Source organism: Gordonia oryzae (assembly GCF_003797185.1).
GTDB lineage: Bacteria > Actinomycetota > Actinomycetes > Mycobacteriales > Mycobacteriaceae > Gordonia > Gordonia oryzae.
The window spans coordinates 1-42530 of the sequence record NZ_RKMH01000023.1; the positions used below are offsets into that span (position 1 = coordinate 1).

The following is a 42530-nucleotide window of genomic DNA, read 5'->3' on the forward strand; positions in this document are numbered from 1 at the left end:
CCCGACGGACCCAGCAGGGCCGACACCTCGCCCTCCGGCAAAGTCAGCGACACATCACGCCAAATATTCTGCGAACCGAACGATTTGGTGAGCCCCTCAACGCTGACCTCAACACCCACAGTTTCCTCCAGAAGTTCGCTGCCCCCAATGAGCTCCCGCCGGTGCGAGAGTCCACCCCTCGGTGACATGTGTGGTTGGGGTCACTGTATCGGACGACCGCAACAACAACCCTTCACATACATGGACCGAAGACCCACAGCGTGGACGCGACAGAAATCTACCAACCGGTAACTTGCCCTCGGACGATGACACTATCCGATGAAACGGTCCGAAGGAAAGTGGGCGCGGTGGCATCGTCGGGACCCGAGTGCAGTGGCACTCCCTGGCCCTGGCGCGGTGGCGTGGCACACGGCGTCAGGACCGCGCAAGGCCCTCCTCCCGGTCGTCGAAGGCCCCCGCGTCGGCGCCTCCGACAACGCTCTGGGTGTGGCCGGGCCCGACCGACTGCGGCTCGACCGACTGCGGCTGTTCTGCCCCGTCCTCCCATGCCTCGCGCACCCGGGCAAGTGGCAACCACCAGGAGACAAGCAGGATCACCACGAGCCAGATCAGCGACGAGTTGCCGTAGATGATCTCCCACCACCCCCACCTCAGCTCGTTGCGCTGCGCGCTGGGCAGTGACAGCGAAGGTCCGGGGAGCTGTGCCATCAGACCGAGGATGCCCAACCCGAGGAAGACCGCACCACGCCGGTCGCCGCGTCTGGCCCGCAGCGCCCGGACACCAATAGTGACGAACACCAGGATGTACACCGACGTGAGTACCCAGTGGTGAATCCAGGCGGCCGGGGTGGCCAGCAGGGCCACCGCCCACGCCGCCAAGAAGCACAGCTCGTATTCGCGACGCTTGGCCAGATGCCGTGCCAGCGCCAGACAATAGAGTCCGGCGATCGCACACAGCGGCAACCACCAGTGTGAGCGATCGCTGTCACTCATCCCGGTTCGCGCCAGCACACCCGCGATGCCCTGGTTGTACACGAAGGCCAGTCCGCCGATGCGCTCGGGATCGAACACCGTCGATGTCCAGTACTGCCACGAGTCCGACGGCGTGATCGCCCATGCGACGCCGGTCGCGGCCAGGAATCCGACGACCACGTTGATCGCCGCCCGCCACTGCCGGCGCGCGAGGAAATAGATGACGACGACGGCCGGGGTCATCTTGATCGCCGCGGCGATCCCGACCAGCAATCCCCGGCACGGTTCGGCCCATGCGGGGCGCCGATCCCAGAGGGTGTCGGCGATGACCAGTCCGGCCAGGATCAGGTTGATCTGACCGAGATCGAGGGTGATGCGGATCGGCTCGAGTTCGAAGGCCACGCCGGTGAGGATCATCGACCAGCCGACCGCCAGGTCACCACACCCGACGCGACGAAGCAGGATTCGGATCAGCCACCAGGTCAGCAGGCATCCGAGGAGAAGGAAGATAACCGAGAGCAACCGCACCGGCATCCAGCTCATCGGCACGAAGGACACCGCCGCGAACGGCGGGTAGGTGAACGGCAGGATGCTGTCATTCGCCTGCGGCATCGGCCCGTCGTAGAGGTGCTGCCCGTGGAGGAGGAACCGGCCACCGTAGCGGTAGATCTGCAGATCCACCGGCGGACCCCAGTACTTGGCGGGTCCGAGGTGCACCAGCCACGGCTGGCCGAAGACGCGGCACACCCCAAGGACGAGCACCACGGCCCCGACGACGTTGATCGTCGTGAACGCACGACGGGACACAGGAGCAGTCACGCGGGGTGATACTAGTCCGTCCCGGTCCCACCGCCCCAAACCTCCCAGCACGTCCTCAACCTCTCCCAGCGGCGCGGGACAGCAAAAACCCGGGACGGATCTCTCCGCCCCGGGTTTTTGGACATGCACCGTCAGTTGACGGTCACACTGCGCAAGTAAGCGAGCTTACTTGACGGACACCTTGGCGCCGGCCTCTTCGAGCTTGGCCTTGGCAGCCTCGGCGGCGTCCTTGTCGACCTTCTCCAGGATCGGCTTGGGAGCGCCCTCGACGAGATCCTTGGCCTCCTTGAGGCCCAGGCCCGAGACGACCTCGCGGACGACCTTGATGACCTGGATCTTCTTGTCGCCAGCAGCCTCGAGCACGACGTCGAACTCGTCCTGCTCGGCAGCAGCCTCGGCGGCACCACCAGCAGCCGGAGCACCGGCAGCGGCGACGGCGACCGGAGCGGCCGCGGTGACCTCGAAGACCTCTTCGAACTTCTTCACGAAATCGCTGAGCTCCAGCAGGGTCAGTTCCTTGAACTGATCGATGAGCTCGTCAGCGGTGAGCTTCGCCATGGTTGGCGTCCTTCCTATTCAAGCCCCACACGGGGTCGTGGTGATCCCCGTGGGGATGTTTGTGGTGCGGCGAGCTATTCGCCGGCTTCGTTCTTCTTCTCCTGCAGGGCCGCGGCAAGACGCGCCACCTGCGACGCCGGCTGGTTGAACAGGCCGGCAGCCTTTGCCAAGTTGCCCTTCATGGCACCGGCGAGCTTGGCCAACAGGACCTCGCGGGTCTCAAGGTCGGCGATCTGTTCGATCTCCGCCACGGACAGCGCACGGCCGTCCATGTATCCGCCCTTGATGACGAGAGCCTTGTTGTCCTTGGCGAAGTTCTTGATCGCCTTGGCGGCCACCACCGGTTCGCCTTCGATAAAGGCAATCGCGGTCGGACCGCTGAACAGCTCGTCGAGCCCTTCCACGCCCGCCTTTTCGGCGGCACGCTTCACCAGGGTGTTCTTGGCGACGGAGTAGGTTGCGCCCTCGCCGAGGGAACGACGCAGATCGGTGATCTGACTAACGGACAGGCCACGGTACTCCGTGACGACCGCCGCCGTTGCGCCCTCGAACTGCTCTGCGATCTCCGCGACTGCGGCGACCTTGTCGGACTTGGCCATACTTCGCCTCCTTCCTCATCACTCGAGTTGAGTTGGTCAGAGTTCAACGCAAGGAACCGTCGAATGACGCCGCGCCGCAAAAGGGCGAATAGCCCCGAAACAACGAAACGCCCCGGCACACAGAGGCACGGGGCGTCATACTGACGAGCAAGCCGAACCGGCGTGCTCGAGCTTCTTCCTCGTTCACCCTGCGTGGGCCGCCGACATCACTGTCGCCCTTCGATCGGGATCGCTCCCGATGGCCAACGGTCTCTGGTTGAACCGATACGACGCGTGCACGCGCGTCACACCGACGGCAAGGTTACCCGCGCTCGTCTCATCGACCAAATCCGCCCCCACGTGCCAGGGGTCGCCCGGCCGAACGGAAAAGTCCCCAGGTCCCACACGACCCTGAACTGCCGATTCGCCGTCGTGACCCACCTGGACCCACCTCGATGCGGTTCCGAGATCGACGATGCACTACAGTCGGCCATCGGGAGTGATGTGGCCCACAAAGTGTAAGCAAGGTTTCACTCACGGCCCGAGCACACGACGGGGTGTGGGTGACGCCGGTGGGTCCGGCGCCCGGTCACACCCCAGGCAGGGTGAGGCACCATGACCTATCAGTTGGACCCCGGCTCCCCCGGGATGTCACGGCCCCGGGTGGCCACGACGCGGACCGACAGCGGACGCATCGCTCCTCATTTCGGCACCCTCCCCCTCGGTGATCCGACCGGCGGTGCCGACGGTATCCGGTGGCGGGAAGCTGTCGACGGCGCCCAGCTCTATCCCCGAGTGGCCGTCGACCGGGACGTCAAGCTCACCATGAGCGACGGTGTCACGTTGCGTGCCACAGTGGTCCGCCCAGCCAACCGGTTCGGCCAGACCGTGCTGACCCCTTATCCGGCGATCATCAACATCAACCCCTATAACCGGGCGGCCGTCGACTTCATCGACACCATCACCCATGCCCCGGCACTCGGGCGCGCGTTGCGGGTCGCGTCGTCGTCGATCGATGCGACGGGCACCGCGCTCGGCGGGCTTACCCGCCTGACCGGAACGCTCTCGGGCGGAATCCTCGATGTCTTCGGTATCAACCGCACCCTGGTGCGCAGCGGTTACGTCCAGGTCATCGTCGACGTCCGGGGCACCGGGGCCAGCGGCGGCAAATGGCAGATCCTCGGCGCACGCGAGCAACAGGACTCGGTGGAGGTCATCTCGTGGGCCGCCGAGCAGGAGTGGTGCGACGGCAAAGTCGGACTCGCCGGCTGGTCGTACTCGGCGATCAATTCACTGCAGGCCGCCGACAAGCGGCCGGCCGAACTCGGTGCGGTCTTCGCTGTCGAGGGATGCGACGACATCGTTCGCGACGTCTACATCACCGGCGGCATGCCGTCGGCGTTCATCCCGATGTGGCTGTCGGTGGTCAACGTGCTCAAGTGGGTACCCAATCCGTCGACCTACCTGCGCGATGTGATGCGCGGCGACACGCTGCGTTGGCTGCGCGATCGCATGGCCTCCCCGGCGACCGAGATCCCGTCGTTGCTGTGGGGCTTCCTCACCGCCCGCGACGACCGGATCTTCGACGACCCCTATTTCGACGAGCGGGATCCGCAGATCGACCGGATTACCGCACCCACCTTCACCGTCGGCGGGTGGCACGATCTGTTCGGGCGTAGCGCCACTGGCATCTACGAGCGGCTCCGTCTCGAGCCCGGCCGCAAACAGATGCTCGTCGGTGACGGGTATCACTTCGACGTGGGCACCGGCCATGGATCCAGCTGTGCCCCTCCGCGTCTCGACGTCCTCGAGCGCGCCTGGTTCGATCGCTGGCTCAAGGGCCACCGCAACGGTATCGACCACTACGGGCCGGTCACGATGATGCAGCAGGGCGGTACGTGGACGTCCGGCGCGGCGTTCCCGCGACCGGGCGTGCGACCCCGGCGGCTCTACCTCACCGAGGAGCCGTCGACAACCGCGGATCACGCTGTGCACGACGGATCGCTGAGCACAGCTCCGGCACATGGTGTTTCGTCTCTCTACATCCGACCCGACCTGCGCGGCATGATGTCTCGGGACATGACGCAGGTGACTGCGGGTGCATCGATGGTTCTCGGCAATCGGTTCACCACCGACGCACGCTTTCAGGAGCGCGGCGGATTGTCGTTCACCAGCGCCCCGGTCACCGAGGCGACGCACCTCAGCGGCGCGATGAACCTCCGCCTCAACGTAGCGACCACCGCGCACGAGGGCACGTGGGCGGTGACAGTCAATGATGTTGCGCCCGATGGCACCTCGACCGTTCTCACCAACGGCGGGCTGTCGGCGACCAATCGCGCCCTCGACCGATCACTGTCGACATTCACCGCAGACGGACATCTCCTCGGTGCCCATCACTACCTCTCCCGCAAGCGCAAACTGCCGGTCCCCGCCGACGAGCCGGTCCGCATCGACGTCGATCTCGTGCCCACCGACGCCGTGCTCGAACCGGGCCACCGGTTGCGGGTGGACGTCTACGCCGCGAGCTTCCCCCGCTACCTCACGGTGGTCCCCGACCTGATCAAGGCCCGCGGACGCAAGCAACGTATCGTTCTCGACCCGGAGCACCCGAGCTACCTGACGTTCCTCGCCGGCGACGGGCTCGCCTGACCCCAGTCACCAGGACCACATCTCGCCGACCGGGCTCGAAAAGCCTCGCCGGGATTGGCGGGTTCGGTATTGAGGGTTCCGTGTGGTTCGAGTGCTCCCGCGATCGAACACGGTGGGCGCCAGTTCCTTGCGCACCCCAGCGCGCTTGAGTGATCCTTTGGCAGCGCTCACCGGTGAGTGTACCCCCGAGTTCGACTGCGGCGCAGATGATCTCACCGAGGCGAGCCATACCGGGCCACACGCGAGGACATCGTCGTTCGCGATCAACAGTGAAAGCAGGTTGCCGTCACCGGTATGGGCGACGGTGGCGATGACGATGGTGTGACCGATGCCGATCTCCCCGATGCGCGTGGCTAACCGACCACGCGCTCCCGATACCGCCCGAGCGTGTCTGCGTCAACGCCACAGGCAGCCAGGTAGCCCGCCAGATCACCATGTGCGGCGACCATCGCCGCGTCGGCCGCTTGTAGATAGTCGGTGTGCACACCCAGATAGTCGGCGGGGATGTCCGCATCGGGATACCGGCTCGCGAGCATCGCCCGCAGATCCTCGACCGCGTCATTGCTGCGCAGATAATCCACTTCGATGGCCTCCTCGACGACACCCGCCGCACGCAATGCGGTAGCCACGGCCCACCCGGTGCGGTCCTTGCCCGCTGAACAGTGCACCAGGACCGTTTGTCCGCGCGCCACCGATTCGATGATCGCTCGGATCGCCCGCCCGGCACCCTCCAGCGCCGGGTACGTGCCGTAGACCGCGATGAGGTGCTCGCGCGCAGCATCGGGCGAGATGGTTCCCGGCGAGGTCGGGACGACCGGATTCTGATGGAACGGCCGAACCAGCCCCTCGATGTGATCGGGCAGCGCGTCGGCGCCCTCTGCCTCACACTCTCGGGCCGATCGCAGATCGATGACCGTATCGACACCGAGTGTGTCCAACGCTGCCCGGCCGGCGTCGTCGAGCCGGCCGAGATGCGCCGAGCGGAACAACAGGCCGCCATTGACCGTGCGGCCGTCCGTGGTGGGCACGCCCCCGACGTCGCGCACGTTGAACGTACCGGGCAGCTTGATCCGACCGGGAGAAGTAGCCGTCATGAACCCACGCTAAGGTATGCGCCCCGGGCTATCGTTCCGGCGTCCTGCGCCGACGCCCGAGTCGGTCAGTACGACGCGATAGACGAAGGCTGCCTCCGGCCCCAGGACGGCACCGACGAGGTCGGTGAGAGTAACCACGAAGCCCCGGCCATGCGCCGGTCCGGTCCCCTTGTCGAGGTGATGTGCCACCTCGTGCAAGATGACCAGTTCCCTCAGCGCCCAGCGCCCTTCCCGGGAGTCCGGAATGGCGATCTCACCGATGGCGCGCCGGTACTCCGCCGCCCGGTATCCTCCCCTGGCACGAACAGTCACCGGCTCCGATGCACGCGGAAAGCGTTGTCGCACTGAGTTCATCGCCAATACGCGCTCGACGTAGGAACGCACCGACTCCACCGAGGAGAACAGCGCCTCCGCGGGCAACGTCAGCTCGGTGCCGGCGATCTGCACCGTTCGTGCCGAGCCCACCCGATCGAACATCCGGTGCACCAGCCGCTCGGCCTCATACAATCGGGACCGACCCGAGTCACGCGCAGTCATCGACCCGATGCTAACCGACCCCCACACGCAGACGGTTACGATCTCCACAGCCATCACATGAGGGAGACGGCCGATGAAGCCAGGTGTGTCCGGCCACGTCGAGCGATGGCGTGGACGTGCCCGCGACCTCACCCATCGGGCTCTCACACTGCCCGGCGCCTCGGTGATCCTGCGGATCGCGCGCGAGCTGGCGACGGCAAGCCTGTCTGACCGGTCGATGACGCTGTCGGCGCAGGCGTTCACCTCGGTGCTGCCGATCGTCGTCCTGCTGACCACCCTGCCGGTCGGGCGTACCTATCTCGACACGGCTCTGAACAACCTGGGCGTCAACCCCACTCGCCTCGATGCTTCTCTGTCGACTTCGACGACTACCGCATTCGGTGTCGTCGGCGCGCTGATGACCATCGCCGGTGCGACGTCGCTGGCCCGGGCTCTGGGGCGCATGTACATGCAGACGTTCCGGGTGAACAAACTCTCGTGGCGCGGCTGGTGGCGGTGGGTCGCGGTGATCTTCCTCATTCCGGCCGCGGTGACGGTGCAGGGCCTGATCACCCCGCTCGGCGACATCAGTATCTTCGGAGTCCACTACCACCGTGTCGGACCGCTCGGTCTGGCGATAGTGGTCCTCGCCTCCTTCGTGACCTGGTGGGCACTGTGGACCGTGGTACCGCGGCTGATGGTGTCCCATCAGGTGCCGATGCGTCTGCTCGCGGTCAACGGCGCCCTCACCAGCTCACTGATCACGGTGTACCTCATCGGCAGCCGAATCGTGTTGCCCGAGACCGTCCCTGCAACAGTCAATCGGTTCGGCACCCTGGGCATGGTGTTCCTCGCGATCAGTTGGTTGTATTTCTACGCCGCGATTCTGGTCGTGAGCGCCACCGTCGTGCACGCCGTCGCGACCGACGACGGGGTGTGGGGCAGACGCGTCGGGGCGTTCACCGGGGTCCCCGTCCCCGCGCCCGTGCCACCGAACCCCTTCGCCCTGCCCGACCAGCCGGTAGCGGCCGACGATCGCCATCCGTGACGACTCATCGTTCAAGAGCTCCTCGGGGTGAACCGAATTCGGGGTCGGCGCCGATCTTGGCGCGCCGCCCCGCACGATCGCCGGCGCGCCGAGCGCCCTCGGAGTATCCGGCCGAGGCACTCGTCGGACGCCACGTGCCGCGCGCCTGGGATTGCCTCTGGTAGAAGTCAGTGACCTCGATCTCCTTGTTGCGCAGCGCGATGGCCGTCGACATCGACGGTCGGCCCTCCACCGTCGGCGTCGACTCCGTGTCTGCGGCGATCGCGGCCTGTCGCTGTTCGTCACGCGCCTGCGCCAACCTTGCGCCGATCCGCTCGGCGAACGCCGACTGGAAATTGAGCCGCGCGGTGATGGGGGCCAAAGGCTTTCGCTCCACCACTTTCCGCGTGCGCCAGCCCTGACCACGTCGCACCACCCGGGCCGACGTCTCGTTGCGGTAGTCCCCCGAGCGGAGGTAGGCGTCGCTGGCCGTGACCATCTGCACCACCAGTGACGTGTACAGGGCCGCGCAGGTGTCGATGTCGGATTCGAATCCGTACGCGAGGACGAACGTCGAGTTGCCGGCGACGTCGACGGTAACATCGTTGGCCCGCGCGATCGCCACAAACAACTGCACGTAGGTCTTCAGCCCGCGTTTGCCGGTCTCGCCGATCACGATCTGCCGCGAGATCGGGGTCGTGGTCCGGGCGGCCGGGTCGTGTGCCCGCGCCAGCGCCAGGTCGATCGCCGAGGCGGTGGCCAGCCGCTGCGCGGCTGCCATGAACGTCTCGGCCTCGTAGGGGTTGTCGGTATTCTCCGCCTGCCGCAGGAGCCCCGCGATTCGGGTGAGCAGTTTGTCGTCGCGCATGTGAATCAGACTATTTCGACCGCCGATCGGTTCCACTCGGCACCGAGCCTTTTCGGTCGAGTCCGCTCTCGGAGTGCTGACAATGCCGCCCCGGCGTGGGTGGTCACCGCCGCCACCGTGCCCTTCGGCGTGGCGCATTCCATCGTGGCCTCCCGGCGCCTGGACGGTCGACGTGCGCGACGCACCGTGCAACCGCACCGCGCCGTCACCAATCTCCGCGTTCGTCGAGGTGGCGTGTATGGTCAGCCTCGGCTTCGGTCCCGACGCCGACGGCGCCCGCAAGCCGCCGCCTGGGCCGCGCTGATCGCCGATGCCGCAATCGGCTTCGGTGCCAACGCGATCGTCACCACGATCCGTCGCCGAAGTATGGCCGTGACCGTGCCACGCTTCGACGAGATCGTTTCACCCCCGCACCCGACTGTCCCTCCTCGCGACCTTCGCGGCCACCGACTGGGCCGAGTTCTCCTACCGTGCGCGCCCGGCGCACCCAGACCGGACGCGAGGCGTACCACGGCCACGACGCCGCACTCCGCGCCATTGTTGACCAGGGTGTGTCTCCCAATTCTTCGGCGAGGGAGTAGCGCGAACGATTGCGTTCTGGCAAGGCGGAGGAGGAAGCGATAGCGGCAGCTATCGTGACCGACGACAACGCGGCCAGGGCGCAATCGGGCCGCCAAGACCCGCACAGGGAATTGGGAGACACACCCTAGCCGCGTGCCGACTCCCTCGCCGAACCCGACAGGTGAGTCTCGCCCATAACCGGCATAGCAGATTTTTCGGACAACGAGCAGCGGTACTCGGTTCTCGGGCTTATCGTCTGCACTGATCACCAGTGCAGCAACGGCGCTCCACTTCCCGGCCGAGACGACGGAGGCGCGCTATGCCCGAAGGGCACGAAATTCTCACCGAGGACGAGGCCCACCTCGCCCGGCTCGGCTACACCCAGGAACTGCATCGCTCGTGGTCGGGCTTCTCCAACTTCGCGATCTCGTTCTCCATCATCTCGATCCTGTCCGGATGTTTCACCTCGTTCGGGTTGGGCTGGAACAACGGCGGCCCCGCCGCGATCGCATGGGGCTGGCCCATCGTATCGGTGTTCATCCTGCTCATCGGCTTCTGCATGGCCGAACTCGTCTCGGCGTATCCGACTTCCGGCGGAATCTATTGGTGGGCAGCCAAACTCGGAGGCGCTAAGGCCGGCTTCTACACCGGTTGGCTCAACCTCATCGGGCTGGTCGCCATCCTCGCCTCGGTGGCCTACGGCGCAGCGACCTTCGTCGACCTCACCATTGGTACGTTCAGCGACTCATGGTTGGCCGGTTACAGTCTCACCCGGGTGTTCATCATCTTCGTCATCATTCTCATCGCCGCCGCACTGATCAACATCTTCTCCGGGCATCTGCTGTCGATGATCAACAACCTGTCGGTGTGGTGGCACGTCTTCGGCGCCGCGGCAGTGATTCTCATCCTCTTCCTGGTGCCGGATCAGCACGCGTCGTTCTCCGACGTGTTCGCCCGCACCGTCAACAATTCCGGGATCTTCGGCGGTGCCACCTCACACGCCGGATTCATCCTGTACGTCCTACCGATCTCGGCGATCCTGACGCAGTACACGATCACCGGCTACGACGCCTCGGCCCACATCTCCGAAGAGACCAAGGGCGCCGCCGGTGCTGCGGCCAAAGGCATCTGGCGCTCGATCGCCTATTCGGCGATCGGCGGTTGGATTCTGTTGCTCAGCTTTCTCTTCGCGGTACAGGACGCCGACAGGGTGTCCAAGAGCGGCGGCGCGGTGGCGACGATCTTCACCCAGGCCCTCACCTCCCGGTGGGCGGGTGTGGTGTTGCTGATCTCCACCGCGGGCCAGTTGTTCTGCACGGCCGCCTGCCAGACGAGTGCGTCGCGGATGATGTTCGCCTTCAGCCGCGACGGCGCCGTTCCCGGCCACCAGATCTGGAAGCAGGTGAACGCCAAGGGGATTCCCGCATACGCCGTCATCGTGACCGCCGCGGTGGCCGCGATCATCACCCTTCCGGCCCTCGTCGCCGTCGACATCAACGGCGCACCGGTCCCGGTCGCGTTCTTCGCGGTGGTCTCGATCGGCGTCGTCGGGCTGTATCTGTGTTTCGCGGTGCCCATCTACTTCCGTTGGCGAGTAGGTGATTCCTTCGAATCTGGTTCGTGGACACTGGGTTCGAAGTACAAGTGGATCGCCCCGCTGGCACTCGCCGAGATCGCGTTGACCTCGATCATCGCCATGTTCCCGACGTCGGTGGGCGGTATGCCGTGGGAGCCGGGATTCGCATGGAAGTACGTCAACTACACGCCGCTGCTGGTCGGCGGCGCCCTCGTCACGCTCTACATGTACTGGCACTTGTCGGTCAAGAAGTGGTTCACCGGACCGGTGACACAGGTCACCGCCGATCCGGTTCTCAAGCAGACCTGACCGGACCACCCGCCCGACTCCACCCGCCCGGCCCGGGTGCCCAGCCTGGGTGCCGACCGTCCGTCATCACCGCACCAGTAACGTCGTGGCCGAGACAGGCATGCGACGACAGGAGCACGACATGGGGTCGACAACGATACGGCGTGCGGTGGCCGTGCTGGCGATCTGCTGCGGCGCCCTGCTACCCGCGGCGTGCGCGCGCCCCGACGACCCGACGGGCGCCGACACCGCCTCGCGCAGTGTCGACAACAACGTCAATCCCCGCACGCTCACCCACACCGCCGACGAGGTGTCGCGGCAGGGTCTCCCAGTCACCCATCAGCGCATCGTGACCGCACAGGTCTGCCCCAGTGCGGGCTGTACCTCAGCGCTGGCCACCGACCAGTTCACCCTGATGCAGTTCCCAACCACCGGGCGCGCCGAGATCTACCTCGGCGCCCACCTGCAGTCGTTCCAGGTCCTCAACGTCGTCGTCGACTTCCCGGCCGATACCTCCGCCGACCAGCAGCGGCGATACCAGAACGCCATCCAGACCGCACTCGCGTGAGTACGGCAGGGCCGTAACCGATCGGCGAGAGTCACACACCGAACTGCTGCTGCATGTTCCTCAGTGTGTCCGCCGAGGCCATCAGGCCCGCACGCTCGGTGTCGTCGACACTGACGTCAAGTCGCTGCGCAAATCCGGTGCGGTCGACCAGCGACGGCAGCGACAGGCACACGTCGTCGAGGCCCTCGAACCCGGTCGCCAGCGTCGACACCGGCAGCACCCGATGTTCGTCGTTCAACACCGCCTCCACGATGCGGGTGGTGGCCAGACCGATCGCGTAGTTGGTCGCCCCCTTGCCGTCGATGATCTTGTACGCGGCGCGCACCACCTCGAGCGCGATGCGTTGCCCACCGCCGCGTCGATCGGGTCTGGGCAACCTCCATATCCAGTCCTATCCCATCGGTCCCGACGCCGCCGTGCGACGACCACACCCGTCGTCGGCTCTTCACCCCTTCGGCAGTCGCACGCACCCGACAGTCACATCCGCGAAAGGCCGCCGTATCCGAACGGGCGTTCCCCACTCATCTGCTGGACTGAACATCTGTGAGTTCGCCGCCAGGCCACAGTTGGCCACCAGGCGAGCGAGCGCAGGCGTGCGCGTGTCCTGTTCAGTTCGGAACTTGCCAAGGGGTTTGAGACCAGCGGGCGTCCGATTGCCATGATTGTCGGTTCTTGGTCTTCCGGTTCTTGGTTCTCCTGTTCGGGTTTGTTGATCCACGCGGTGTTAGGGAGGTCGAGGATCTTCGGGCCGGTCAGGCTGCTGAACCTTTCGGGGTGGATGCGGCGGGCCTCGGCGAGCGCTGCTGAGCGTTGGGGAAGCGACGGTGGGTGCGTGTCCGTAGTGCACGTCTCCGGGTGCGTGCAGTCCGATACCGCTGTGGTGGTGGTCGTGGTTGTACCAGTCGGCGAACATGCTCATGAACTCGCGAGCGTGCTGGATCGATCCGAACCGGGCCGGGAACACCAGCGCGTATTTCAGTGTCTTGACAAGGCTTCGCTGTACGGGTTGTCGTTCGATACGTGCGGGCGGGAATGCGATTTGGTGACGTTGAGGTCGGCGAGTGGTTCGGTGACCCTCTTGGAGGTCATCGATGTCCCGCGGTCGGCGTGCACCACGTGCGGGATGCCGTGCACGGCGAACACCTCACGCATCAACTCCACCGCCAACGGCCCGGATTCGGTGGTCTGCACATACACGCTAACGATATAGCGGGAGTAGATGTCGATCATCACGTACGCGTCGTAGTACACGCCGCGTTCGGGGCCGGCGAGTTTGGTGATATCCCAGGTCTAGACCTGCCGCGGGCCGGAGGCCACCAACTCCGGGATCGCCGTGAAGCGGCGCTTGGCCAGCCGACGACATTTCCTTGACCTGCTTGTTCTCACCCAGAATGCGATACATCGTGGAGACCGGACACAGGTAGCAGCCCTCGGCCAGCAACGTGGCATACACCTGCGTGGGTGCGGCATCGACGAACCGGTCGCTATTGAGGGCGGCCAGCACCTGGCCGCGTTCAGCGTCGTCTCCGACACCCTCACTCACCCGGACATGTCCCCATGCCAACGGTCTTTGGCTGAGTAGGTAGCCGTCGCCCTCGTGATCGTGGCCGCGGCGGGCGCGTACGGCGTCGATGGTACGTCCCGTCAGTGTGTGGCGCTGCAAGCTGTCCGCTGACGTGATCAACTGACTACCTGGATCGGTTTACGGGAAGAAACACCTCTCAGATTCACAGGCCCTGGTCACTGCGAGGCGAAGTTGGCGACGTTGGCGACGCACATCGGTGTTCCCGCGCGGATCGTGACGGTGACAGTTTTGGTGGTCGGCGCCGGACTCCCGACCCCACCTGCGGACTCGACCGTCGCCGACACCAGGACAGGTATCGCAGTCGATGTTCTACCGTCGGGGATGATAGCGGCGGTAGGGATGCCCACGACGCGCTGAGAGATCTGGCCGGAGGAGGTGTTGGAGTGTTCGAGCACGGCGAGCGCGTTGCGCAGGTCCCGGCGAACTGTCGAGTCCACGCATGTGCGCGCGAGAGCAGAGTTGGAGCGGGAGAAGTCACCGTTGGTCACAGTGTAGATATCGACGACGAAAGCACGGGCGAAGGCTGCGTACTCGGCGTCAGACGGAGAACCGCCGTGCGCCTCGTGGTCGCGTGATGCGATGAGGAGCACCGCGATCACTCCCCCTGCGATAGCCAGCACGACGGTCACCGCGAGGACGATCCCCACGATGAGACCTACCGGTGGACGTCGCGGGCCCTGGCGTGGATCTAGGTGACCATCGAAGGTCGGCCCTTGCTGTCCGTCGAGAGGACGTGACTGTGGCGGTGTCGTCGGGGGACGGCCCTCGGCCGACCAGCGCCGATAGTCGTCATCCATGAGTCTCGCCTCGCTTCTGTTGCACTCGCCTGCTCATGTGTCGCTTATGGAGGCCAGCGACAATGATGGTTCCAACCTCCTCGACAACGCAAATCACCGTCCGTGACCGTGGACGCATCAAATGCGGAGCGCACGCCGGACGCTGCCGCACGACGGTCGACCGCCCGTGAACAGGGCGAGCCACACACACCCCGCGGCGATCACGGCAAGATGTTGCACGGCCTTACCGAATCGCACCACCACCAACGCTGCCGTGACACCGATAGCACCCCGGATGATCAGGAACTTGCCGGGATTGAGCACGGTCTCGTGGGAGGCATAGCCGCGCACCCGGAGTTTCCGTTTTCGAAGTGCTGGCACCCGTTGTCGAGTTGATTCTCAGTGACGTTGTTGTCGACCGCGCCCGGGTGACAAACCCATGAATTAGGTGATCAGCCCCAAAACCGCAGCGGGATCGCGGGACGCTGCGCGCGGGCGTCGGATTGCCGGCGCGGTGCGACGGGAGTGGAACCCCAATTTTCCCCGGCCCGGTGTCGACCACTGCCCCGATGGCGTTCCCGGCTATTACGGGCCGAACCCATGCATTAGGTGCCGGACCGGCTTGCCGCCCGGCTGGGCGGGATACCCTGGCCGCCCAACTCTGCTGGGGATTGTTCGGGTCACCAGGATTCACTGCTTGTCGTTTTCGGTCGGCGAAACGCTCATGCGCGACATCATGTGTGTCCGCTTGGGGCAGACTCCGCACTCGTCGCCCACGTCAACGCAGATCTGTTCGGTCAGGACCGCCCCGCCACGGCGGTCATCCGCCATCAGTGCGTGACGGGCGCTCGCAACGCCGCGAGTGCCATTGTGCGGAGCAGCGACCGCAACCTGTCGGGATCGAAATCCGGTAGGCGTGGCGAGGAGTTGAGCAACCCGAACATGGCGTGCACGCGGACACGGGCCTCCCGACGCTCGAGTGCGTGGCCCTGGTCGTCGGACATCAGGACGTCGACCCAGTCCTCGACGTAGCGGCGCTGCAACCGACGCACCTCATGGTTGGCCTGCGGCGTCAACGACGAGAGGTCACGGTCCTGGACCGCGATCAGATCCGGCTTGGTGACCAGGACGTCGATGTGGAAGGCGATCAGTGCAACGAGGGTCTCCGCCGGCGAGCCGCCGCGCTGCACGACTTCTCGTCCGCCGGCGTAGAGACGACGACTGATGTCGAGGAGCATTTCGTCGAGCAGTTCGGTTTTCGACGAGAAGTGTCGGTACATTGCCGGCCCACTTACACCGACCGCTCCCCCGATGTCCTCGAGTCGCACCCCGGCGAACCCGCGGTCGGCCATTTGACTGGCTGCGGCCGTGAGCAGCTCGGCGCGGCGGGCGGCCTTGGCAGCGCTACGACGATTCGACGGACCGCCCGAGGTCACCCCGGAGCCCGAATCCGGGGTGGTGTGGGCAGACTCGGCGGACGACATGGTGATTGTGAACTCTACCGGCTCACCACGGCCGCGTCGGTGACTCCGCTGCCCTGGCCACCGCGCTCACCACTTGTTGATGTGGAGCACCTCGTCGAGGGGCCTTCGCCCGGCTGGCTTGAAGTCGATGCCCTTCGTGTAGGCCACGGGCAGCAGAACCCCCTGGTGAACGGTGGGCGGGATACTCAGCAGCTCCGCGACTTCCTTCTCGTAGGTCAGGTGCAAAGTCGTCCAGGCCGACCCCAGGCCGCGGGCACGCAAGGCCAGACTGAGACTCCATGCGCCGGGCAGCAACGAGCCCCAGACGCCGGCTTGGTTCCCGGCAGGCAGATCGCCGCCGGTGTAGATGGCCCCGATCACCAGGGCGGGCACCTTGCCCATGATGTCGGCGAGATATTGCGCGCTCGACGCGACACGTCGAGCAGTGTCGTCGGCGAGTGTGCGCTCGGCGGAGTACGCCGCGAAGGAACGTGCGTAGTAGGCGCCGACCTTCTCCTTGACCTCGGGATCGGTCAGCACGATCCAATGCCAGGTCTGGCTGTTGGATCCGGTGGGCGCCTGCAGCGCAACCTCCAGCGCCTCGGTGATCACCTCCAGCGGAACCGGCCGGTCGAGATCGAGCCGTTTACGCACCGACCGGGTGGTGGTCAACAGTTGGTCGGGGTCGAGCGGGAGTAGCTCAGTCATCGGTCACCTCGTTGTTCGCGTCTGGTCTGCGTGTGGAGCTGCATGGCGACGGGCTCAGCGATGTCGCGCGCGGCGGGCCAGCCAGTTGCCGAAGTACTGTCCCACCTGTACCAGAATCACCAGCAACGCGATGACGACAACAGTCAGTTTCCAGTCGAACTGCTGGTAGCCGTATTGGAACGCGAAATCTCCGAGTCCCCCGCCGCCGACGTAGCCGGCCATCGCCGACATGTCCACGATCGCGACGAAGATGAAGGTATAACCCAATACCAGGGGCGCGAATCCCTCGGGCACCACCACCGTCAGCAGGGTACGCACGCGGCCTGCGCCGCACGCGCGGGCGGCTTCCACCACTCCCGGGTCCACGGAGACGAGACTCTGCTCGACCACTCGGGCGCTCAAGAGACAACCTCAGGAACGCTACTGTCCGATTCGCGCGATTGATGACGTCGCGATCGCGCGCGACCCGATGTCACCGAACCGACCTGCGACGATGGCCGTGCACGCGATTGCGTTCAGTGTGGGTCAAATCCGATGGCACCGGACGGAAATGTCTGCGCGGCGCCGGTGATGCGTACAGTCAGCGTCGTCGGAACTGAGCCCGGGTCTCCGGATCGCTGGTATCGACCGCAGAGATCGACTGGTCGGAGACGGTGAGCTGCCACTCGTTGTCGGCGCACTGGCCGTAGGTGACGGTCGCTGCGACCACGACGTGAGTGGCATCGCGCGAGGTCTCCTTCCACGTGGCGCCACAACGGCCCGGAATGTCGATGGTCGCGAGGAACGGCTTGTCGGTGACCACGCCGAGTTGCGCGGTCTTGGTCTCACCCACCGACGTCCACGTCCCCATCCACGCACCCGACAGCGCGCTCGACGTCGGCGAAGCCATCGCTCCGGCATTCGAGTTCGGAGCAGTTCCCGTGGTGCTCGTCGAATCGTGACCGCAGGCACTCAGGGCCGTCGACAACGCCACCACCGCGATCAGCGGTGCCATGATGCGTCGGCTCATCGACATGCTGCCTCTCCAGGACGAGTACGGGCTGCCCTATGCAATAGCGCACCGCAGCTTACCAATACGCGGGGCCTGTCCCTCAAAGGCGTCACCGCAGCTCGTGCCGGTCCAGATGGTCGAGCAGAACTGGCGTCAGTGACATGGCAGCGCGCGCATCTGTTCGCCGTCGAACCATCCCGCGGCATCGTCAGCGGAGACGACGTTCGTGGTCAACGCCGATCGGGGATGTCGACCACCCAGGCCTCCCGGACGACCTCGATGACAATGCCTGCTCCTCGGCGATCCCGCGGATCACGGCCTTTTCCAACGTCTCTCCGGACTCGACCTTGCCGCCCGGCACTGTCGCACATACCCGCCTGCGATTCATGCGCTGGTCCAACAGAACTCGGCCGCATCACACACCGCGGCGCCGACAGCAGGAATGCGCGTCGCCGACCCGGGCGGCGACAGGAGGACGGGAACCCGGGCCCGCGCAGCAGGGTCCGGCAGAGACAGCGAATGACATTCGTCGGCGATCACCTCTCATATCCTGGTGACCGATGCGACCACACCGCCTCCCGTCCTCCATCTCACCGTCCTCCATCTCACCGGCCTCCATCTCACCGGCCTCCATCTCACCCAGCGCAACGATGCGGTCGAATACCCCGAGCCCGGCCAGGTCGACCACCAGGATCTGCTGTCCCCCAGCGACCTCGGCGGCACAGCCGATATCCCGATGGCCGATCAGACCGGCGCGCTCGAGCGGAAGCGGAGACGGCCACGCATCCGACAGCGCGACCCGTCGATCAGTCGGGAACGGCGCGAGCGCCACCCCGCCCGCTCCCTGCCCGACTAACACCGCGACGGGCACCGACGGAACACCGATGAGTTATGCTGTGCACCCAGCAATCTCGCCATCGGTTCCATCCCCCGCGGCGGAGCGCCGCGACGTCCTGCAGACGGCCCCGCCAGCCTGGCTCAGCAGCATCAGGTCGGGTCGTTGTCGTGGAAACGTTGAACGCGTCCGGAATGCGTAGCGCCGGCGCAGCCGGAAGAAGGGCTTGAACCGGGGCGTTGGCCGATGCCGCTGGGGCCGGGGTTCGGCGGATACTCGGCTACAAAAACCGTTGCTACGGTTCAGTTCTTGTTGAGGCTGACCGTTGGTATCCGTCATCGACAACCTGCTCGGCCGGTCAGACAGTGACAACCATCATCCCGTGGCTGATCGGGTATTCGCGTGTGAACACTGCGCCCAAAAGATCGGCCGTGATCGCAACGCCGCGATCAACCTCGCCTGACCTGGCGAGATCCACGCTGGGTGAACAGAGTCCCGGGAGTGGCCCGGTGACAGCACGTGGAGCCATCCACGCGACCGACCCTGCACAAGGGGGGACGCCGTAGGCGTTGAAACATCACCCCGCACAACATTACTGGTGTTGATCAGACAGGGACCGCTGCACCACACAGCGAGGCGGCCTCATGGCGACGCAAAACGAGGATGCTCACGTGTGCCCACCGCGAGGCAACCGATGTTCCGCATGCTCGCTCACCGCGAATACACCACGCGCGTGCGCATCACCAGGTCGGCGACCGAGCGACGACGCGGATCGACGATCACCCACAGCAACCCGACCGAGAAGAACACACAGATCAGTGCGCGGATCAGCGCTACCGGAAGACGAACGCGCGGTGTGCCTTTCCGACTGACCAGACGCAACCCCATTACCACTGACCCCAGCGTGCGGCCGGAGACGCACCAGCAACCGGTCAGGTAGATCACCGACACCGCGACGAAGGTCGTCGCGGTGAAGAATGGGTTCGCGCTCGGTAACGAGAACTGGTGCACGTCGTAGATCAGACGGACCATCAGCCACCCGACATACAGCCCGCCCATCACCGCGAGCACCAGCAGCAGGTCAAGGACGGCCGCAATCGCGCGGCTGACGATACCGGCTGAGCGATCGGTGTCGAGGACGACGGGCGGCCGCGTTATCGGATACCCGGCCGAATCATGATGGGACGCCGAATCATGATGGGACGCTGGATCATGCACGGTTCTGTGTCCCATCGGTCCGGGCCCCATCACTCGTGTTGTCACCACTCGGGGAATCTTCGGCAAGTCCGGCGTCGGCGACCCGGGCGGCCACCTTTCGTCGGAGCAACCGGTTCACGAGATCGGCCACCGCGTCGTCGGCGCGTTCGCTGCTGCTACGCACGTCGGTCATCACCTCGGTGGTCACCGACGTACTTGCCTCCCGGATGATGTCGGGCAGGTCGACTCCGGCGATGATCTCCTCGGCGAGGCCGATCAAATCGATGCGGGCGATGATGGGGTCGATGTCGACCCGCTCCACGGCGCCGTCGAGGTCCACGCGAGTGACGATGGCATTGATGTCGATCGTGTCCAGGATGGCGTCGAGGTCGAGGTGGCCGACGATCGCCGCGACGTCGACCGCATCGATCACCGCTGCGAGGTCGACCGCCGCAATAACCGCCGGAAGGTCGAGTCCCCCCACGATCCCGGGAAGATCGAGACCGTCGAGCATCGACGCGATGTCCACCCGGCCGATCACGGCGTTGAGGTCGAGTCGCGCGATCATGGCATTGATGTCGATGTTGCGGAGCACCGCATCAAGATCCACCGCGTCGGCGACTCGATTCAGATCGATGGCACCGACGATCGGAGTGAGGTCGATTGAACTGAGCTCGTCGACGACGGCGCGGATCACCGCCCCGATCGACGCGTCGGCCGCCGCCGTGGCGAGGGTGCCGACGCCGTCGAGAATCACGTGTGTGGTGCGCCGAGCCACACGTACGACACCACCGGCAACCGGTACCTGCTCGGCGGCGGCGGTCGCAGCGGAGGCCACCTGCCAGGGCAGCTGCAGCATCGCCGCCAACCCGCCTGGTCGGGAACCCTTGTCGCTCACCGCCGGATTATCGCATGCGCCTCAGCCCCACCTGGGGGATTGCGCGATGACTCTCGGCGGGACGGGGAGTCATACTTGCACACCTATCCACCCACCGTCCGCCCAGGGACGCACCGATCCACAGAACAGGAAGTCCGATGGCCGAGAACTACACCGTGGTGCGCAGCACCACGATCGCCGCTCCTGCCGCCGAAATCCACGCATACATCCATGATCTGCATCGGTGGGTTGATTGGTGAGGGCCTTGACCCCGATCTGTCGAGAACCTATTCCGGAGCCGAACTCGGCGTGGGTGCGCGCTATGCGTGGTCGGGAAATCGGAAAGCGGGCAAGGGCACCATGGAGATCCTCGAGGACACCGTACCGACCCACGTGGGGATCAGGGTCGAGTTCGAAAAGCCGGTGACATCGACAAGCCGCAGCACCTTCGACATCATCGACAACGCCGGCGTCAGCGAGGTCACGTGGACGATGACCGGCAAGCATTCGCTCTTCAGCCGCGTGGCCACCCCGCTGGGCTTGTTCGACAAACTCCTCGGCAAGGACTTCGAGAAGGGACTCGCGCGGCTCAAGGCCGTCAGCGAATCGTGACGACACAGAGGCGCTACCCGTCGAGGCGCTATCGCATCAACTGCGACGTGACAACATCGTTCGGCGGCCAACTTCGGAGTGCACGATCATCGCCGGACACGATGCGACGTGCAGGACGGCGTGGCTGGTCGATCCGAGCAGAAGCTCCTGGAAGCCGCCACACCGCTGCTCCCGAGCACGATCGGTTGCGCACCACCTGCGGCCTCGCGGCGCTCGGCTAGGGTGTGTCTCCCAATTCTTCTGCGAGGGATTGGCGCGAACGATTGCGTTCTGGCAAGGCGGAGGAGGAAGCGATAGCGGCAGCTATCGTGACCGACGACAACGCGGCCAGGGCGCAATCGGGCCGCCAAGACCCGCAAAGGGCATTGGGAGACACACCCTAGCTGGCGGTGACGGATTCGGTGGGCCAGTCCCGGAATTGAGCCGACGCCTCGCCCCGATCGTAGAACCCCTCGTCGGATAACCCCGGAGAGGTGCTGAGGACCACCAGCGACAAGCCGAGTTCGGCGGGCTGAGTGAAAGCGGCAGCCAGGGTTGCCTGCGAAACTGCCGATCCGTCGACGCCGACGACCGCCGGACAGGTCCCGGGCGGAGCGCACACATGACGGCCACCGGCGACCATTCACCGGTGTCACACAAACGAAGAACCCGCCTGCACAAGAGTTCTCGCGTGCAGGCGGGTTTCGGAGATGGTCTCCGGCCGTGGGTCAGAGAGCCTCGTAGAGCTCCCGGGCCAGCTTCGCGGTCTCGCTCGGGGTCTTACCGACCTTGACGCCCGCGGCCTCAAGGGCCTCCTTCTTGGCCTGGGCGGTGCCGGAGCTGCCGGAGACGATCGCACCGGCATGGCCCATCGTCTTGCCCTCGGGCGCGGTGAATCCCGCGACGTAGCCGACGACCGGCTTGGAGACGTTGGCCTTGATGTAGTCGGCCGCACGCTCCTCGGCGTCGCCTCCGATCTCACCGATCATCACGATGACCTTGGTCTCCGGGTCCTTCTCGAACGCCTCGATGGCGTCGATGTGGGTGGTCCCGATGACGGGGTCACCGCCGATGCCGATGGCGGTGGAGAAGCCGAGGTCACGCAGCTCATACATCATCTGGTAGGTCAGGGTGCCGGACTTGGATACCAGCCCGATCGGCCCCTTGCCGGTGATGTTGGCCGGGGTGATACCCACGAGGGATTCCTCGGGGGTGATGATGCCGGGACAGTTCGGCCCGATGATGCGGGTCTTGTTGCCCTTCTCCAGGTTGTAGGCCCAGGCATAAGCGCTGTCCTGCACCGGGATTCCCTCGGTGATGACGACCAGCAGCGGGATCTCCGCGTCGATCGCCTCGATGATGGCGTCCTTGGCGAACTTCGGCGGGACGAAGGCGATCGAGGTATCGGCCCCGGTCTCCTTGATCGCCTCGGCAACACTGCCGAAGACCGGCAGCTCCACCTCGGAGCCGTCCTGGGCGGTGTGGGCGACGGTGGTGCCGGCCTTGCGAGCGTTGACGCCGCCGACGATGTTGGAGCCGGCCTTGAGCATCAGTGCGGTGTGTTTGGTGCCCTCACCGCCGGTGATGCCCTGGACGATGATCTTGTTGCCTTTGTTCAGGAAGATCGACATGTTTCTCTAGCCCCTCACTTGCTCGCCAGTTCGGCGGCCTTGTCGGCGCCGGAGTCCATCGTTTCGGCGAGCGTCACCAAGGGGTGATTCGCATCGGCCAGGATCTTGCGGCCTTCGTCGACCTTGTTGCCGTCGAGGCGGACGACGAGCGGCTTGTTGGCCTCGTCGCCGAGCTTGTTGAGCGCGCCGACGATGCCGTTGGCGACAGCGTCGCAAGCAGTGATACCGCCGAAGACGTTGACGAAGACACTCTTGACCTGCTCGTCGCCCAGAATGACGTCGAGGCCGGCGGCCATCACCTCGGCCGAGGCACCGCCACCGATGTCAAGGAAGTTCGCGGGCTTGACACCCTTGTGCTTCTCGCCGGCGTACGCAACCACGTCAAGGGTGCTCATGACCAGCCCGGCGCCGTTGCCGATGATGCCGACCTGTCCGTCGAGCTTGACGTAGTTGAGGTCGTTCTCCTTGGCCTTGAGCTCCAGCGGATCGGTGGCGTCGCGGTCGGCGAATGCCTCGTGATCGGGATGCCGGAAGTCGGCGTTCTCATCCAGGGTGACCTTGCCGTCGAGGGCCAGGATCTGGTCGTCGGGGGTACGGACCAGCGGATTGACCTCGACGAGGGTGGCGTCCTCGGCGATGAACACCTCCCAGAGCTTTTGGATGGTGTTGGCGGCGGCGTCAAGCACTTCGGCGGGCAGCTTGCCCTTCTCGGCGATCTCGCGGGCGAATGCGAGGTCGACACCCTTGACGGCGTCGACCGGGACGCGGGCGAGCGCGTCGGGGTTCTGCTCGGCGGTCACCTCGATCTCCACGCCACCCTCGACCGAGCACATGGCCAGGTAGGTGCGGTTGGCGCGATCGAGCAGGAAGGAGATGTAGTATTCCTCGGCGATGTCGCTGGCCTCGGCGACGAGGAGTTTTTTGACGACATGGCCCTTGATGTCGAGACCGAGGATGTTCTCGGCGTTCGCCTGCGCCTCGTCGGCGTCCTTGGAGTACTTCACGCCGCCGGCCTTGCCACGTCCACCGACCTTTACCTGCGCCTTGATCATGACGGGCTTGCCGATTTCCTCGGCAATCGTGCGCGCGTCGGCGGCAGAGTCGGTGACACGACCGGGTGTGGTCGGAACTCCGTGCTTGGCGAACAGTTCCTTCGCCTGGTATTCGAAGAGATCCATTCAGCTCACCATTTCGTAGATTTGCCCGCTCGTCTGGGTGTAACGCGGGCCATACGGGACTCTAAACCCGCCGCATATCGGGTTTGGGGACACCTCCTCACCTTGTGCGACAGATCACTCGCTCGGTCGGGACACGCGCTGCTGTCGACCGGCGACCGTCAGCCGTCCGGCTGGGCGCATTGCGGCGAATCCGCCAGCCGACACCACCAATTCAACCCAGCGCGAGGATGGTCATTGGGCTGTGATCCACATCACTCCATTCCGGTTGTTTACCCTCCAGGGTTGGACTTGTCGCAATCATTTCGTTACCGTCGGCAAGCAGTCTCAGGTCGTGGTGACCCATTGCGTCACATCCGTAACGCCGAAGGAACGCGGACACCTGGGTGTATCGCAAGCGTGAGGTGAGGTGGACGACTTGGCGGAACGTGGTTTCCCAGGCAGGTCGGTATCCGGTATCGCAGTCGTCAGCGGACGTCGACGCCGGGACGAGCGGATCAACGATCTGACCGCCGAGGAGATGACCACGATCATCCCCGTCGACAACGGCTCGGTACTCCCCGACGACAACTCGAATTCGCGCGGACGCCGCCACTCCACACGCCGCACCACCACCTCGGAGATCACCCAGGACATCCTCATCCCCGAGAGCGAGTTCGACGCCTACCGCCATGACGAGCCCTTCGATGTTCTCGGCGCCCACGCGGACGACTACGCAGTCGAAGAGTACGAGGCCGACGAGCCGGGCGAAGCGGCCACCGCAGGGCCGGCGTTTCGCCGCGTCCCCGCGAGCCAGACGCGCCGTTCGCGCGGCAAGCACCGCATCGCTGCCCCCCCGAGGGCACTACGCAGCGGACGTGTCGCCCTGGCGGCCGTCGCCACCGGTGCCGCGCTGGCCGCGGCCGTGGTGCAGATCAACTCCGACGACGAGGCCGCGCCGGGCACGCCGGTACCCACCGCCGATGTCGGGAGCGCCGCTGCTGATGACACCGGACCAGGGGTCGCGCCCGCATCGGCGGACACCCCCGACACGGGCATGTACGGCCGGCAATTACAGGTAGGCAAGCAACTCGCCGATGCGCTGGCCGCACTTCGCAACGCGAAATTACCTCCGGAGTTTGTCTCACCTATACCGTTCGGCCATTACGAGCTCACCTCGCTGTATGCGATGCGCTGGGGCGTCATGCACGCCGGCCTGGATTTCGCGGCACCGTTGGGCACCCCGATCCACGCCGCCACCGACGGAGTGGTCCTGGAGGCCGGTCCGGCGTCGGGCTTCGGCAACTGGATTCAGGTCAAGGCCCCCGACGGCACCGTCACTGTTTATGGCCACATGTATTCCAATGGCGTCCTGGTCCACAAGGGCGAGACTGTCAAGGCCGGGCAGGTCATCGGCCTGGTGGGCAGCGACGGGCAATCCACCGGCCCGCACTGCCATTTCGAGGTGTGGCTGAACGGCAAGACCAAGATCGACCCGGCACCATGGCTCGCCGAGCGCGGTGTGCGGCTGTCGAACTACGTCGGCTGACCCGCCACCGTCCGCCTGTCCCCGTTACAGCTTCTCGCCGGGAATCCCACCGATCGTCAGCAGCGTGATGCGGCCGGTGTTGCCCCCGTAATCGATGACCACCCGCTCGGTCGCGCCACTGCCCTCTTTGCCGACGACCTTACCCATCCCGTACTTGGGATGGTTGTGCCGATCGCCGATGTTGAGCTGGATCTGCTTGTTGCGCCCCCGATTCGGGTCCGCGGAGAACGACGAGCGCCCCAACGCGCCGCCCGAACCACGATCGTAGCCGCGACCGAACACGCCACCCGAGGATCCGAAGCCGCCTGCGGAACGACGCCGTTCGGTCCGCCGCCAATCGAGCAGATGCTGCGGAATCTCTTGCAGGAAGCGCGATTCGGGGTTCGACACCGGCTGACCCCAGGATGCGCGGGTCACCGCACGGGTCAGATACAACCGCTGCTTGGCACGAGTGATGCCGACGTAGGCGAGACGTCGTTCCTCACTGAGCTCCGCCGGATCACCGAGGGCCCGCAGATGGGGGAAATGCCCATCCTCCCAACCGGTCACGAAGACCACCGGGAATTCGAGTCCCTTGGCGGTGTGCAGAGTCATGAGCGTGACCACACCCTCACCCTCGTCCGGGAGCTGATCGGCATCGGCGACCAACGATACTCGTTCCAGGAAGGCGGCCAGCGAACCTGGTTCGGGCTCGCCCTCGCGCAGTTGCGCCGCTTCCTCGTCGGTGCCGTTGTCCACCTCGGCTTGCGCGGCTTCGGCCGCATCTCGACTGAATTCCTTTGCCACCGAGATTAATTCGTTGAGGTTGTCCAGCCGGGCGCCGTCCTGCGGATCGTGGGACCCCTCGAGCTCGGCTCGGTATCCGCTGCGGTCGATGATGGCGTCGACGAGTTCGCCGATGTCGGCACTCTCTTCGGTGGCATCGGCAACGGCGACATCGGAGCCCTCCGTGCCGCCCTCACCGAAGGTGGTCAGAAAGTCGTTACGCACGCCCTCGATCAGGTCGACGAAGCCGGCGATCTGCTTGACCGCACGTGCGTTCAGTAACCCGACCTGACCCTGCGCACCCTCGATCAGCGCCTGGTAGAACGAGATCCCGCGGTTCTCCGAGTGCACGGCGACGCACGCCTCGGCCCGGTCGCCGATGCCCCGACGCGGCGTATTCAGGATGCGCCGCAGGCTGACCGAATCTTCAGGGTTGGCGACCACCCGCAGATACGCAACGACGTCGCGCACCTCTTTGCGCTCGTAGAAACGGGTCCCGCCGACCACCTTGTACGGGATGCCGTGACGGACAAACACTTCTTCGAGCCCGCGCGATCCGGTGTTGGTCCGGTAGAACACGGCGATGTCGGAATAGCTGTGGGACTGTGCGCCACCGATGGTGTGGTCGGTGAGCCGCTCGATCTCGGTGGCGATGAACATCGCCTCCTCCCGATCGGAGTCTGCGACGTACCCGACGATGAGCTCACCGTCGCCGGAGTCGGTCCACAGCCGCTTGTCCCGACGATTCGGATTGCGCGAGATGACCGCGTTGGCCGCCGAGAGAATCGTCTGCGTCGAGCGGTAATTCTGTTCCAGCAGAATGGTTTCGGCGTTCGGAAAGTCGCGTTCGAACTCTTCGATGTTGCGGATCGTCGCCCCACGGAAGGCATAGATCGACTGGTCGGCGTCACCGACCACGCACAGTTCCGACGGCGCCAGCCCCGATGACATGGCCTCGCGGCCGACGAGTTCGCGCACGAGTACGTACTGCGCGTGGTTGGTGTCCTGGTACTCATCGACCATGACGTGGCGGAAACGACGGCGGTAGTACTCCGCGACGTCGGGGTGACTCTGCAGCAAAGCGACGGTCTCACCGATCAGATCGTCGAAATCGAAAGCGTTGGCCGCTAGGAGCCGGCGCTGATACTCCGCATAGATCTCGGCGATGGTGCGCGCGGTCGGCTCCTCACCTGCGGCGGCGTGAGCGTCGCTGGGATCGGACAGTTCGTTCTTGAGATTCGAGATGCTCACCGCAACACCGCGCGGACTGAACTTCTTCGGGTCGACGTCGAGATCGCGAATGATCATGCCCAGCAAACGTTTCGAGTCGTCGGCGTCGTAGATCGAGAAGTTGGAGTTGCGTTTGCCCAGCAGCGCCGACTGGGCGCGCAGGATGCGCACACACGTCGAGTGGAAGGTGGAGACCCACATGTATGCTGCGCGCGGGCCGACAAGACCGATGACGCGCTCGCGCATCTCCGCGGCCGCCTTGTTGGTGAAGGTGATCGCCAGGATCTGGCCCGGCGTGACATCACGTGCCGCGAGCAGATAGGCGATGCGGCGCGTGAGCACAGCGGTCTTACCCGACCCGGCACCGGCGACGATCAGCAGCGGCGGACCGCTGTGCACCACCGCCGCGCGCTGCTGCGGGTTCAGCCCCTCGAGGAGCCGTTCGACGCGCTCGTCGGCGGCCGACGAGGCGGGGGACGGCGTGGCGCCTGCGGAGTCTGCGGAGGCGGCGGAGGCGGCGGGTGCGGAGCTGGTGGTCATCGGTATCTCAGGCTACTCCGGCCCACCGACACGATTGTGCGGGGCGAAGCCGCCCGGATGGCGCCGGCTGTCGGACGCACCGGTTACGATAACCCTCGCACCGAGTCCGGGGGCCTGCGGTGCGAGGCAGTGCGGATTCCCCCACGTGATCAGGGGAGGCACGGGCGAAAATGCGCAGCACTTGTCGTCATTCATTCGTCCCATGCGGGCCTCCCGAAGCCGGGCCGGGATGTCTAGTGTTGTCGTCATTCGGCCGACAGCGGACATCGCCGTGACCTCACGCCCGATGACCCATGCCCCGGGAAGCGAGCGATGAAGAACACACCGAAGGTCATTGCACTGGTATTGACCAGCGTCGGGGCGGTGGCGGTGATCGTCGCCCTGATCCTGTCGTTCATCCCGTGGAACAACCCCGGATCGGCAGAGCCGACCGCCGCGTTCCGGGCACAGAACAGCCTGGACCAGACGGCCTTTCAGTACGGCAGCAGCCCGGGCGCCACATACAAGGGAACATTGACGCGCAAGTACGGCAACGGCACCACCCTCACCGTCGAGTTCTCCGACCTGCAGGTGTCGCTGTCGGGCAACGTCAGTGGCTCGATCACCGTCAACGGCCAGCAGGGCGACTACACCCAGATCGGCAACTACTACTTCACCAAGGCCCCGGTCGCCTTCTGGAAAGCGGTACTCGGCGGCACCACCCCCGACAACGTCGACATGTCGCCCGTCGACAAAAAGTGGGCCTCCGCGGAGTGGGGTCTGCCCAACCTCGGTTATGCGCTATCACCGATCGTGCTGGCCGGGCGCCTGGGCAACAACGACCTCGTCACTCCGCCGTCGCTGGGCGCACCCCTGCCCTCTCCCAACAAGGACACCCCCGACGCCCGCTTCTGGCCGACCTCGGATTCGGCGATCACCTCGCTCGCCGACGACAAGGTCAAGGCCGGGGACTGGGAGATCACCTTCGTCTCCGAGACCAAGGCAATCAGCCATCTCAAAGGCCGGTACAAGGATGGTGACGTCACCACCACCATCGACACCGACGTCACGCCTCTGTCCTTCGATCAGATCTCGCCGATCTTCGCTCAGCAGAAGGGCCTCACCAACGAACTCGGGTCGGTGCCGGTCCCCGGTATGACGATCGCCGACCTGCCCGGCGGACAACTCGATCAGGTCGGCTGGAAGCAGACCGGTGACTGCTCGACTGTCGCGTGCGGCTACGACCTCACCGTCAACGGCACACCGACCCGCGGCTCCGAGAACAAGCCCGGGCACGTGAACTATGGACTGACCGTCAACTTCATCGTCAACAGCCAGCCGGCCGGGGCCGTCGGCGGCACCTGTACCCCGGTGATCCGGGTCGACTTCAACAAGACCGCCACCACCCGTTGCACCGCAACCAATCTCGGCTCCGGAGGCGGTTCGATCCGACCCAACGTAACCTTCTCGTACCTCCCGTTCATCGACTACGGCGCCGACACCCTCAGCGACTACCTCAACGACAACACGCAGGCCACACAGCGTCAGTTCACCATGGTGCGCACCGGGACCAAGCAGCCCGCTGCGGCGACCTACGCCTCCGAACACACCGGTCTGCCGAGCAGTTATGCCGTCAAGCGCGGCGACTACCTGTTCGATGGCTACGGCCCTGCCGGTGCGTACCTGGTGACCTTCGCACCCGGTTACGCCGCCCATGTCACAGGCACCACCTTCGACCCGAGTTGGTCCGGCACGGCCACCCTGCGCGATCAGATGAGCAAGCAAGTGCAGGCCGTCGGCGACGACGGCCGCATCGCGTACTACGTGGCCGAGCAGTCGACGAGTGCCGCGCTCACCGCACTGGTGACCCAAGCCGGATTCTCCAGCAAGATCTCGGTGTACTACGACGCGCCGGAATCATCCGACACGAGCGGCTGAGACGTCACCGGCAGATAACCCACGACGATCGTCGGCCCAGCAATGATCACTGGCCCAGCAGCCGGGCGTCGACCACCTCACCGACCCGTCCGTCACCGGTGTGCAGCGCCAGACCCGGGGTGAGCGGCCGGATTCGGAGTTCGGTGCCGTGACCGCCGAGTTGCACGTAGACCACATGCAGACCCGCCTGCACCGGAACGCCAACGGCGTGTCCGCCGTCGAGGGACATCTCCACGTCGCCCGCGATGTTGGCGCAGTAGCCGAGCGCAATGGTCCACCGCCAGTTGATCAACGGGCCGTCGAGCCGTAGTGACGTCGGTCCGGTGAGTTCCGGTCGCGCGCAAGTCCCGCGGCCCGCCTCGACGGTCCGTCGTGGGGTTACCGCGCCGGGTGTGAGGTTGCCGGCGTCGTCGAGGACGAAGAGCCGGTCGGTGGTCTCGCCGAACGGCGAACGGTCGGTGACACGGCCGAAGGTGGCGCTGATCTGGTTGTACGGGTAGGCCACCGGTAGCAGTATCTCGAACGGCAGCGCCTGATCGAACATCGTGTGGTCCCGGTTGTCGGCGAGCGCGCGCTTGGCGTTGGCCAGATACGCGCCGGTCGGGTCGTCGGTCCACGACGACTGGTAGGACGCGGTCGAGATCAACGACGACGCGAACGCCAACACCGCGGTCACCGCGGCGAGGACGCCGACCGCCGTACCCACTGTCTGCCGACGGCTTCCTGCCGTCCCGTCGTCGTCGGCATCGGGAGCGGCATGGCGCCCACCCGAGGGCGGGTCCGAGCTCACCGAACGCCGGGGTGCGGCAACCAGCAGGGCGAGCGCGGCGGTGAGCACGACCGCAGAATCGGGCAGATACCGCAAGGTCTGGGCCAGTTCGAGTGCAGTGTTGGCCGATGAGCGATTCCACATCACCGGGATCTGCGCGACGACGACATACAGTGCGGCACAGACCAGCACCGCCACCGTACCGATCCGGGTACGAATGGCCCAGATCACCACGGCGGCCACCACCAGCCACCCCAGCAAGACCATCCACACCTCGGAAAACCCCATCGGCGGGCTCGGCACCCAGCGTTCCCAGTCCCACGGACCGCCGACAAGGGACGGAATGACGCCACGGTTGATCGACCGCCACACAAGTTGCGCGGTCTGCGACACCGAATGCTGCCCGGCGGTGGCGTCCGAGACCGCGAAGAACAGCAACACCCACACCACGAAAACCACCGACAGCGCGGCCCAGAGCCGGCGGGCATGGACGAATGCCATTCCCAGCGCGCCCATCTGGACGGTGACAGTGTCGGCCGCGGCAGCCCTATCGGCATCGGCATCGGCAATGGCAACGTCCGCCGACCGGGACCCTGTACGGCTCACCAGACCTGTGCGGCTCACGAGAACCGCGGCGACGAATGCCGCCGGCAGGATGAACAGCGACTTCTCGAAGAAGGCGAGCGACAGCACGAAGATCACCGTTGAGCGCAGGACGATCAGCCGCGCGCCCCGGAGGTCGGCACCCCCACGGACGAGCAGTACCGCATCGGCGACGATCCAGGCCATCGCCGCCTGCATCGGCAACGTGTTGAGGCCGGCGGCCCACCACACGAAGGACGACACGGTCAGCGGGGTAAAGAGGTAGAAGGCCAAGGCACCGAGCGAGCCGATCTCGACGGCAGCGCTGCGTGACCGACCCTCCCCGGGGTCGGTCAGGACCCGGATCATCCGCCACACGCTCACCGACGCGAGTCCCTGCAGCACCACGAGCGTGATCGCCGGCGCCACCCAGTTCAGCGGCGCGAGCACCGTCGTGATCCCGGCGACGAGGAACGCCGCGGGCATGAAATGACCGTCGTGGCTGTGGCCGAGGTAGTCCCACGACCAAATCGACATGGTCGAGGCCCGGCCGACGAGGATGAGGTCGTCCCAGTAGAAGTTGCCGGTGGCCACCAGCCATCCGCGGACGATCAGTTGCGCAACGATCAGGGTGATCACGGCCGGTACGACCATTAGCGTCACCCGGCTCGCCGCGGCGCTCACAGATCCGGGGGACCGGGACGGACCGGTGTCTTCGGGATCTCGGGAGGGGTCGATGCTTGCCCAGGGTCTCGGCATGGCCACCAGTGTCCATCGCACGGTGTCTGCGTGGCAAAATCGACACGGTGACCGACCCCAGCGACTCGTCGACCAGCCCGGACAACACCGCACCCGCCCGCCGGGGCGGCGCTTCCTTCGTCGATTCGATCGATCTCTCCTACTACGAGCTCGAACACGATGTGGCGGGCTTGCCCGACGACATCGAGGTGTTGCGACACGAGATCGACCGCCTCGACGCGATAATCCTCGCCGCGGTGAAGCGCCGGTCTGCGGTGTCGAAGAAGGTCGGAGCCGCACGTATGGCCTCGGGCGGACCGCGACTGGTGCACAGCCGCGAGGTCAAGGTGCTCGACCGGTTCGCCGAACTCGGTCAGGAGGGTCATACGCTCGCGATGCTGTTGCTGCGTCTGGGTCGGGGCCCGCTCGGCCGGTAACCGCTCGGCCGGTGACGTTGTGCGCCGGCGCATGCGGGCCGCCCACCCACCACCTAGGGTGGTCGTATGAGTGACCTCGATGGCAACGAGCACGACATCACCGGCACCCCATCCTGGCAGGCGCTCTCGGCGCATCAGGATCACGTTCACTCGATGCATCTGCGGGAGGTCTTCGCCGCCGACCCCGATCGGGGCCGCGAACTGACCGTCGACGTCGGCGATCTGCACATCGATTACTCCAAGCATCGCGTTCTGCGCGAGACGTTGGAATTGCTGTTCCGCCTGGCCCGGGAGGCCGGCCTCGAGGACAAACGCGACGCGATGTTCGCCGGCGTCCACATCAACACCTCTGAGGATCGCGCCGTCCTACACACGGCACTGCGCCTGCCTGCCGACGCCGAGTTGGTCGTCGATGGCCACAACGTGGTGGCCGACGTCCACGAAGTCCTCGACGCGATGGGCGCCTTCACCGACAAGCTCCGCAGCGGAGAGTGGAAGGGGCACACCGGCAAAGCGATCACCGACGTCGTCAACATCGGCATCGGCGGCTCCGATCTGGGACCGGTGATGGTCTATCAGGCGTTGCGCCATTACCTCGATTCGCCCATTCGCTGCCATTTCGTCTCCAACGTCGATCCCGCCGACCTAGTGGCCACGCTTGTCGACCTCGACGCCGAAACCACACTGTTCATCGTGGCGTCCAAGACCTTCGGCACACTGGAGACGCTCACCAACGCCGCCGCAGCCAAACGATGGCTGCTGGCCGGTCTCGGTGCTGCTGAGGACGCCGTGGCGAAACACTTCGTGGCCGTGAGCACCAACGCCGACAAAGTCTCTGCGTTCGGCATCGACACGGTCAACATGTTCGGCTTTTGGGACTGGGTCGGCGGCCGGTACTCGGTGGATTCGGCGATCGGCCTGTCGGTGATGGCGGCCATCGGCAAGGACCGTTTCAGTGAGTTCCTGCACGGCTTCCACCTCGTCGACGAACACTTCCGCACCTCGCCACTCGAGCGCAACGCGCCGGTCATCCTGGGCTTGATCGGGCTGTGGTACTCCAACTTCTGGGATGCCCAATCACGGGTGGTACTCCCCTATTCCAACGACATGGCGCGGTTCGCGGCCTATCTGCAGCAGTTGACCATGGAGTCCAACGGCAAGTCGGTCACCGCACACGGGCATCACGTCACCACCGACACCGGCGAGGTCTTCTGGGGGGAGCCGGGCACCAACGGACAGCACGCGTTCTATCAACTGCTCCATCAGGGCACGCGGATGATCCCGGCCGACTTCATCGGATTCGCCGAGCCCACAGACGATCTCACCACCGCCGACGGCACCGGGTCGATGCACGATCTGCTGATGAGCAACTACTTCGCGCAGACCAAGGTGCTGGCGTTCGGCAAGACAGCGGACGAGATCGCCGCGGAGGGCGTGGACCCACATGTGGTGCCGCATAAGGTGATGCCCGGCAACCGGCCGTCGACGTCGATTCTCGCGCCCGAACTCACCCCGTCGGTCATCGGCCAGCTGATCGCGCTCTACGAACACCAGGTCTTCGTCGAGGGCGCGATATGGGGTATCAATCCCTTCGATCAGTGGGGCGTCGAGCTCGGAAAAACTCAGGCGATGGAGTTGCTGGGATCGATCACCGACTCGCAACCGCCTGCGGCACTAGGCGATTCGTCGACCGACGAGTTGGTGCGGTGGTATCGGTCGCGGCGCGGCCGGCAGGCCTGAGCGTTCCCCGGATGTGGCGCGCTCACTCCCATCGGGTGGCGTCGAAGACCTCGTCCGGGATGTCGTCGCCGGGCGCCAGGCCGAGTTGCTCGATGCGGCCCATCAACGCAGCGCAGCTGGCGATGTGGGAGACCAGCGACAGCGGTTCGACGGCGCGTTCGGCGGGATCGCCGCCGATGAACTCCGGCAGCGACGGCGGCACACAGACACCGACAGCGATGCCGTCGACCCCGGTCGCCGCGCGCCAGGCCTCGAAGCTCTCGGCGTCGACCGCCTCGGCGATGTCACCGTCGGCGACGGCGGCCATCACCTCGTCGAGGGTGGCCAGTGGTCCGGAGCTGCCGCTGGACGGGTCGAAGCCCACGACGGTCGAGGCGTCGACCTCGACGTCGTCGGCCAGGGTGAAGTACACGATGCCGCGCCAATCGGCGCCGATTGTCGCGATATCGTTCCGCCCGAACACATCGCGGAGCAGTTCGTCGACGGGTTCGGCGTCCCCGCTTCCGAGGACCTGGAAGGCGCCATGGGCGACCGCTTGACTGTGGTGAATCGGCACATCGGTTACCTTACGCAGGTGAGTACGTCACCGTCGTCGCGCGCGCCGCGATCCCTCATGCGCCTGCCACGACCCCTGATCGGGCCCCGTCGAGCCCGCGGTCCGATGGCCACACGCGTATCCGGTGCGCTCCTGGCAGCCATCGCGCTCGGCTCGGTACTCACCGCCTGTTCGTCGTCCACACCGTCGTCGGCGCCCGGCACCTCGTCGTTCCCGACCTCGGTCGCGGTGTCGGTCCCACCCGGCGCTCCGGGCAGGACGGCGCCGGGCACCTCACTGCGCTTCGGCGATTCGGCGGTGCTGCCCGCCGACGCGTTCCGCCCGTCGGGCCCGACCGCGATGTACACGGTCACCGGCATCACACCCGGTGAGGGAGTTCCCGATTCGGCGACGCAGGGCGGCGCGGCATTCTTCGTCTATGTGACGGTGACGTCGCTGGCCGCACATCGGTCTGCCGCGCCGACCGTTGTCGGGCTCGCAGGCAGCGTGGACGGCCGGACTCCGGCACTGACGCTTCCACCGCCGGTGGCCCTCAAGGCGTGCGGCAATCCGTCGCCCCCGGAGCAGATGAAGCGCGGCGACTCCTACGCCACCTGTCTGGTGGCCTACGCCGACGCCGGGCAGAAACTCACCAGCGTGATCTATTGGGCCGAGACGAGCACGGCCGTCGGATTCGACTTCAAGGCATCGCCGGTCGTGTGGGGCACGCCAAACCCGACATCGTCGGCCGCCACGACCTCGACCACCGCAGCGGGCTGAGACCGGATCAGATCAGTCGACGCGTGATCGATGCCGGGAGTAGTCGTAAGGCGGCGGCGATCGGCACCCACGGCCACGCGGGCACCGGCGCCGAGGCCTTCTCGTCCTCGATGGCGGCCACCATGGCACGGACACCGGTGTCGGTGTCGGTCATGAGTGAGGTCGTGACGCCGCGATTGATGTCGGTCTCGATGTAGCCGGGCAGCACGATCGACACCGTGATCGGCGAATGCGCGAACTCGGCCTGCAACCCCTGCCCGATAGAGGTCAACCCTGCCTTCGACGCCGAATATGCGGTCTGCGCCTTGGGTAACCCGCGGACGGCGCTCATCGAGCTGATCAGTACGAGGTGCCCGTGCTCCTGAGCACGGAAGATCTCTAGTGCCGCCTCGATCTGGGCGAGCGCCCCGATGAGATTGGTCTGCATGGTCTCGATGTTGGCGTGCATCTTGCCGGTGCCCAGCGGGGCACCCTTACCGAGCCCGGCGTTGACGATGACGCGATCGAGTCCGCCGAGCTCGTCGCGCAGAGCCTCGAACACGACGGGAACGGCGTTGACGTCGGTCACGTCGAGGGCCGCGGTCGCGATCGTGCCCGCGTGGGGCCGCAGCTCGGCGGCGAGGGTATCGAGGCGGTCAACGCGTCGTGCGGCCAGTGCCAGAGAGCGGCCCATGCCGGCGAATTCGCGGGCCATGCCCTCGCCGAGTCCCGAGCTCGCGCCGGTGATCAGGATCTTGTCGCGGTGCGTCACGTCCGTCAACGTACCCGAGGGTCAGATCAACCGGGCATCGTCAGCGCCAGCACCACGGTGCGGGAGTCGTCGGTGGCAAAGGTGACGGGGCGGGCGAAAACCGCCGTTCGACAACGTTCGGCGGGGTCGGTGACCAGGCGCGCCTGCTCCTCGTTCATCTCGATCGCCAGCACACCGCCGGCGGCCAGCCATCCGGGCGCTTGCGCGATGAGGGTGCGGATGTGGTCGAGTCCGTCAGCGCCGGCCAGTAGTGCCCGGCGGGGTTCGTGGTCGGCGGCCTCGTGTGGCAACAGCGCGAGCGCCGCGTCCGGTACGTACGGCGGGACGGCCGCGATCACGTCCACCCGTCCGCGCAGCGCTGCGGGCAGTCCGGCCAGACCCGAGCCGCGCAACACCCCGGCATCGGCTCCGAGGTTGCGGCGCGCGCATCGCAGTGCGACGTCGTCGATGTCGGTGGCGTACACCCGTGCGGTCGGCACCCAGGTGCTGATGGTGGCCGCCAGTGGTGCTGCGCCGCAATAGGGTTCGACCATCACCGGACACTGCCGGGACGCGGCGACGCCGACGGCGACGGCGGCGAGCAGTTCTGAGCGTCGGCGCGGCACGAAGACCCCGGGCCCGACCGCCAGGCGGCGGCCCGCGAACTCCACCCAGCCGACGAGATGCTCGATCGGTTCACCGGCCACCCGGCGTGCCACGAGCCGGTTCAGATCCGCGTCGTCGGCGGCAGCTTCGCGCAGGATCGTCGCCTCCTCCTCGGCGAACACGCACCCGGCCGCCCGCAGTTGTGCGACCACACCGTCTTCGGACAGTTCTTGCCTCACTTGAGGAGTCGCGACATCCGGCGGTCGGCGAGGACCTTGCCACCCGTCTGGCAGGTCGGGCAGTACTGAAAGGATCGGTCGCTGAAGGCGACCTCACCGATCGTGTCCCCACACACCGGGCACGGCAGACCGGTACGGGCGTGCACCTTGAGTCCGGTCCGCTTCTCCGACTTCAGCTTTGCCACACCCTGGCCCTCGAGACGCCCGATCGCGTCGGTCAGCACGTCGCGCATCGCCTCGTAGAGGGTGTCGATCTGTTCACCGGTCAGGGTTTTTGCCGTGGCGAACGGTGAGAGCTTCGCGGTGTGCAGGATCTCATCGGAGTAGGCGTTACCGATCCCGGCGAGCACCCGCTGATCGGTGAGCACATTCTTGATGCGCGCACCGGTGCCTGCGAGGATCTCGGCGAACTCGTCGCGATCGAGCGCGAGGACGTCGGGCCCCAATGTCGCGATGCGCTCGACCTCGGTGAGGTCGCGGACTATCCACACCGCCAACCGCTTCTGCGTTCCGGCCTCCGTCACGTCGAAGCCCTCGCCACCGGTGGCGCTGGGAATCCCGCAGTGCACTCGAAGCGCGATCGGGCTCTTGCCGCCGGGTCGTAGGGGTGTGGGTGAGAGGTCCTCGCTCCATCGCAGCCAGCCCGCCCGGGACAGGTGGATGACCAGGTTGATGACCGGTTCGGGATCGGCCTGGGGACCTGGGATGGTGCGGATGATCAGGTATTTGCCGACTCTGCCGACGGACTCGACGAGCCGCCCCGTCAGGGCCGTGTACGGGGGGTCTGCGGTTTTCAGCACCGACAACGATGCGATGTCCAGCCGCCGGATCGGGAGTCCGGCGGTACGTCCGTCCACGAAATCGGCGATCGCGGCAACCTCGGGCAGTTCGGGCATGACACCAGTGTGCTCTAGTGAACAGATGAGTTCCGGTCTTTCCGACGCCGAGCTGGCCACACGCGTCGCGGTCGGGGCCGGGGAGATCCTGCTGGGGGTGCGCTCTGGCGACCTATTGGGTGGGCGGTTGCTGGGCGATGCCGGTGACGCGCTTGCCCAGGCGTGGATCGGCACCGTCCTGCGCACGCACCGGCCGCGGGACGCGGTGTTGAGCGAGGAGGCCCCCGACGTCGGCGACCGCGCTGTGGCACAGCGGGTCTGGATCATCGATCCGCTTGACGGCACCAGCGAGTTCGCCGCGGGCAGCGACCAGTGGGCAGTGCACGTCGCACTCACAGAGGACGGCGCAGTTACCGACGCCGCCGTCGCCTTGCCGGCGATGGGTGAAGTCTTTCGCACCGACACCGTCGACGCCGCGCCCGCCAACGCGTCGGGCCGTATCGCAACCTCCCGGTGGGGCACGAGTTACGAGGTGGCCGCGGTGGCGCGGCGGCTCGGGCTACGCCCGGTGCCGATCGGTTCGGCGGGCGCCAAAGCGATGGCGGTGGTGCGCGGTGACGCCGACGCCTACGTCCATTCCGGAGGGCAGTACGAGTGGGACAACGCGGCACCGGTCGGTGTGGCGCTCGCCGCGGGGCTGCACTGCAGCCGACTCGACGGCACGCCGATCGTGTACAACCAGCCGCAGCCGTACATGCCCGACTTTGTGATCTGCCGGCCCGAACTCGCCGCGGACATCCTCGATGTGGTCGGCGAGGTGTGGTGGTGACCTATCCGGGCGCGTCCCCCGGCGCCTGTCGCGCCGTGCGGAGCAGATAGATGTCCATGATCCAGCCGATGCGGGCGCGGGCGGCCGCACGCGCCTCGACGATCTCGTCGGTGACGTCGCCGACCCGGCCGCTGATGAGGATCTCGTCTGGCGTCCCCAGATAGGCGCCCCACCAGATCTCGTCGTCGGCGGCGGCGGTGTGGCGGAAGCTGAGATCGGCGTCGAGCATGACGATCTGATTGGCGTCGGCGCCCGTCGGGGTCTCGGCGAGGCGACGCCCAGTGGTGATGTGGATCGGTCCGCCCACCCGGTTGGCAACGATCCCGTGTGCGGCGGTGAGCGCCGACGCGCTGGTGACGCCGGGGATCACCTCCACCGACACCGCCATGTCGTCGCGCGCGGCGAGGTCGTCGACGATGCGCAGCGTGGAGTCATAGAGTGCTGGGTCGCCCCAGACGAGGAATGCCGCCACCCCGCCGTCGGGGACGTCGGCAAGGATCGCCCGGGCGAGGAGTTCCGCACGGGCGGCGTGCCAGCGGCGGACCTCGGCGCCGTAATCGGCGGGACATCTGTCGCGGGGCGGATCGGGAATCCCAACGAGCGAATAACCCTGCGGTGCATGGTGTTCGAGGATATCGCGCCGAGCCTGCAACAGGCCGTCCTTGGCGTCGCCCTTCTCGAGCGCGAGGAAGACGTCGACGCCGGCCATGGCGTCGATGGCCTGTAGCGTGATCTGTCGTGGATCTCCCGGTCCGATACCGATGACGCGGATGGTGACCTGCACGGCGCTCAGATCGTCACGCGCGGCAGCCCGTGTTTGCGCGCAGTGACATCGAGGATGATCTGGCGCGGCAACAGCCGACGCAGCGCGAAGACGATGCCCGCGTTGTTTCCCTTGGCGTAGAACGGTTTCGGATGTTCGGCGAGCGCGGCCTCAACGATGACCCGAGCCATCGTCGGCGAGTCGATTCCGGCGTCCTCGTTGCGACGGGTGGCGGCGGCAAGAGTCTCGTACTCGGCTGCATACGGCGATCCGTCGGCGATGTGGATGCTGCGCCGCCCCCCGATGCCGGTGGCGATGGTGCCCGGCTCGACGCTGATCATCCGGATTCCGTAAGGCGCCACCTCTCGTCGGGTCGCCAGCGCGAAGGCCTTGAGCGCCGACTTGGTGGCCGCATAGTTGGAGCGGAACGCAACAGGGAAGCTTGACAGCATCGACCCGACCATGATGACCGTGCCGTGGCGCCGTTGCCGCATACCCGGCAGCACCGCCTTGGTCAGGGCGACGGGCCCGAACACGTTGACCCGGAACAGATCCTCGATGGCGCTCATAGGGGTGTCCTCGAGCGCGCCGGCTTGGGACTCACCCGCGTTGTTGATGAGAATATCGACGTCGCCGACCTCCGCGGCGCAGGCGTCCGCCGAGGCGTAGTCGGCATTGTCCAGGCGCACGTAGGTGACACCTGGAATCGGGTTGGCGACCTTGTCGGGATGACGGCTGCTGCCGTAGACACGATGCCCGAGGGCCGCCATCTGTCGTGCCACCTCGGCGCCGATTCCGCTGGTCGCGCCGGTGACGAGAACTGTTTGAGATTTCCGCGAGTCCACGATGCCCACCGTAGCGCAGGCACTCGATGATCAGGTCACCCGTCGACGCGGCGAACGCCGGGCGAATGTGCCGACGCGGTCGGTATACCGCGGGCGTTGGCATACTGGTACGGCGCTCGCTCTTTCGGTGCGCCTCCGTGGATCTCTTTCAAACACAGCAGGCGCACACCGGCCGGAGGCCGGAAGGGGTGTCACAGTGCGCCTCCGTGGATCTCTTTCAAACCCGCCGACCGGGTTCGACGACCTTTCGCGTACGGCAAACCTGCCGAATCGGACGGCGGAGGGACCGCCCGTCGAGGCGTCCAACCGTCAGGGCTGTCGCCAACTGCGCAAGCTGACACCCCACGAACTCGAGTCGCTGATCACCGAGTACCAAGACGGAGCGACCGCTCGTGATCTTGCCGCCAAGTACGGCATCCACCGCATGACCGTGACCAGGCATATCCAGCGCAGCGGACACCAGACCAGACCGGTGCGATCATTCGAGGGAGATCAACTCCAACAGCTCATTGCCGACTACCGTGCCGGCAACTCGACCAACGCGCTCGGACGCAAGTACGGCGTCGCGGGCAGCACAGTCTCGCGCACACTACGGCAGCACGGAATTGGTCTCCGGTGACTATCCACTCCGAGCGCAGTTACGAGGTGACCTCCGGCAGCAGATGCCCGAGGTCAATAACGTTGCCCTGGTCGTCGAGTTCTGCAGTCGACTCTCGAAGATTCGGATCGCGAGCGACAAGCCATCGCGCAACCCGTTCGGAAACAACAAGGCGACTGAGGCGCTGTAAACCGAAATCATCCACCAACGGGGTACCCACCACGATCAAACACTCCAACGGGGGAATCACGATCTGGTCGGCATACTCCGACCACGATTCGATCCGGGTTTCGGTCACCGGCCCGAACCGGAATCCCGTGAAGTCTGTCGCCCGCAGCGCTTCGGCAAGCTCTGCGGTCACCACGTAGGCCTCGATCGCCGTGATGATCTCCGAGCGCAGCGGGAACTCGAAGCCGAGTTTGACCGAGGTCACTCGTGGTGGGGTCAGACTGTCGTCCCACGTACCACCGTGAAAGTTTGCCGGAACGCCTGGTCGGAGTTTGTAGTACTTCACGCTGTTTCAGTTCCTGTCTGGCCGGTCGTCGGGTTGGGATTGTCAACGGGCACAAGGGGCATCTCGGGCATCTCCGGAACGCCAGGGATCTCACCGCCCGGTACCTCCGGAGCGCCAGGGATCTCATCGCCCGGTACCTCCGGATCATTCTCGCCACCGGCACCGCCCTCTTCTCCACCGCCATTCTCCGGAGCCTTGGGCACATTGTCGACCAGCGGCTGTGTCGGTGCCGGACCCGTCAACGTCGCCCCGGACGGACCGTTCGGCGTCGCCGGGTCGGGAATCTCACGGATCTGGTTGGGCTGCAGAGGCGGTGAACTCGGGCTATCCGGTTGCGCGATCCGACCACCATTCGGATTGTCTGGCGTACACACCTGCGGCCCCCAGCGATAACCAGGCGGAGGACTCGGGAGCTCACTGTCCGGGCTTCCGAACAACGGCTTCGACGAACCTGCAGTCCCCGAACTGGGGTCACCGCTGCCGCCTCCCGGAGACGTGCCACCCGTCGTCGCCGGCGCATCACCAGTCCCTGATCCTGAAGATGACCCCTGATCACCGCCCGACCCAGCACCGCCATCGCCACCAGCCGAGGACGAGGTACCACTCTCCGAACCCCCGCTCCCGGTATAAGCCGGCTGCTGCTCAGGGACCTCACTACCGGATGTCGACGGACCATCACCGTTGGGCGTCGACGTCACCGTCGGAACTGACGTCGCAGGTGCCGCGAGGTGATTACTCCCATCGCTGTCGAGCGTTCCGATCAAGGCCGGGACGTTACCGTCATAACCGTCAAGTAGAGCCTTGAGGAGTTGTAGTGGCTGTTTGTGATTCAGTCTTCGGAAGCGGGCGATTTGATCTTCCGTCAGCCCGAGGGAGCGAAGTAGGTCTTCAAATTCCGGGGAGTCCACGACATCGGGTTTCGGTGTGAAGTAGTCCCCAAAAAACAAGTCAATTACAAATGCCCACCATACGATTTGCTCGCGAAGAAGCTCAGCAGGTTCACCATCCATCACTTGAGGAGGCGGTGTCACCGTGTAAGCAACAAGTGCTCGGAGTTGCTGGCGGACAGGGGTTGTGGTGGCACGCAGGATGTTGACGTTGGCTGA

The 42530-nt window shown here is 65.9% G+C and carries 40 protein-coding genes and 5 pseudogenes; 13 read left to right on the forward strand and 32 right to left on the reverse strand.

Annotated elements, in window-relative coordinates; genetic code table 11:
• The 4 genes and pseudogenes from EF294_RS22335 to rplJ all read right to left on the reverse strand — a co-directional run.
• Nucleotides 1-119: pseudogene (locus tag EF294_RS22335) on the reverse strand (ABC transporter ATP-binding protein); the annotation flags it as partial.
• A gap of 295 nt (nucleotides 120-414) precedes the next feature.
• Complete coding sequence (locus tag EF294_RS20380; RefSeq protein WP_123932908.1) at nucleotides 415-1791, reverse strand: glycosyltransferase 87 family protein; 1377 nt, start codon at nucleotides 1789-1791, stop codon at nucleotides 415-417.
• Nucleotides 1792-1956: 165 nt separating this feature from the next.
• Nucleotides 1957-2349: a 50S ribosomal protein L7/L12 gene (gene rplL, locus EF294_RS20385; protein ID WP_006368379.1), complete on the reverse strand. Its 393-nt coding sequence runs from the start codon at nucleotides 2347-2349 to the stop codon at nucleotides 1957-1959.
• Nucleotides 2350-2423: 74 nt separating this feature from the next.
• On the reverse strand, nucleotides 2424-2948 hold the full coding sequence (gene rplJ, locus EF294_RS20390) for a 50S ribosomal protein L10 (RefSeq protein WP_006368378.1): 525 nt from the start codon (nucleotides 2946-2948) through the stop codon (nucleotides 2424-2426).
• A 594-nt stretch (nucleotides 2949-3542) separates the two neighbouring features.
• On the opposite strand from rplJ, the gene EF294_RS20395 reads away from it, so the two are divergent.
• Complete coding sequence (locus EF294_RS20395; protein WP_123932910.1) at nucleotides 3543-5576, forward strand: CocE/NonD family hydrolase; 2034 nt, start codon at nucleotides 3543-3545, stop codon at nucleotides 5574-5576.
• Between the two features lie 353 nt (nucleotides 5577-5929).
• Here EF294_RS20395 and EF294_RS20400 read toward each other — a convergent pair whose 3' ends face one another.
• The gene (locus EF294_RS20400) at nucleotides 5930-6670 is read right to left on the reverse strand and encodes a tyrosine-protein phosphatase (RefSeq protein WP_123932912.1); all 741 of its coding nucleotides are present in this window, start codon (nucleotides 6668-6670) and stop codon (nucleotides 5930-5932) included.
• Nucleotides 6671-6679: 9 nt separating this feature from the next.
• Complete coding sequence (locus EF294_RS20405) at nucleotides 6680-7207, reverse strand: TIGR04338 family metallohydrolase (protein WP_123932914.1); 528 nt, start codon at nucleotides 7205-7207, stop codon at nucleotides 6680-6682.
• A 73-nt stretch (nucleotides 7208-7280) separates the two neighbouring features.
• Between EF294_RS20405 and EF294_RS20410 the strand changes: the two genes are divergently transcribed.
• Entirely contained in the window at nucleotides 7281-8234 is a 954-nt protein-coding gene (locus tag EF294_RS20410) for a hypothetical protein (RefSeq protein WP_123932916.1), read from the forward strand.
• Between the two features lie 4 nt (nucleotides 8235-8238).
• On the opposite strand, the gene EF294_RS20415 is transcribed toward EF294_RS20410, so the two are convergent.
• Nucleotides 8239-9081, reverse strand: coding sequence for a DUF2786 domain-containing protein (locus EF294_RS20415; RefSeq protein WP_123932918.1), 843 nt, complete (start codon nucleotides 9079-9081; stop codon nucleotides 8239-8241).
• A gap of 880 nt (nucleotides 9082-9961) precedes the next feature.
• Here EF294_RS20415 and EF294_RS20425 point away from each other — a divergent pair.
• On the forward strand, nucleotides 9962-11527 hold the full coding sequence (locus EF294_RS20425) for an amino acid permease (protein WP_123932920.1): 1566 nt from the start codon (nucleotides 9962-9964) through the stop codon (nucleotides 11525-11527).
• A 121-nt stretch (nucleotides 11528-11648) separates the two neighbouring features.
• Nucleotides 11649-12074, forward strand: a complete 426-nt coding sequence (locus tag EF294_RS20430; RefSeq protein WP_246007995.1) for a hypothetical protein — start codon at nucleotides 11649-11651, stop codon at nucleotides 12072-12074.
• Nucleotides 12075-12105: 31 nt separating this feature from the next.
• On the opposite strand, the pseudogene EF294_RS20435 reads toward EF294_RS20430, so the two are convergent.
• The 9 genes and pseudogenes from EF294_RS20435 to EF294_RS22350 form a co-directional block, all read right to left on the reverse strand.
• Nucleotides 12106-12420, reverse strand: a pseudogene (locus EF294_RS20435) (L-lactate dehydrogenase); the annotation flags it as partial.
• A 353-nt stretch (nucleotides 12421-12773) separates the two neighbouring features.
• Nucleotides 12774-13590, reverse strand: a pseudogene (locus EF294_RS22340) (transposase); the annotation flags it as partial.
• Nucleotides 13591-13814: 224 nt separating this feature from the next.
• On the reverse strand, nucleotides 13815-14306 hold the full coding sequence (locus EF294_RS20450; protein WP_123932926.1) for a hypothetical protein: 492 nt from the start codon (nucleotides 14304-14306) through the stop codon (nucleotides 13815-13817).
• A gap of 267 nt (nucleotides 14307-14573) precedes the next feature.
• Nucleotides 14574-14816 carry a hypothetical protein gene (locus tag EF294_RS22345; protein WP_246007996.1) on the reverse strand — a complete coding sequence of 81 codons (243 nt, stop codon included), beginning with the start codon at nucleotides 14814-14816 and terminating at the stop codon, nucleotides 14574-14576.
• Nucleotides 14817-15265: 449 nt separating this feature from the next.
• Nucleotides 15266-15919: a TetR/AcrR family transcriptional regulator gene (locus tag EF294_RS20460; protein WP_123932928.1), complete on the reverse strand. Its 654-nt coding sequence runs from the start codon at nucleotides 15917-15919 to the stop codon at nucleotides 15266-15268.
• Between the two features lie 66 nt (nucleotides 15920-15985).
• A complete protein-coding gene (locus EF294_RS20465; RefSeq protein ID WP_123932930.1) occupies nucleotides 15986-16606 on the reverse strand; it encodes a nitroreductase family protein in 621 nt (206 codons plus the stop codon).
• A gap of 54 nt (nucleotides 16607-16660) precedes the next feature.
• Nucleotides 16661-17002 (reverse strand): annotated as a pseudogene (locus EF294_RS20470) (ABC transporter permease subunit); the annotation flags it as partial.
• A 184-nt stretch (nucleotides 17003-17186) separates the two neighbouring features.
• Nucleotides 17187-17615, reverse strand: coding sequence for a hypothetical protein (locus tag EF294_RS20475; protein WP_246007997.1), 429 nt, complete (start codon nucleotides 17613-17615; stop codon nucleotides 17187-17189).
• Between the two features lie 190 nt (nucleotides 17616-17805).
• The gene (locus tag EF294_RS22350) at nucleotides 17806-17997 is read right to left on the reverse strand and encodes an NUDIX domain-containing protein (protein WP_425459457.1); all 192 of its coding nucleotides are present in this window, start codon (nucleotides 17995-17997) and stop codon (nucleotides 17806-17808) included.
• A 153-nt stretch (nucleotides 17998-18150) separates the two neighbouring features.
• On the opposite strand from EF294_RS22350, the gene EF294_RS22355 reads away from it, so the two are divergent.
• The gene (locus tag EF294_RS22355) at nucleotides 18151-18453 is read left to right on the forward strand and encodes a hypothetical protein (protein ID WP_246007999.1); all 303 of its coding nucleotides are present in this window, start codon (nucleotides 18151-18153) and stop codon (nucleotides 18451-18453) included.
• A 690-nt stretch (nucleotides 18454-19143) separates the two neighbouring features.
• Here the strand turns inward: EF294_RS22355 and EF294_RS20490 are convergent.
• Nucleotides 19144-19650 (reverse strand): RDD family protein, encoded by a 507-nt coding sequence (locus EF294_RS20490; protein WP_425459458.1) that lies wholly within the window; start codon nucleotides 19648-19650, stop codon nucleotides 19144-19146.
• On the reverse strand, nucleotides 19643-20527 hold the full coding sequence (locus EF294_RS20495) for a hypothetical protein (protein WP_123932938.1): 885 nt from the start codon (nucleotides 20525-20527) through the stop codon (nucleotides 19643-19645). The genes EF294_RS20490 and EF294_RS20495 overlap by 8 nt, the downstream gene beginning before the upstream one ends.
• 137 nt (nucleotides 20528-20664) lie before the next feature.
• Between EF294_RS20495 and EF294_RS20500 the strand changes: the two are divergent.
• Nucleotides 20665-21118: pseudogene (locus EF294_RS20500) on the forward strand (SRPBCC family protein).
• 36 nt (nucleotides 21119-21154) lie between these two features.
• On the opposite strand, the gene EF294_RS22815 reads toward EF294_RS20500, so the two are convergent.
• The 4 genes from EF294_RS22815 to sucC form a co-directional block, all read right to left on the reverse strand.
• A complete protein-coding gene (locus tag EF294_RS22815) occupies nucleotides 21155-21421 on the reverse strand; it encodes a universal stress protein (protein WP_425459459.1) in 267 nt (88 codons plus the stop codon).
• Between the two features lie 76 nt (nucleotides 21422-21497).
• Nucleotides 21498-21740 (reverse strand): hypothetical protein, encoded by a 243-nt coding sequence (locus tag EF294_RS20510; protein ID WP_246008000.1) that lies wholly within the window; start codon nucleotides 21738-21740, stop codon nucleotides 21498-21500.
• Between the two features lie 85 nt (nucleotides 21741-21825).
• Complete coding sequence (gene sucD / locus EF294_RS20515) at nucleotides 21826-22728, reverse strand: succinate--CoA ligase subunit alpha (RefSeq protein ID WP_123932940.1); 903 nt, start codon at nucleotides 22726-22728, stop codon at nucleotides 21826-21828.
• A 14-nt stretch (nucleotides 22729-22742) separates the two neighbouring features.
• Complete coding sequence (gene sucC / locus EF294_RS20520) at nucleotides 22743-23906, reverse strand: ADP-forming succinate--CoA ligase subunit beta (protein ID WP_006368323.1); 1164 nt, start codon at nucleotides 23904-23906, stop codon at nucleotides 22743-22745.
• Nucleotides 23907-24312: 406 nt separating this feature from the next.
• On the opposite strand from sucC, the gene EF294_RS20525 reads away from it, so the two are divergent.
• The gene (locus EF294_RS20525) at nucleotides 24313-25431 is read left to right on the forward strand and encodes a M23 family metallopeptidase (protein ID WP_123932942.1); all 1119 of its coding nucleotides are present in this window, start codon (nucleotides 24313-24315) and stop codon (nucleotides 25429-25431) included.
• Between the two features lie 24 nt (nucleotides 25432-25455).
• Here EF294_RS20525 and EF294_RS20530 read toward each other — a convergent pair whose 3' ends face one another.
• Nucleotides 25456-27966 carry a UvrD-helicase domain-containing protein gene (locus EF294_RS20530; RefSeq protein WP_123932944.1) on the reverse strand — a complete coding sequence of 837 codons (2511 nt, stop codon included), beginning with the start codon at nucleotides 27964-27966 and terminating at the stop codon, nucleotides 25456-25458.
• Between the two features lie 312 nt (nucleotides 27967-28278).
• Here EF294_RS20530 and EF294_RS20535 point away from each other — a divergent pair, with 312 nt between their 5' ends.
• Nucleotides 28279-29883, forward strand: a complete 1605-nt coding sequence (locus EF294_RS20535; RefSeq protein WP_123932946.1) for a hypothetical protein — start codon at nucleotides 28279-28281, stop codon at nucleotides 29881-29883.
• A 46-nt stretch (nucleotides 29884-29929) separates the two neighbouring features.
• Here EF294_RS20535 and EF294_RS20540 read toward each other — a convergent pair whose 3' ends face one another.
• A complete protein-coding gene (locus EF294_RS20540) occupies nucleotides 29930-31888 on the reverse strand; it encodes a hypothetical protein (protein WP_185091182.1) in 1959 nt (652 codons plus the stop codon).
• 152 nt (nucleotides 31889-32040) lie between these two features.
• On the opposite strand from EF294_RS20540, the gene EF294_RS20545 reads away from it, so the two are divergent.
• Entirely contained in the window at nucleotides 32041-32409 is a 369-nt protein-coding gene (locus EF294_RS20545) for a chorismate mutase (RefSeq protein WP_123932950.1), read from the forward strand.
• Nucleotides 32410-32475: 66 nt separating this feature from the next.
• Nucleotides 32476-34149 (forward strand): glucose-6-phosphate isomerase, encoded by a 1674-nt coding sequence (pgi, locus tag EF294_RS20550; protein WP_123932952.1) that lies wholly within the window; start codon nucleotides 32476-32478, stop codon nucleotides 34147-34149.
• Nucleotides 34150-34171: 22 nt separating this feature from the next.
• Here the strand turns inward: pgi and EF294_RS20555 are convergent, their stop codons facing one another.
• On the reverse strand, nucleotides 34172-34705 hold the full coding sequence (locus EF294_RS20555; protein WP_123932954.1) for a hypothetical protein: 534 nt from the start codon (nucleotides 34703-34705) through the stop codon (nucleotides 34172-34174).
• Between the two features lie 105 nt (nucleotides 34706-34810).
• Here EF294_RS20555 and EF294_RS20560 point away from each other — a divergent pair, with 105 nt between their 5' ends.
• Nucleotides 34811-35464 carry a hypothetical protein gene (locus tag EF294_RS20560; protein ID WP_123932956.1) on the forward strand — a complete coding sequence of 218 codons (654 nt, stop codon included), beginning with the start codon at nucleotides 34811-34813 and terminating at the stop codon, nucleotides 35462-35464.
• A gap of 7 nt (nucleotides 35465-35471) precedes the next feature.
• Here the strand turns inward: EF294_RS20560 and EF294_RS20565 are convergent, their stop codons facing one another.
• From EF294_RS20565 to EF294_RS20575, 3 genes are read right to left on the reverse strand one after another with little or no spacing between them, the layout of a single operon-like run.
• Nucleotides 35472-36215 (reverse strand): SDR family oxidoreductase, encoded by a 744-nt coding sequence (locus EF294_RS20565; protein WP_123932958.1) that lies wholly within the window; start codon nucleotides 36213-36215, stop codon nucleotides 35472-35474.
• A gap of 26 nt (nucleotides 36216-36241) precedes the next feature.
• The gene (locus EF294_RS20570; protein ID WP_123932960.1) at nucleotides 36242-37039 is read right to left on the reverse strand and encodes a N5-glutamine methyltransferase family protein; all 798 of its coding nucleotides are present in this window, start codon (nucleotides 37037-37039) and stop codon (nucleotides 36242-36244) included.
• On the reverse strand, nucleotides 37036-37935 hold the full coding sequence (locus EF294_RS20575; RefSeq protein ID WP_123932962.1) for a DNA-formamidopyrimidine glycosylase family protein: 900 nt from the start codon (nucleotides 37933-37935) through the stop codon (nucleotides 37036-37038). Before EF294_RS20575 ends, EF294_RS20570 begins: the two co-directional genes overlap by 4 nt.
• 25 nt (nucleotides 37936-37960) lie before the next feature.
• On the opposite strand from EF294_RS20575, the gene EF294_RS20580 reads away from it, so the two are divergent.
• Nucleotides 37961-38704 carry a 3'(2'),5'-bisphosphate nucleotidase CysQ gene (locus tag EF294_RS20580; RefSeq protein ID WP_123932965.1) on the forward strand — a complete coding sequence of 248 codons (744 nt, stop codon included), beginning with the start codon at nucleotides 37961-37963 and terminating at the stop codon, nucleotides 38702-38704.
• Between the two features lies 1 nt (nucleotide 38705).
• Here the strand turns inward: EF294_RS20580 and cobF are convergent, their stop codons facing one another.
• Complete coding sequence (cobF, locus tag EF294_RS20585; protein ID WP_123932967.1) at nucleotides 38706-39488, reverse strand: precorrin-6A synthase (deacetylating); 783 nt, start codon at nucleotides 39486-39488, stop codon at nucleotides 38706-38708.
• Nucleotides 39489-39493: 5 nt separating this feature from the next.
• Nucleotides 39494-40312 carry an SDR family oxidoreductase gene (locus EF294_RS20590; RefSeq protein WP_123932969.1) on the reverse strand — a complete coding sequence of 273 codons (819 nt, stop codon included), beginning with the start codon at nucleotides 40310-40312 and terminating at the stop codon, nucleotides 39494-39496.
• Between the two features lie 196 nt (nucleotides 40313-40508).
• Here EF294_RS20590 and EF294_RS20595 point away from each other — a divergent pair, with 196 nt between their 5' ends.
• The gene (locus EF294_RS20595) at nucleotides 40509-40931 is read left to right on the forward strand and encodes a hypothetical protein (protein WP_123932971.1); all 423 of its coding nucleotides are present in this window, start codon (nucleotides 40509-40511) and stop codon (nucleotides 40929-40931) included.
• Between the two features lie 19 nt (nucleotides 40932-40950).
• Here EF294_RS20595 and EF294_RS20600 read toward each other — a convergent pair whose 3' ends face one another.
• A complete protein-coding gene (locus tag EF294_RS20600; protein WP_123932973.1) occupies nucleotides 40951-41343 on the reverse strand; it encodes a hypothetical protein in 393 nt (130 codons plus the stop codon).
• Between the two features lie 77 nt (nucleotides 41344-41420).
• Nucleotides 41421-41798 carry a hypothetical protein gene (locus tag EF294_RS20605; RefSeq protein ID WP_123932975.1) on the reverse strand — a complete coding sequence of 126 codons (378 nt, stop codon included), beginning with the start codon at nucleotides 41796-41798 and terminating at the stop codon, nucleotides 41421-41423.
• Between the last annotated feature and the right edge of the window lie 732 nt (nucleotides 41799-42530).

What these genes read in the sequence shown, in the direction of transcription:
- EF294_RS20460 (WP_123932928.1), bottom strand. Translation starts at nt 15,919, where the DNA reads ATGTCGTCCGCCGAGTCTGCCCACACCACCCCGGATTCGGGCTCCGGG.
- EF294_RS20475 (WP_246007997.1), bottom strand. Translation starts at nt 17,615, where the DNA reads ATGAGCCGACGCATCATGGCACCGCTGATCGCGGTGGTGGCGTTGTCG.
- EF294_RS20535 (WP_123932946.1), top strand. Translation starts at nt 28,279, where the DNA reads ATGAAGAACACACCGAAGGTCATTGCACTGGTATTGACCAGCGTCGGG.
- EF294_RS20430 (WP_246007995.1), top strand. Translation starts at nt 11,649, where the DNA reads ATGGGGTCGACAACGATACGGCGTGCGGTGGCCGTGCTGGCGATCTGC.
- EF294_RS20560 (WP_123932956.1), top strand. Translation starts at nt 34,811, where the DNA reads ATGGCCACACGCGTATCCGGTGCGCTCCTGGCAGCCATCGCGCTCGGC.
- EF294_RS20425 (WP_123932920.1), top strand. Translation starts at nt 9,962, where the DNA reads ATGCCCGAAGGGCACGAAATTCTCACCGAGGACGAGGCCCACCTCGCC.
- sucC (WP_006368323.1), bottom strand. Translation starts at nt 23,906, where the DNA reads ATGGATCTCTTCGAATACCAGGCGAAGGAACTGTTCGCCAAGCACGGA.
- EF294_RS20580 (WP_123932965.1), top strand. Translation starts at nt 37,961, where the DNA reads ATGAGTTCCGGTCTTTCCGACGCCGAGCTGGCCACACGCGTCGCGGTC.
- EF294_RS20540 (WP_185091182.1), bottom strand. Translation starts at nt 31,888, where the DNA reads ATGGTCGTACCGGCCGTGATCACCCTGATCGTTGCGCAACTGATCGTC.
- EF294_RS20400 (WP_123932912.1), bottom strand. Translation starts at nt 6,670, where the DNA reads ATGACGGCTACTTCTCCCGGTCGGATCAAGCTGCCCGGTACGTTCAAC.
- EF294_RS20575 (WP_123932962.1), bottom strand. Translation starts at nt 37,935, where the DNA reads ATGCCCGAACTGCCCGAGGTTGCCGCGATCGCCGATTTCGTGGACGGA.
- EF294_RS20510 (WP_246008000.1), bottom strand. Translation starts at nt 21,740, where the DNA reads ATGGTCGCCGGTGGCCGTCATGTGTGCGCTCCGCCCGGGACCTGTCCG.
- sucD (WP_123932940.1), bottom strand. Translation starts at nt 22,728, where the DNA reads ATGTCGATCTTCCTGAACAAAGGCAACAAGATCATCGTCCAGGGCATC.
- pgi (WP_123932952.1), top strand. Translation starts at nt 32,476, where the DNA reads ATGAGTGACCTCGATGGCAACGAGCACGACATCACCGGCACCCCATCC.
- EF294_RS20395 (WP_123932910.1), top strand. Translation starts at nt 3,543, where the DNA reads ATGACCTATCAGTTGGACCCCGGCTCCCCCGGGATGTCACGGCCCCGG.
- EF294_RS20415 (WP_123932918.1), bottom strand. Translation starts at nt 9,081, where the DNA reads ATGCGCGACGACAAACTGCTCACCCGAATCGCGGGGCTCCTGCGGCAG.
- EF294_RS20405 (WP_123932914.1), bottom strand. Translation starts at nt 7,207, where the DNA reads ATGACTGCGCGTGACTCGGGTCGGTCCCGATTGTATGAGGCCGAGCGG.
- rplL (WP_006368379.1), bottom strand. Translation starts at nt 2,349, where the DNA reads ATGGCGAAGCTCACCGCTGACGAGCTCATCGATCAGTTCAAGGAACTG.
- EF294_RS20410 (WP_123932916.1), top strand. Translation starts at nt 7,281, where the DNA reads ATGAAGCCAGGTGTGTCCGGCCACGTCGAGCGATGGCGTGGACGTGCC.
- rplJ (WP_006368378.1), bottom strand. Translation starts at nt 2,948, where the DNA reads ATGGCCAAGTCCGACAAGGTCGCCGCAGTCGCGGAGATCGCAGAGCAG.
- EF294_RS20530 (WP_123932944.1), bottom strand. Translation starts at nt 27,966, where the DNA reads ATGACCACCAGCTCCGCACCCGCCGCCTCCGCCGCCTCCGCAGACTCC.
- EF294_RS20465 (WP_123932930.1), bottom strand. Translation starts at nt 16,606, where the DNA reads ATGACTGAGCTACTCCCGCTCGACCCCGACCAACTGTTGACCACCACC.